The sequence below is a fragment of the Ohtaekwangia kribbensis genome (assembly GCF_042676245.1).
GTDB classification, from domain to species: domain Bacteria; phylum Bacteroidota; class Bacteroidia; order Cytophagales; family Cyclobacteriaceae; genus Ohtaekwangia; species Ohtaekwangia kribbensis.
In genome coordinates this window covers 862,589-920,259 of the sequence record NZ_JBHTKA010000008.1, presented here as the reverse complement: position 1 = coordinate 920,259, position 57,671 = coordinate 862,589, and the positions used below count along the sequence as shown (strand labels likewise).

The 57,671-nt window shown below is 43.7% G+C and carries 52 protein-coding genes (2 of these 52 running past the window's edge); 22 read left to right on the top strand and 30 right to left on the bottom strand.

What is annotated here, in order from left to right; genetic code table 11:
- The 4 genes from ACFQ21_RS24935 to uvrA all read right to left on the bottom strand — a co-directional run.
- Positions 1 to 595 carry the 5' portion of a LytR/AlgR family response regulator transcription factor gene (locus tag ACFQ21_RS24935; protein WP_377583926.1) on the bottom strand. 128 nt of this gene lie to the left of the window's left edge, so 595 of the gene's 723 nt are visible here — the first part of the coding sequence; the start codon lies at positions 593 to 595; its stop codon lies beyond the left edge, outside the window.
- The gene (locus tag ACFQ21_RS24930; RefSeq protein ID WP_377583923.1) at positions 573 to 1,646 is read right to left on the bottom strand and encodes a sensor histidine kinase; all 1,074 of its coding nucleotides are present in this window, start codon (positions 1,644 to 1,646) and stop codon (positions 573 to 575) included. The genes ACFQ21_RS24935 and ACFQ21_RS24930 overlap by 23 nt, the downstream gene beginning before the upstream one ends.
- A gap of 62 nt (positions 1,647 to 1,708) precedes the next feature.
- Positions 1,709 to 1,957 (bottom strand): hypothetical protein, encoded by a 249-nt coding sequence (locus tag ACFQ21_RS24925; RefSeq protein ID WP_377583921.1) that lies wholly within the window; start codon positions 1,955 to 1,957, stop codon positions 1,709 to 1,711.
- A 51-nt stretch (positions 1,958 to 2,008) separates the two neighbouring features.
- A complete protein-coding gene (gene uvrA, locus ACFQ21_RS24920) occupies positions 2,009 to 4,858 on the bottom strand; it encodes an excinuclease ABC subunit UvrA (protein WP_377583918.1) in 2,850 nt (949 codons plus the stop codon).
- A gap of 105 nt (positions 4,859 to 4,963) precedes the next feature.
- On the opposite strand from uvrA, the gene ACFQ21_RS24915 reads away from it, so the two are divergent.
- Positions 4,964 to 5,614 carry a hypothetical protein gene (locus tag ACFQ21_RS24915; protein WP_377583915.1) on the top strand — a complete coding sequence of 217 codons (651 nt, stop codon included), beginning with the start codon at positions 4,964 to 4,966 and terminating at the stop codon, positions 5,612 to 5,614.
- Here ACFQ21_RS24915 and ACFQ21_RS24910 read toward each other — a convergent pair.
- From ACFQ21_RS24910 to ACFQ21_RS24890, 5 genes are all read right to left on the bottom strand, one after another.
- On the bottom strand, positions 5,611 to 6,480 hold the full coding sequence (locus tag ACFQ21_RS24910) for an aldo/keto reductase (protein ID WP_377583913.1): 870 nt from the start codon (positions 6,478 to 6,480) through the stop codon (positions 5,611 to 5,613). The two genes, ACFQ21_RS24915 and ACFQ21_RS24910, sit on opposite strands and share 4 nt — an antisense overlap.
- Positions 6,481 to 6,553: 73 nt before the next feature.
- Complete coding sequence (locus ACFQ21_RS24905; protein WP_377583910.1) at positions 6,554 to 7,282, bottom strand: hypothetical protein; 729 nt, start codon at positions 7,280 to 7,282, stop codon at positions 6,554 to 6,556.
- Between the two features lie 197 nt (positions 7,283 to 7,479).
- The gene (ytxJ, locus tag ACFQ21_RS24900) at positions 7,480 to 7,821 is read right to left on the bottom strand and encodes a bacillithiol system redox-active protein YtxJ (RefSeq protein ID WP_377583907.1); all 342 of its coding nucleotides are present in this window, start codon (positions 7,819 to 7,821) and stop codon (positions 7,480 to 7,482) included.
- A gap of 8 nt (positions 7,822 to 7,829) precedes the next feature.
- Positions 7,830 to 10,208, bottom strand: coding sequence for a hypothetical protein (locus tag ACFQ21_RS24895; RefSeq protein WP_377583904.1), 2,379 nt, complete (start codon positions 10,206 to 10,208; stop codon positions 7,830 to 7,832).
- Positions 10,209 to 10,363: 155 nt separating this feature from the next.
- Positions 10,364 to 12,343 carry an alpha-ketoacid dehydrogenase subunit alpha/beta gene (locus ACFQ21_RS24890; RefSeq protein ID WP_377583902.1) on the bottom strand — a complete coding sequence of 660 codons (1,980 nt, stop codon included), beginning with the start codon at positions 12,341 to 12,343 and terminating at the stop codon, positions 10,364 to 10,366.
- 130 nt (positions 12,344 to 12,473) lie between these two features.
- On the opposite strand from ACFQ21_RS24890, the gene ACFQ21_RS24885 reads away from it, so the two are divergent.
- From ACFQ21_RS24885 to ACFQ21_RS24865, 5 genes are all read left to right on the top strand, one after another.
- Positions 12,474 to 15,497: an ATP-binding protein gene (locus ACFQ21_RS24885; protein WP_377583900.1), complete on the top strand. Its 3,024-nt coding sequence runs from the start codon at positions 12,474 to 12,476 to the stop codon at positions 15,495 to 15,497.
- Between the two features lie 52 nt (positions 15,498 to 15,549).
- Positions 15,550 to 16,788 carry a M16 family metallopeptidase gene (locus ACFQ21_RS24880; protein ID WP_377583897.1) on the top strand — a complete coding sequence of 413 codons (1,239 nt, stop codon included), beginning with the start codon at positions 15,550 to 15,552 and terminating at the stop codon, positions 16,786 to 16,788.
- 106 nt (positions 16,789 to 16,894) lie between these two features.
- Complete coding sequence (locus ACFQ21_RS24875; protein ID WP_377583894.1) at positions 16,895 to 18,667, top strand: ABC transporter ATP-binding protein; 1,773 nt, start codon at positions 16,895 to 16,897, stop codon at positions 18,665 to 18,667.
- A 57-nt stretch (positions 18,668 to 18,724) separates the two neighbouring features.
- Positions 18,725 to 19,465, top strand: a complete 741-nt coding sequence (locus ACFQ21_RS24870) for a hypothetical protein (protein WP_377583891.1) — start codon at positions 18,725 to 18,727, stop codon at positions 19,463 to 19,465.
- A 20-nt stretch (positions 19,466 to 19,485) separates the two neighbouring features.
- A complete protein-coding gene (locus ACFQ21_RS24865) occupies positions 19,486 to 20,064 on the top strand; it encodes a hypothetical protein (RefSeq protein ID WP_377583889.1) in 579 nt (192 codons plus the stop codon).
- A 96-nt stretch (positions 20,065 to 20,160) separates the two neighbouring features.
- On the opposite strand, the gene ACFQ21_RS24860 is transcribed toward ACFQ21_RS24865, so the two are convergent.
- Positions 20,161 to 21,951 carry an ABC transporter ATP-binding protein gene (locus ACFQ21_RS24860; RefSeq protein WP_377583886.1) on the bottom strand — a complete coding sequence of 597 codons (1,791 nt, stop codon included), beginning with the start codon at positions 21,949 to 21,951 and terminating at the stop codon, positions 20,161 to 20,163.
- Between the two features lie 239 nt (positions 21,952 to 22,190).
- On the opposite strand from ACFQ21_RS24860, the gene nusB reads away from it, so the two are divergent.
- The 4 genes from nusB to ACFQ21_RS24840 all read left to right on the top strand — a co-directional run bounded on the left by nusB (position 22,191) and on the right by ACFQ21_RS24840 (position 25,302).
- On the top strand, positions 22,191 to 23,330 hold the full coding sequence (gene nusB, locus ACFQ21_RS24855) for a transcription antitermination factor NusB (RefSeq protein ID WP_377583883.1): 1,140 nt from the start codon (positions 22,191 to 22,193) through the stop codon (positions 23,328 to 23,330).
- A 67-nt stretch (positions 23,331 to 23,397) separates the two neighbouring features.
- The gene (locus tag ACFQ21_RS24850) at positions 23,398 to 23,706 is read left to right on the top strand and encodes a YtxH domain-containing protein (protein WP_377583880.1); all 309 of its coding nucleotides are present in this window, start codon (positions 23,398 to 23,400) and stop codon (positions 23,704 to 23,706) included.
- 28 nt (positions 23,707 to 23,734) lie between these two features.
- Positions 23,735 to 24,280: a DUF1573 domain-containing protein gene (locus ACFQ21_RS24845; RefSeq protein WP_377583877.1), complete on the top strand. Its 546-nt coding sequence runs from the start codon at positions 23,735 to 23,737 to the stop codon at positions 24,278 to 24,280.
- A gap of 104 nt (positions 24,281 to 24,384) precedes the next feature.
- Entirely contained in the window at positions 24,385 to 25,302 is a 918-nt protein-coding gene (locus ACFQ21_RS24840) for a S66 peptidase family protein (protein WP_377583875.1), read from the top strand.
- Here ACFQ21_RS24840 and ACFQ21_RS24835 read toward each other — a convergent pair.
- The 8 genes from ACFQ21_RS24835 to ACFQ21_RS24800 form a co-directional block, all read right to left on the bottom strand.
- Positions 25,299 to 25,913 carry a LysE family translocator gene (locus ACFQ21_RS24835; RefSeq protein ID WP_377583872.1) on the bottom strand — a complete coding sequence of 205 codons (615 nt, stop codon included), beginning with the start codon at positions 25,911 to 25,913 and terminating at the stop codon, positions 25,299 to 25,301. The two genes, ACFQ21_RS24840 and ACFQ21_RS24835, sit on opposite strands and share 4 nt — an antisense overlap.
- Before the next feature lie 55 nt (positions 25,914 to 25,968).
- The gene (locus ACFQ21_RS24830) at positions 25,969 to 26,994 is read right to left on the bottom strand and encodes a hypothetical protein (RefSeq protein ID WP_377583869.1); all 1,026 of its coding nucleotides are present in this window, start codon (positions 26,992 to 26,994) and stop codon (positions 25,969 to 25,971) included.
- Positions 26,995 to 27,037: 43 nt separating this feature from the next.
- Complete coding sequence (locus ACFQ21_RS24825; protein WP_377583867.1) at positions 27,038 to 27,550, bottom strand: DinB family protein; 513 nt, start codon at positions 27,548 to 27,550, stop codon at positions 27,038 to 27,040.
- Between the two features lie 77 nt (positions 27,551 to 27,627).
- Positions 27,628 to 28,086 carry a YHS domain-containing (seleno)protein gene (locus ACFQ21_RS24820; protein ID WP_377583864.1) on the bottom strand — a complete coding sequence of 153 codons (459 nt, stop codon included), beginning with the start codon at positions 28,084 to 28,086 and terminating at the stop codon, positions 27,628 to 27,630.
- A gap of 82 nt (positions 28,087 to 28,168) precedes the next feature.
- Positions 28,169 to 28,645 (bottom strand): regulatory protein RecX, encoded by a 477-nt coding sequence (locus ACFQ21_RS24815; RefSeq protein WP_377583861.1) that lies wholly within the window; start codon positions 28,643 to 28,645, stop codon positions 28,169 to 28,171.
- Positions 28,646 to 28,744: 99 nt separating this feature from the next.
- Positions 28,745 to 29,221, bottom strand: coding sequence for a YcxB family protein (locus ACFQ21_RS24810; protein WP_377583858.1), 477 nt, complete (start codon positions 29,219 to 29,221; stop codon positions 28,745 to 28,747).
- 65 nt (positions 29,222 to 29,286) lie between these two features.
- The gene (gene nadC, locus ACFQ21_RS24805; protein ID WP_377583856.1) at positions 29,287 to 30,150 is read right to left on the bottom strand and encodes a carboxylating nicotinate-nucleotide diphosphorylase; all 864 of its coding nucleotides are present in this window, start codon (positions 30,148 to 30,150) and stop codon (positions 29,287 to 29,289) included.
- A gap of 41 nt (positions 30,151 to 30,191) precedes the next feature.
- Positions 30,192 to 30,629, bottom strand: coding sequence for a DUF4783 domain-containing protein (locus ACFQ21_RS24800; RefSeq protein ID WP_377583853.1), 438 nt, complete (start codon positions 30,627 to 30,629; stop codon positions 30,192 to 30,194).
- A 154-nt stretch (positions 30,630 to 30,783) separates the two neighbouring features.
- On the opposite strand from ACFQ21_RS24800, the gene gpmI reads away from it, so the two are divergent.
- From gpmI to ACFQ21_RS24775, 5 genes are all read left to right on the top strand, one after another.
- Positions 30,784 to 32,310: a 2,3-bisphosphoglycerate-independent phosphoglycerate mutase gene (gene gpmI, locus ACFQ21_RS24795; RefSeq protein ID WP_377583851.1), complete on the top strand. Its 1,527-nt coding sequence runs from the start codon at positions 30,784 to 30,786 to the stop codon at positions 32,308 to 32,310.
- 1 nt (position 32,311) lies between these two features.
- Entirely contained in the window at positions 32,312 to 32,917 is a 606-nt protein-coding gene (locus ACFQ21_RS24790) for a hypothetical protein (protein WP_377583848.1), read from the top strand.
- 40 nt (positions 32,918 to 32,957) lie between these two features.
- On the top strand, positions 32,958 to 34,748 hold the full coding sequence (locus tag ACFQ21_RS24785) for an ABC transporter ATP-binding protein (protein ID WP_377583846.1): 1,791 nt from the start codon (positions 32,958 to 32,960) through the stop codon (positions 34,746 to 34,748).
- Positions 34,749 to 34,750: 2 nt separating this feature from the next.
- Positions 34,751 to 35,167: a Fur family transcriptional regulator gene (locus ACFQ21_RS24780; RefSeq protein WP_377583843.1), complete on the top strand. Its 417-nt coding sequence runs from the start codon at positions 34,751 to 34,753 to the stop codon at positions 35,165 to 35,167.
- A 159-nt stretch (positions 35,168 to 35,326) separates the two neighbouring features.
- Positions 35,327 to 36,322 (top strand): TerC/Alx family metal homeostasis membrane protein, encoded by a 996-nt coding sequence (locus tag ACFQ21_RS24775; protein ID WP_377583840.1) that lies wholly within the window; start codon positions 35,327 to 35,329, stop codon positions 36,320 to 36,322.
- Positions 36,323 to 36,373: 51 nt separating this feature from the next.
- On the opposite strand, the gene ACFQ21_RS24770 is transcribed toward ACFQ21_RS24775, so the two are convergent.
- From ACFQ21_RS24770 to ACFQ21_RS24740, 7 genes are all read right to left on the bottom strand, one after another.
- The gene (locus ACFQ21_RS24770) at positions 36,374 to 37,642 is read right to left on the bottom strand and encodes a hypothetical protein (RefSeq protein WP_377583837.1); all 1,269 of its coding nucleotides are present in this window, start codon (positions 37,640 to 37,642) and stop codon (positions 36,374 to 36,376) included.
- A 61-nt stretch (positions 37,643 to 37,703) separates the two neighbouring features.
- Positions 37,704 to 38,216 (bottom strand): 5-(carboxyamino)imidazole ribonucleotide mutase, encoded by a 513-nt coding sequence (gene purE / locus ACFQ21_RS24765; protein WP_377583835.1) that lies wholly within the window; start codon positions 38,214 to 38,216, stop codon positions 37,704 to 37,706.
- A gap of 2 nt (positions 38,217 to 38,218) precedes the next feature.
- Positions 38,219 to 39,358, bottom strand: a complete 1,140-nt coding sequence (locus tag ACFQ21_RS24760) for a 5-(carboxyamino)imidazole ribonucleotide synthase (protein ID WP_377583832.1) — start codon at positions 39,356 to 39,358, stop codon at positions 38,219 to 38,221.
- A gap of 58 nt (positions 39,359 to 39,416) precedes the next feature.
- Entirely contained in the window at positions 39,417 to 41,345 is a 1,929-nt protein-coding gene (locus tag ACFQ21_RS24755; RefSeq protein ID WP_377583829.1) for a peptidylprolyl isomerase, read from the bottom strand.
- 12 nt (positions 41,346 to 41,357) lie between these two features.
- The gene (locus tag ACFQ21_RS24750; protein WP_377583826.1) at positions 41,358 to 41,738 is read right to left on the bottom strand and encodes a tellurite resistance TerB family protein; all 381 of its coding nucleotides are present in this window, start codon (positions 41,736 to 41,738) and stop codon (positions 41,358 to 41,360) included.
- Between the two features lie 68 nt (positions 41,739 to 41,806).
- Entirely contained in the window at positions 41,807 to 43,924 is a 2,118-nt protein-coding gene (feoB, locus tag ACFQ21_RS24745) for a ferrous iron transport protein B (protein WP_377583823.1), read from the bottom strand.
- 5 nt (positions 43,925 to 43,929) lie between these two features.
- Positions 43,930 to 44,160, bottom strand: a complete 231-nt coding sequence (locus tag ACFQ21_RS24740) for a FeoA family protein (RefSeq protein ID WP_377583821.1) — start codon at positions 44,158 to 44,160, stop codon at positions 43,930 to 43,932.
- Positions 44,161 to 44,275: 115 nt separating this feature from the next.
- Here ACFQ21_RS24740 and ACFQ21_RS24735 point away from each other — a divergent pair, with 115 nt between their 5' ends.
- Positions 44,276 to 44,428, top strand: a complete 153-nt coding sequence (locus tag ACFQ21_RS24735) for a hypothetical protein (protein WP_377583819.1) — start codon at positions 44,276 to 44,278, stop codon at positions 44,426 to 44,428.
- A 12-nt stretch (positions 44,429 to 44,440) separates the two neighbouring features.
- Here the strand turns inward: ACFQ21_RS24735 and ACFQ21_RS24730 are convergent, their stop codons facing one another.
- From ACFQ21_RS24730 to ACFQ21_RS24720, 3 genes are all read right to left on the bottom strand, one after another.
- Complete coding sequence (locus ACFQ21_RS24730) at positions 44,441 to 45,367, bottom strand: sulfite exporter TauE/SafE family protein (RefSeq protein WP_377583817.1); 927 nt, start codon at positions 45,365 to 45,367, stop codon at positions 44,441 to 44,443.
- 137 nt (positions 45,368 to 45,504) lie between these two features.
- Positions 45,505 to 47,946, bottom strand: coding sequence for a bifunctional UDP-N-acetylmuramoyl-tripeptide:D-alanyl-D-alanine ligase/alanine racemase (locus tag ACFQ21_RS24725; protein ID WP_377583814.1), 2,442 nt, complete (start codon positions 47,944 to 47,946; stop codon positions 45,505 to 45,507).
- Between the two features lie 3 nt (positions 47,947 to 47,949).
- Positions 47,950 to 48,279, bottom strand: a complete 330-nt coding sequence (locus tag ACFQ21_RS24720; RefSeq protein ID WP_377583811.1) for a tRNA-binding protein — start codon at positions 48,277 to 48,279, stop codon at positions 47,950 to 47,952.
- A 161-nt stretch (positions 48,280 to 48,440) separates the two neighbouring features.
- On the opposite strand from ACFQ21_RS24720, the gene ACFQ21_RS24715 reads away from it, so the two are divergent.
- From ACFQ21_RS24715 to ACFQ21_RS24705, 3 genes are read left to right on the top strand one after another with little or no spacing between them, the layout of a single operon-like run.
- Positions 48,441 to 48,815 carry a hypothetical protein gene (locus tag ACFQ21_RS24715; RefSeq protein ID WP_377583809.1) on the top strand — a complete coding sequence of 125 codons (375 nt, stop codon included), beginning with the start codon at positions 48,441 to 48,443 and terminating at the stop codon, positions 48,813 to 48,815.
- Between the two features lie 37 nt (positions 48,816 to 48,852).
- Complete coding sequence (locus tag ACFQ21_RS24710; RefSeq protein WP_377583806.1) at positions 48,853 to 51,249, top strand: TonB-dependent receptor; 2,397 nt, start codon at positions 48,853 to 48,855, stop codon at positions 51,247 to 51,249.
- Positions 51,250 to 51,271: 22 nt separating this feature from the next.
- A complete protein-coding gene (locus ACFQ21_RS24705) occupies positions 51,272 to 51,859 on the top strand; it encodes a hypothetical protein (protein WP_377583803.1) in 588 nt (195 codons plus the stop codon).
- Between the two features lie 102 nt (positions 51,860 to 51,961).
- On the opposite strand, the gene gldJ is transcribed toward ACFQ21_RS24705, so the two are convergent.
- Positions 51,962 to 53,182 carry a gliding motility lipoprotein GldJ gene (gene gldJ / locus ACFQ21_RS24700; protein ID WP_377583800.1) on the bottom strand — a complete coding sequence of 407 codons (1,221 nt, stop codon included), beginning with the start codon at positions 53,180 to 53,182 and terminating at the stop codon, positions 51,962 to 51,964.
- A 261-nt stretch (positions 53,183 to 53,443) separates the two neighbouring features.
- Between gldJ and ACFQ21_RS24695 the strand changes: the two genes are divergently transcribed.
- Positions 53,444 to 53,695, top strand: a complete 252-nt coding sequence (locus tag ACFQ21_RS24695; RefSeq protein ID WP_377583798.1) for a hypothetical protein — start codon at positions 53,444 to 53,446, stop codon at positions 53,693 to 53,695.
- Here ACFQ21_RS24695 and mfd read toward each other — a convergent pair.
- Complete coding sequence (mfd, locus tag ACFQ21_RS24690) at positions 53,656 to 57,030, bottom strand: transcription-repair coupling factor (RefSeq protein WP_377583795.1); 3,375 nt, start codon at positions 57,028 to 57,030, stop codon at positions 53,656 to 53,658. The genes ACFQ21_RS24695 and mfd overlap by 40 nt on opposite strands.
- 225 nt (positions 57,031 to 57,255) lie before the next feature.
- Between mfd and ACFQ21_RS24685 the strand changes: the two genes are divergently transcribed.
- Positions 57,256 to 57,450 carry a hypothetical protein gene (locus ACFQ21_RS24685; protein ID WP_377583792.1) on the top strand — a complete coding sequence of 65 codons (195 nt, stop codon included), beginning with the start codon at positions 57,256 to 57,258 and terminating at the stop codon, positions 57,448 to 57,450.
- Positions 57,447 to 57,671, top strand: partial view of a peroxiredoxin family protein gene (locus tag ACFQ21_RS24680; protein ID WP_377583790.1) — the 5' portion only. Its footprint extends 279 nt past the window's final position; 225 of the gene's 504 nt are visible here — the first part of the coding sequence; its start codon is at positions 57,447 to 57,449; its stop codon lies beyond the right edge, outside the window. Before ACFQ21_RS24685 ends, ACFQ21_RS24680 begins: the two co-directional genes overlap by 4 nt.

The window sequence follows — 57,671 nt, the reverse complement described above, 5'->3', positions numbered from 1 at the left end:
TAACAATATGCTTGCGGCTTGCGCGGAAGAAGGCACGCTCATCCAGTTTCTCATCAAGCGCGTTGAGTGATTTGTGAATCATCGGACGGTTTGCATCGAAATATACTTTGATATAGTTACCGTCTGATTCGAATAAGCGAACATTGGAAAGACTCACGAACCAACAGCGATCGCCATCCTTTACAAACACCTGATCATTGAGACCTAATTTCTTCTCAGGTCCACGAATAGCAGCAACCTTGGCTCTTTCTTTCTCTGCAAGTTTGGATACGGTCTCAGCAAGACGCTCCGGTTGTATAGGTTTTAAGAGATAGTCCAGTGCATTTACTTCGAAAGCTTTCAACGCAAACTCATCGTACGCAGTAGTAAACACTACCAGGGGTACACCATCAAGTTCTTCCAGCAATTGAAATCCTGTTTTGCCTGGCATCTGTATATCCAGGAATAATAAATCCGGATTGAGGTCATTAACCAACTGCATCGCTTCATCAGCGTTAGCAGCTTCCCCAACTACTTCAATCATCGGGTGGTCTTCCAGTAATTTCATTAATTCTTTACGAGCCAGGCGCTCATCATCCACGATTAATGCTCTCATAAGTGATCTGTTGAGGAATTATAATTTCAGTAAGTACAAAATTATCGTTTTCGTTTACAATACGGAAAGAGGCTTCATCACCATAAATCAGTTTCAACCGTTGTATGGTGTTCTTCAGACCCAGTCCGGTTTTCGTTCGCTTCGCGCCATTCACCAGGTGGCCAGTGTTACGAATATGGATCTTCATACGCTCGTTGTCAACATATGTTTTCACCTGTATCATTCCACCTTTGGTTAACTTGGAGATGCCGTGTTTGATTCCATTCTCCACCAATGTCTGGATCATAAGTGGCGGCACGAGAAATCCATAGGATAACGGATGAATATCAAATTCCGTCTTGAGGCGTTCTTCAAAACGTATACTTTCCAGGCCAAGATAGTCTTTTACAATTCGCAGCTCATCATCAAATTTTGTCAAGCCTTTTTTATCAGACGCAAGACTGTTTCGTAAGATGTTTGAAAGCTGATTGATTGCCTGTTTTGATTTGGATGGATTTTCATCTACCAAAGCACGTATACTATTCAACGCGTTAAAAATAAAATGCGGGTTGAGCTGCGACTTCAGATTATTCAACTCGATCTCAATCATAGAGGCTTCGTACTTCAGTGATTTATTATAGCGATCGAAGTAATGGTAAATGAAGTAGAAGAGCGCCCAAAGGAAAAACAGAATGGTATAAAAAAATGATTGTCCTAAAATCTGCGAGGGGTCAAACGCTATAATCGGATCGAACAATCTTCCGAGGAGCAGATTTACCGGTATCCGCAGAAAATATACTATAATACCCATTACAAAAACGGCCATGAGTACACTCGGTATAAGTTTAGGCATCGGGAAGTATAGCCACTTCCAGCGGATCAGAAAGCTTCGGAAGAAATGAGATACCAGCAGGCACAATATAGCCTCCGCCAGCAGGAATATAATACGCCTTGGTGCAACACCGCCAACGGTTGCCAGGAAGCTCGAAACGATCTGAATGAACGCATATAGCATCCACCCGCCAATCTGCAAGCTCCAATATAGCCTATACTTGTTAACCACGGTATCCACAATTCAAAAGTACAGAAATAGCGGCCTTCTGGTTCAGGATTTATGTGGATGGCTGCTGCGCATTACCGAAATTTAAATTGAAGCACATATAAGAACACCAGCGCTGTAATAATCATAAGCGTCCAGGTAATAATAACGATCGGTTTCTTATAGGCTGCCAGCCGTGGTTCTGCTGCCAGCGAGTTGAACATAAACGAAAGCGCTGCCAACAGGTAAAGCGAAGCTTCCAGGTAATCGCGCTGGTATAGCTGGTAAAAACCTACTAGCAGAAATATTCCACCAAAAAGATATTGCCGGGTGTTTGCATTCATACAAAAAATGATCGGGCCATACCGATCTGTAACATGATATAGGTACTCTAATTAGTTCAACTCTGCTTTCAGGAATTTACCCGTATAGCCTGCGTTACTTTTGGCTACTTCTTCCGGTGTTCCCTTGGCAATGATCTTTCCGCCTTTCGCGCCACCTTCAGGACCAAGATCAACAATATAGTCGGAGGCTTTTATAACATCGAGGTTGTGCTCAATCACCAGCACAGAATTACCTTTGTCAACCAGCTTCTGCAATACATCCAGCAAGTGTGCTATATCCTGGAAATGCAAACCGGTTGTAGGTTCATCCAGTATATAAAATGTTTTACCGGTATCGCGCTTGGAAAGTTCGGTGGCCAGTTTTACACGTTGGGCTTCACCACCGGAAAGTGTAGTGGCATGTTGTCCAAGCGAAATATACCCAAGCCCTACTTCACTCAGCGTTTGTATCTTCCGCAGTATCTTCGGTTGATTCTCAAAGAAAGTTACAGCTTCCTCCACCGTCATATCGAGTACATCACTGATCGATTTACCCTTGAAGCGTACCTCAAGTGTTTCGCGATTATAGCGTTTACCTTTGCATGTTTCGCATGGCACATGTACATCCGGTAAAAATTCCATTTCGATCAAACGGAGTCCTGCACCTTCGCATGTCTCACATCGCCCGCCTTTTACGTTAAATGAGAAGCGACCTGTTTTATACCCTCTGATCTTCGCTTCCGGCATCTGTGCAAACAGATCGCGGATATCGCTGAACACACCGGTATAGGTAGCCGGGTTTGATCGTGGCGTTCGCCCGATTGGAGACTGATCTACTTCAATTACTTTATCGATATGTTGAAGTCCATCAATCTTCTCAAATGTGAGTGGCTCAGTACGCGAATTATAGAAATGTTGATTCAGTATCGGGAAAAGTGTTTCATGTATCAATGTAGATTTACCACTGCCGGAAACTCCGGTTATACAGGTAAGTGTGCCGAGTGGAATTTCAAGCGTTACATCTTTCAGGTTGTTACCAGATGCTCCCTTCAATATCATTTTTTCACCGGAACCTTTTCTCCTTTCCTTCAGGTAAGGTATAGCCATTTTTCCGCTTAGAAACTTAGCCGTGGTACTGTTGTTGGCTATAAATGTTTTCGGATCACCAGCATTTACTACGTGACCTCCATGACGACCTGCACCGGGGCCTATATCCAATATATAGTCGCACTCCAGCATCATGTCTTTATCGTGCTCCACTACCACAACACTATTGCCTATATCACGCAGATCTTTCAAGGCTTTGATAAGCTTCACATTGTCACGTGCGTGAAGTCCTATACTCGGTTCATCCAGAATATATAGTACACCTACGAGTTGTGTACCAATCTGTGTAGCCAGCCTGATGCGTTGAGACTCACCGCCACTCAATGTACGTATAGGACGATTCAGATTGAGATAGTCCAACCCTACATCCAGCAGAAAGCCGATACGTTTGCGTATCTCTTTCAATACTTCCGTTGCTATAACGCGTTGCTTTTCGTTCAGGCGTTTCTCCAAACCTTCAAACCATTTCTGCAACGCCTGCACATCAAGCTCTGCGAGCTCCGCTATATTTTTGCTGTCGATCTTGAAATGAAGCGATTCCTTTTTTAGACGTGCACCATTACACTCGGGACATTTCTTGATGATGGTGAAATCTTCAACCCATTTCTTGATCGCTTCCGATCCTTCATCACGCTGTTTCTCCAGGAAGTTAATGATACCTTCAAAGCGGGTGTTCCATTCTGTGCCCGGATACTTTACCGATGCAACTGCTACCGGTTCATCATCACCATACAACAATACTTTCAGCGCTTCCTTCGGAAACTCCTTTATTGGTGTACTCAGCGTAAGTTTATAGCGCTTCAGTATAGCTTCTATCTTTTTAAAGATCCAGATGTCGCGATATTCACCGAGTGGTAAAAATCCTCCGCGACTTATGCTTAGTTTTTTATCCGGAATGATAGACTCTTCGGTAATCTCTTCAATCTGTCCTAAACCATTACAGGTAGGGCACGCTCCATACGGAGAGTTGAAGGAGAACATGTTGGGAGCAGGCTCATCGTACGATAAACCTGTTTTAGGATCCATGAGGAATTTGGAGAAGTGATGAACTTTCCCATTCTCCTCCATCACCATAATTATACCTTTACCTTCCTTGAGTGACTTACCAATCGACTGCCCGATACGATGACGATCTTTTGGATCTACTACGATGCGATCGATCACCACTTCGATATCGTGTATCTTATAACGATCAAGTTGCATCTTCGCGGTAATGTCCTGCAACTCCCCGTCTACACGTACTTTGGTATAGCCTGATTTTCTGACCTGCTGGAACAACTCGCGATAGTGTCCTTTTCTTCCTTTTACGATTGGTGCGAGCAGAATAAGTTTTTTGCCTTTATAGTTTTGCAGAATAGCATCGAGTATCTGCTCTTCCGACTGGCGCACCATGCGTTCACCGCTGAGGTATGAAAACGCTTCACCGGCACGCGCGTATAGCAAACGCATGAAATCGTATATCTCGGTTACAGTACCAACAGTTGATCGCGGATTTCGGGAAGTAGTTTTTTGTTCGATGGAAATTACCGGACTTAACCCGTTGATCTTGTCAACATCCGGGCGCTCCAGGTTGCCGAGGAAACTGCGTGCGTAGGCCGAGAAACTCTCCATATACCTGCGCTGTCCTTCTGCATAAATGGTATCAAAAGCGAGCGATGATTTTCCACTGCCGCTAATGCCTGTAATGACTACGAGTTTATTTCGGGGAAACTCAACGTTAATGTTTTTGAGGTTATGCTCGCGTGCCCCGATTACTTCAATATTTTCATGACCGGTAAGGTCTATTACTTTCTTGTCTGCTGCTGCTTTCGCCATGTTGAAACTTTGCAATAAGAAGAATACAAAAATGCTCTGCTGAATGTTTCCGGCAAAATCAAAAAAAGAATTGTAACATCTTCATTCGCTGCCCGTCTACCATCCATGAAATTCATTGATACGCTAAAAAAGCTGCTGTTGTTTAAGTTGGCCGTAATTTACCTGCGCTATCTCGTTGGATTCGCTTTTGTTTTCGCATCAATCGTCAAGATTAAAAGTATGCGATTTACCAGTATTCCGCCAACAGAACCCGTTGGTTATTTTTTCGAAGCCATGTATCAGACAGGTTTTTACTGGAATTTTCTCGGCTGGGGTCAATTCATTTCAGGTGCACTGCTCATGACACAGCGCTTTGCTACGGTTGGTGCTATGATGTTTCTTCCCATTATTTTGAATGTATTTGTTATTACACACGCTATAAACTTCGGCATGGGTACTCCGGTTATTACCACGCTGATGCTAGTGGCCACGATCTTCCTAATCGTGTGGGACTATAAGAAATGGATCATATTATTCAGGCAGGATCACCGCATCAAAGTAAATCTTACCACCGAACCTGAAGATAAATTTATGACAGACCCGCTGTGGACAGTTACCGGAGTAATTTTTATCGTGCTCACCATTATGCCGTGGATCTTCAACAATCATTCTATCTTCCACGTATGGGGCATTGCTATGCTTACTGTTGGTGTTGCTGCGCTGGCGATCAAGCTGTGGAAAGATCGCCTTGCACTCAAGCAGAGTAAAGTATACTAAGGCATTTCTTTTCCCTGTACAATCTTCAGCATCTCAAACCAATCTTGTTTGTCCAGGTTGATATGTATAGCCTGCGCACTTTCAACGATACGTTCCGATTTCGTTGTACCAATAACAGGGAACATACCAGACGGATGTTTCAGCAGCCATGCTAGTGCCATTTGTGTTTCAGTTGCTTTATACTGAGAAGCTTTTGCAAAGACTGATGATTGACTTTCCATCAATTTACCCCCACCTAATGGCGACCACGCCATTGGTGCTACACGATGTTTCATGAGTATATCGAGTGAGCCATCGAACAACGGAGCATGATGTGTTAATGACACTTCAATTTGATTTGTTACCAATGGAAACGAAAGGTAGCTCTGCAACATTTCGAATTGTGTTGGTGTAAAATTCGATACGCCGAAATATAGCACCTTGCCACTTCGCTTCAATGATGTGAACGCTTCCGCTACTTCTTCAGGATTTAGTAATGGATCAGGTCGATGAATTAAAAGTAGATCGATGCGATCTGTAGACAATGTCTTGAGTGAATTCTCAGCCGACCACACTATATGTTCTCTGGAAGTATCATAATGCTTTACCCAACTGGATGGCCTATGTGCTGATGGAAATTTTATACCACACTTTGTTACGATCTCCATCTTTCCGCGAAGGGAAGAACTACCGCGTAGTACATTTCCAAAAATTGCTTCGTTGCCATGATCGCCATATATATCTGCGTGATCAAAGGTAGTGATGCCTTGTTCAAGCGATGTGCCGATCAAGTGATGTACGGATGCTTCAGATAAATTCCAGCGCCATGCACCGGCAATGATGCGCGAAAACTCAGGACCCTGAGCATGTAGTTTTCTTCGTTCCATAAGTTGACAAAGTGAAATATAGCGTCAACCTAATGTGAACATTTTAAATAACAAAAGGGAAAATGATGAGCAGTTATTTTCTGCTTCCGTAGAAGAGCGTAATGAAGAGTGTGGGGAACACGGAGTAATTTTTTGCTGCCGGCATCAGCTCGATCTTTTTGGTATAGGCATCGATTAGAAAACCTGCTTCAAAACCTGTCACCTGGCTTTTAGTTGTGCCCAATTCAAAGTTGATAGCTGCTTTCAGGTTGGCACCGGGCACTATCTTCGATTCATCTATACCTTCAAACAATCTCCCGGTACCCATGATATCTTCTGCCGCCATGCCTTGTTGGTATTGTACAGAACGGGAAACCAGGTCGCTGCTGCGTGCATACTCCACATAGTAAGGTGCCACTACACCAATGGTAGGACCAATCGCGAGTATACCTTTTATTTCCACACCTTGCTGCGGAGCTTTCTTGAACAGGATGCGATCACGGCCGTACTGAAGACGAAACGCATAGAGATAATTACTCTTTCCGTAAATGAAATAATTACCGGTATTGATGGAGTTGGTGCGTACCTCCTGTGGGTGTTTAACATTCATAACCTCGAGACCGAAAGTCTCCAGTGTGCGATCGTTCAGCTTTCTTGCTTTCTTGAAAACAAGTCCACCGATCAAACCACCCGATGTATTCTTGTTTATACCCCAGGTAAATTCTGATTGATATTCATAACTATCCTGCGTCTGTGCATGAACGCCTGATGATAGAATTACAGTGCAAACTGTTAAAATTAAACCCGATACAGACCGCAGCATCCTCACAAAATCTTTATGATAAATTTAGAATTTTAAATACCTAACGCAAATATAATCCTGAAGTTATTCGAACGATTTTAAAGATTATTACACTTCAGGACATTCACTGGAATAGACGCGACAACCTTGTTAAAAACAGCAAAATTCTTTGAAAATGGAATACTCAGGGGCATTTAAGGCCAAGTCCAAAACTATCACTAACTCTTTAGCTCTTCGCGAATCTGGTTGTAATCTATACCTAAATGCGATCGGTCGTAAACAGCTTTGCCATCGGCAATGATCAGTAGCTGAGGCGATTCATGTTCAATCTCAAACTGTTCGGCTATCTGGTTAGACACTTCCCGGTATGAAATCAGATCCAGGTAATACGCTTTCACGTTTCCAAGCTCTTCCTGCTTCCAGTTGCGCTCCAGTCGGTCCAGCACCATGCGGCTGGTGGAACAACGTGTACTGTGTTTAAAAATAACAACCGGCTTTTCTTTTGACTCTTCCCGAATCTGCTCGAGTTGACTAACTGTGTTTAATTCATTCCATTTCATAAGCATCGTTATTCATACCACAATCCTTTTTCACCTTTGTCGTAACGAGGTTTATGTCCTTTGTCTTTAAGATGATCGGGCTGTGTTTCTTCTTTCTTAAATAAACGCGCCCACCACAATTTAAAGTTCGTCAGCAAATCTCTTTCGCTGTCAACATTATTCTTGTTGATCTTCACAAATTTTGCATCCGGATGGAGTGCGCGGTTTTTCTCGAAGAGTCTGAACTTCTGCATCTTGATATTTCCCTGGTAATCCGTTGAGCGTGCAAACGCTTTTCCGGGTTCGCGCACGCGCAGCGCTTCTTCTGAACTGCTTGGATTACGAACATATTTCCATTGCTTCATCTTTATCTGAAGCTCACCAACGGCATAAGTAGCTTTCGTTGGCTTCAGTTTAGGTGTAGCCTCTTCTGCAGCGTTTTCATTCCGTACATACTTGCGTGTGCGTACTGCGATCTGGTATCCATCCACTTCATAGGTAGGACTCTTCGGGCGCTTTTTCTTAATAGCATTTTCGTTTGCCTTCGGATTCCGGATATAGTCTTTCCAGAATCGTGGTCGCCTGATGGTTCCGGTAAATTCTTCACCCTGATCTGAAAAGCCGGGCTGTACTGAAAACATTTTCATCTTTCCAGGATAGCCTCCTACCTGGCGAGCTGATGCCGGTGGTGTTCTTACTGCTATAGGCTTCTCTTTGTTATTCCACAATTTACCACTGATACTTCCGCCACCTTTAACAGGACGTTTCCCTTGCATACCTTCTGTATAGCGCTGCAAGCCTTGAGACCTTGCGCCGGGTGTACGCACGGGTATAGGTGTCTCGCGGTTATTCCATAATTTACCACTCACACTACCACCACCTTTTAATGGACGTCTGCCTTTCATGCCTGTAGTATAGCGTTGCAATACCTGAGACCTTGCTCCCGGAGTACGAACCGGTACGGGTGTCTCACGGTTATTCCATGCGCGACCGCTTACACTGCCGCCTCCTTTCAGCGGACGTACACCTTTCATCCGTACAGCGTACATGCCTGCAGATTTAGCACCCGGTGGACGCACCGGTATAGCAGACTGTTTATTATTCCACAGTTTGCCACTAACACTGCCACCTCCTTTTAAAGGACGTCTGCCTTTCATTCTGTTAGAATATATACCTGCAGATTTAGCACCTGGCGGACGCACGGGTATAGCAGACTGTTTATTATTCCACAATCTTCCACTTACACTGCCGCCTCCCTTCGATGCTCTGCGACCGCGAAGTTGTGATTGATATCTTCCCAAACGACTTGCTCCTATACCAGGTCCTCTCGGTGCAACTTTACCTTGTACCTGTCCTGAACGTGTCCTGGTACGTACACCTGATGATAAGGTTGGTCTTCCTTCTATTCTTTTCTTAGAAGTATAATTCCTGCTTCGTAATCTTCTGCCGGCTATATCACCAGTCCATGCTTTTGGTTTTGTGCGTGTAGCCGAACGGTAGCTTCCGGCAGCCGGGCCACGATATGGTCTTTCACCAACGCGTTTTCTTCCTGCGTACGGTTTGAATCCCGGAGCTATGACCCCGGGTCGGGGCGTTTCATAATTTTTAGTGCGAAGTGGCCTGCCGGCTATATCGCCTTCGTATGCGCGTTCCGGTTTGCGTTTAGGTCTCGGAAAGCTTGCAAATATATTTGTACTTCTTCGTGCTATAAATGAACGCGAAGCCGAGCGCGGCACTACTTTTCTCTTTCGCTTTGGGCGTGGTCCGTCCGGGTCGCCTTGTAATTTATTGAGTCGCGCTAATGTAGATCGGTTGGATACGGCCCGCTGTTTACTCTGCGGAGTTCTTGATGGATTGTGAGTATACTTCCAACGCTGTGGGTACACGTTTCTCGTCTTACCGGTATTACTGCGCGTTCGTACCCCAGAGCCAGATGCCGAGCCACGCCATGCACGTTGCCGCTCACTCGGTCTGCTGTTGGCGTACCGTCCGCTCTGAGGAAATACATTTCGTTTGCCTCCTGAACTTTCTTTATCCTGCGTACGGATGCGTCTTCCGCTAATGTCGCCACGCCATGCTCTTTGTTTATCGCTTGGTCGCGAAGATTCGCGCGGAAACATGCGAATGGATTTACCTGCTTTGGATTCCTTGCGCGGTGTATTCGCGCGTGATGATCTTCGAGGTTGCGCGCGACTATAGCTTGGTGGCTTAGATGTACGCGTCTTTTTCTTCTTGAAAATCTTAAATCGGTTTTCCCGTTTGGTTCCTCCTCCGGAAGATTGCGGCCGATCGCCCTTGGTATTTTGAGCCAGAGCTGGCAACGCGAGGAAAAAAAGAATAATGACAAGACCTAGCGACTTGAGGGTCGTTGTAAAAATGGTCGTGCTATTGTGGATCCTTGCGTTCAAAAAATGTTAAAGAAACAGGCCAAGATAGTAAAAATTGCTTTCTGGATTTCAGAACGTATGATAAAGCGTTTTATTGGATTTTTCTGAAGGTCAAAATAACAACACAGGCGTCCGGGCAATCCGTCCTTCCGTTGCAACATTTATTTCAGACATATTCAATACTTCAACAGCGATTCAATTTTTGCCTTGAGCCTCACCTTGGGCAGGAAGTTCTGTTCCAATGTAGGCGCAAACGGAATGGCGGTATCCAGACTCGCTTCGCGCATCACGGGTGCATCGAGGTGCTCAAAACAATGCTCATTGATCCATGCTGCTATCTCGGCCCCTACCCCTCCCGTTAGAGTATCTTCGTGCAGCACAAGAACGCGGTTTGTCTTCTTCACAGATTCCAGCACGGCATCTTTATCCCACGGAAGCAATGTTCGCAGGTCGATAACATCAGCATCAACATCCGGAAGTGTATCCAGAATTTCAGTCGCCCAATGTACACCCATACCATACGTAACGATCGATAACGAAGAACCCTCTCGCGCGAGTCGGGCTTTTCCAATCTCCACCGTATAATAGTCATCTGGTATAAGATCCTTCAGCGTTCTATACATCAGCTTGTGTTCAAAGTACATTACCGGATTAGGATCTTCGAGCGCGGCACACAACAATCCTTTCGCATCATACGGGTTGGAAGGATATACTATTTTTAATCCCGGTGTATGAAAGAACCACGCTTCATTGCTCTGCGAATGGAAAGGTCCTGCGGCAGTACCAGCCCCGGTAGGCATACGCACGACAACATCTGCAGCCTGCCCCCAGCGCCAATGCGTTTTAGCAAGATTGTTTACGATCTGGTTGAAGCCTTCGGTAACAAAATCTGCAAACTGCATTTCAACCATAGCCTTCATTCCTTTTACAGAAAGACCAAGGCCGGTACCCACAATCGCAGCTTCGCAGAGTGGCGTATTTCGTACGCGCGCTTTACCAAACTTCTCAACAAAGCCTTCGGTAATTTTAAATACACCGCCATACTCGGCAATGTCTTGTCCCATCAGCACCAGATTATCAAAGCGCTCCATACTTTGTCGCAAGCCATCGCTTATCGCATCGATGAAACGCTTTTCTGATTTTTTTTCTGTGACCGGTTCAATCACAACCTGGTTGAACGGAGCATATACATCTGCCAGCTCTCGCTCCGTGCTTGCTTCCGGATGTTTCTCTTCAAAGGCTATCGCTAAGCCATCTTCAATTTCTTTCTTCAGCCGCTTGCGTAAAGTATCTATATATGCAGCGTCAATCACGCCTTGCTCCGTGAGATACTTTTCAAAATTTTCTACCGGATCTTTTTTTGCCCACGTGTCCATCAGTTCTTTCGGAACATATTTAGTACCGGAAGCTTCTTCATGACCACGCATGCGAAATGTTATACACTCCAGCAGTATAGGTCTTGGGTTGTCTCTCAGTTTTTCGACCAGCGTTAACACGGTATCATATACCTCCAGCACATTGTTGCCATCTACCTGCACACCTTCTATACCATAACCTATAGCTTTGTCGATAAACTGTTTGCACCGAAACTGCTCGTTGCTTGGTGTTGACAATCCATAGCCATTGTTCTCGATTACAAAAATTACCGGCAAGTCCCACACGGCCGCTACATTTATACCTTCATGAAAGTCACCTTCGCTGGTGCCACCATCGCCATTGAATACCACGGTAACTTTCTTTTCGCCTTTCAATTTACTGGCCAGTGCTATACCATCGGCCACACCGTTTTGCGGACCTAGGTGCGAGATCATTCCAACAATATGATGTTCATTGGTTCCGAAATGAAACGAGCGGTCTCTTCCTTTTGTATAGCCCGCGGGAGTGCCTTGCCATTGCGCAAAAAGTTTTTCAAAGGGCATATCGCGCCCCGTGAACACACCAAGGTTCCGGTGCATCGGCAATATGTATTCGTCTTTTTGCAAGGCCTGGGTTATACCTACCGAGATGGCCTCCTGCCCGATGCCGCTAAACCATTTGCTTATTTTGTTTTGCCGTAACAGAATGAGCATCTTCTCCTCGATCAATCTTGGAAAGAGCAAAGACTCATATAGTTTTTTAAGAACGCTATCGCTGTAACTTTTCCGGTTAAATTTCATAACAGGTGCTTGGATGTGAGGGCCAAAGTTAAGCGAGTTTTTCACTTTCAATAGATTCTACAAATTCTTAATACCGAATCACCACTGGGGTTCAAAACTCTTACTATCTTTATCGTTCATACTGTAGGTAATGAGGTATAGTTTGTTGATAATCGGTTGCTTGCTCGCGGGCGTGATACATGGGCAGGAGTACCGTTTTCACGAATACCGGGTAGAAGACGGATTACCCAGCGATGTTATCAAAGCGGTTGCGCAGGACTCTCTCGGATTTTTCTGGATCGCCACGGATGACGGACTTGTAAAGTATGATGGCATCGATTTTCATACCTATAAATCTGCACTGCAAAGTCAGTATACCAAAGGTTTCTTAAACACGCGCGATGGTCGTCTGCTTGCCATTGGCGACCTGGATGTGATCGAGATTCAAAATCTCATCGACACTGTATTTTTCAAATCACTTATACGCGGAAGCCGAACACCTACTGATTCCACCATCTGGTATCCCAAGTCGATCTATGAAGATAAAGCAGGACTCATCTGGATCGGAGAGTCACAATCGGTGGTGGCTTATAACGGTAAAACCTTTCACCGCTACGACTTCGGCATGGCCAACCACTCGCCTATATTTGTGCGGTCGTTCAATTTCTTTGAAGACGATGACGGTAATTTATATACCACCTCCTACCAGGGAAAAGTATATCGCTACGACAGGCCTACACGCAGCTTTCTTCAACTCAAAACAAACCTGCCCTATGGGGTAAGTCATTTACTTTTTGAGCGCGGACGTTTATGGATTGCTTCTCTGGAAGGACTCTACAAAGCTACATTTCAGTCTGGCGAATTGGCCGAAATAAAAATAGCTTTTCCCATCGCGAAAGCTTCACACCTGATATTGACGCCCGACTCAAGTTTATGGGTAAGTACATTTGGTCCCGACATGTATCACATTCGTCCGGATAGTCTTTCAACACAACTCGAAGCATTGCTGTTTAATTTTAATGGCATCAATACTTCTTACCAGAGTCGTGAAGGCGATCTGTGGGTATCGACTGATAAAGGACTTGTACTCGCACAAAAGAATTTGTTTATCTTACCCGATCGTAATTCGGAAGCACACTTCATTGAAGATATTGTACACGATCCTGTTAACAATCTTATTTATTATTGCTTTAAAGAAACACTCGTAGAGTTAAAAGAAACTCCCGGTGCTCCGTGGAGAAGACGCGAAATATATAGTAATCCCAGCAACTATTTTCAATCGCTGCAATTCGGCAAGCAAGGGTTGTGGGCCAGCTCTGCCTTTGACGTATTTCTATTTGAGAATGGCAAAATGAAACGGCAGTGGAACTTCTCGAAGGAAGGCAATTTTGTTCACGACATTTTTCTCGACTCCCATGAAAATGTATGGCTGAGCCAGGCACGCAGCACGACACTAAAAGTAATTACCGGAACATTTGATATTAAACACTATGAAGTACCACTGGCAAAGCGGAGTGAGATCAATGTGGTGCGCGAAGGACCGCGTGGTATATATGCTGCATCCAGTGGTGTTGGTAATTATTTATTTCTGAAAGCAAATGAAAGTGACGAGTTTCGGAATATAAGTCTGCCGATTGATTTCAAGGTTGTATCCGATCTGAGCATTCGCGATTTTGCTGTACACAATGATGTACTCTGGCTTGCTACAACGGAGGGACTACTGCGCTACGATCATGAAAGTATAAAACGCGTAGACCTCGGAGGATCGCTCAGTTATGTTTCCGTAAGTTCGGTTGAAGTAATGGACGATCAAAATATACTCTTCTCCAATTCATTTGGTCTGATCCGCTATAATGTTGTTACCGGCGAGTATTGGTTGTACGATGAAAACGCAGGGCTTCCGTCCAACACCATAACTGTGAGAGGTGTTCATATCGATCATCTTAATCGCGTATGGGTGGGCACTTCGTTTGGCGTAGCATTATCAGCCGGATCTATACTAGGTAATAAACCAACTTTAAAACCTTACTGTGTAGGTGCGCAGGTAAATGGCGACCGCAAGCAATTTGTAAAAGAACTTGCCGCACCGTATGGTTCCTATATCAACATGCAGTTTTCTCCCATTACGTTTCCGGAGAATAAAATTACGATGCAGTTTCGTGTAGATGATGACAGCAACTGGCATACACTGGAATCAAGCGAGCTAAGTCTCTCTGATCTTTCGTTCGGGAAACATACTATATATGTACGTGCCCGTAAAAACACAGGTTTGGGCTGGAGTGAACCGTCAGAGTTTATTGTCTCCATTGGTAAACCTTACTGGCTCGGCAATAATTTTATTCTCGGAGCATTGCTTGCCGCGCTGCTTATTGCGTGGATAACATTCTCCATCAGCTCGCACTTCATGCGCAAGCGCAGATTGCATTTACAGGAACTTGTTACCGAGCGTACTCACGATCTGCAAAAGGCCAACGAAGAACTTACGCTTCGCAATTCAGAGCTCGATCGTTTTGTATATAGTGCATCGCACGATCTGAGTGCTCCCCTGAAATCTATACTCGGACTTATCATGGTAGCGCGCCTGGATAAATCGCTCGAAAGTCACGAGACGTATTTATCGATGATGGAAAGCAGTGTGCGCAAGCTTGAAGAGTTTATTGAAGAAGTTGTGAGCTACTCGCGCAACTCGCGCATGCCCATCAAGCTGGAGCGTTTTCATTTTAAAAGTTTTGTCCAGAATATTTTGTACGATCATCAATACGCGCCAAGCTATAACAAGATATTGTTCATGATTGATGATGGCGCTGCGAAGGAAATGATATCGGATGTTACACGACTGAAAATTATTCTGAACAACCTTATTTCAAACGCCATTAAATTTTATTGGACTAATGGTGATCGCAAACCATTTGTGCACATCTCGCTTGCGTGCTCCGATACACGCTACATTATAACCATCGAAGACAACGGTATCGGTATTGAACCGCAGCATCTCTCGCGTATATTCGATATGTTTTATCGTGCCAACGAAGATGCGCAAGGTTCGGGGCTTGGACTCTACATCCTAAAGGAATCGGTTGCCAAGCTAAAAGGAACTGTTGAAGCCACATCGGTTGTTGGTGAAGGTACTACATTTGTTATTTCGCTTCCACAGGAAAAGCTGGAAGAAGAATAGCGTTGTATTTTTATCACCATCAAATCAATGATCTTGTTATTTTTGAACCTGCATGATCAACTTTCAGGAATTTACACTCGACAACGGCTTGCGCGTAATTGTGCATGAAGACCCAACGGTACAGATTGCCGTAATGAATATTTTATACGATGTCGGTTCACGCGATGAGCGCCCGGACAAGACCGGCTTTGCTCACCTCTTCGAACATTTAATGTTTGGAGGCTCGGTAAATATTCCGAGTTATGATGAACCGCTGCAACGTGTAGGTGGCGAAAACAATGCGTTTACCAACACCGACATCACCAACTATTATCTCACACTGCCGGCAACAAATCTTGAGACAGGTTTCTGGCTGGAGAGCGATCGCATGCTCAGTCTTTCATTCGATCCGAAAGCACTGGAAGTGCAACGCAAGGTTGTAGTAGAAGAATTCAAACAACGCTATCTCAATCAACCTTACGGAGATGTTTGGTTAAAGCTGCGGCCATTGGCGTATCACCAACATCCCTATCAATGGGCAACCATTGGTAAAGAGATAAGCCATATTGAAAATGCAACGATGGAAGATGTGAAAGATTTTTTCTTTACACATTATGTACCCAGCAATGCTATACTGGTGGTAGCAGGCCAGGTAACCGTAGCACAGGTAAAAGCACTTTCAGAAAAATGGTTCGGCCCTATATCTTCCGGAAAAATAAGACAACGCAAGCTTGTCAGCGAACCTGCACAAACCGAAAAGCGATCGCTGGAAGTACAGGCAAAAGTACCCGCCAATGCACTCTATAAAGCGTGGCATATGCCGGGACGTTTTCATGACGATTACTATGCCATTGATCTGCTCAGCGATATATTAAGTCGCGGGCAATCGAGCCGCCTCTATCAGCAACTTGTTAAAGAGAAAGAGATATTTACCTCTATATCTTCTTTTGTTATGGGCACGATCGATCCGGGTCTGCTTGTTGTAAGCGGACGCATTAAGGATGGTATATCTATTGAAGATGCCGAGCACGAAGTTGACACTATATTAAAACAGGTTGTAGCCGATGGTGTAGCTACTGCTGAACTTGAAAAAGTGAAGAACCAGGCAGAGTCTACACTGGAGTTTGGCGAAATGGAAGTAATGAATCGCGCCATGAACCTGGCGTTCTCCAAACTATCAGGGGATGCTAACCTGGTAAATGAAGAAGGCACAAAGATAAACGCAGTAACAACCGATGATATAAAGCGTGTGGCTGGCAATATTTTAAAAGAGAGCAACGCCTCTGTGATGTACTACAGAGCAACAGCATAAACAACCGCTGTGTCGACATTAAAATTTTTGCAGTACCCGGCTGAACAAGTTGTCTTCATTCAACGTTCACCCGGAAAGCCATAGCATTGTAAAATCCCCAACCACCGTGGAGAAAGAGAAAGTAAGCAGCGGAAATATTATTGACTGGTCCGTACTTAACCGGCTGATGAAGTTTGTAAAACCGTATAAAGGTCGCTTCATTTTGGTGATCGTGCTTACCCTGGTGCTGGGCGTACTTGCACCAACACGTCCTATTCTCATTCAGTATACGTTGGATCATGATGTTGCCTTTGGTAATTACGATGCCATGGTACGCATGATGATATTGCTGATGGTGCTTCTTATCATCAACTCCATTGCACAATACTTTCACACCTACGTATCCGGATGGCTTGGTCAACAAGTAATCCGTGATATACGCATGAAGTTATACCAGCACATCATCAGTCTGCGGTTAAAGTTTTTTGACAAGACTCCGATTGGCCGCCTGGTAACACGCACTATATCGGATGTTGAGACACTGGCTGATGTATTCAGCGAAGGTCTTGCCGCGATGGCAGGCGATCTGTTGCAGATCATTTTTATTCTCGGGTTTATGTTCTACCAGGACTGGCGTCTGGCGTTATTAAGTCTCTCAACGTTACCCCTACTGCTCATCAGCACGTATGTTTTCAAGGAGAAGATCAAGGTAGCCTTTAACGAAGTGCGCAATGCTGTTGCCAACCTGAATACATTTGTACAAGAGCACCTCACCGGTATGAACATCGTGCAGATCTTCGGAAGCGAAAAGAGAGAGTTTGAGAAGTTTAAAGAGATCAACGAAGAGCATAAACAATCTAACCTTCGATCGGTACTATATTATTCTATATACTATCCCGTTGCCGAGATCATTGCTGCAGCCGGTATCGGGTTGCTGGTATGGTATGGCGCCAAAGGTATAATTCATTATGAAGAGACTGGTATTACTATTGGTAAGCTCATTGCCTTTATCATGTATGTGCAGATGTTCTTCCGCCCCATACGCATGATTGCCGATCGCTACAACACATTGCAAATGGGTATTGTGAGTTCATCGCGCATTATGAATCTGCTGGATGAAAAAGAACATGTGCAGGAAGATGGCAAATATATACCTGAACATATTCAGGGTGACGTAAAATTCGATCACGTATGGTTTGCCTATAATGAACCTGACTATGTACTGAAAGATATTAACCTCCACATTCGTCCAGGAGAAACTGTGGCGTTAGTTGGGGCTACCGGTGCTGGAAAATCTTCTATCATTAACCTGTTGAACCGCTTTTATGAAATCAATAAAGGCTCTATCCAGGTAGATGGTCGTGACCTGAAACAATATGAACTGGGGACGCTTCGTAAAAATATAGGGGTTGTTTTACAGGATGTATTCCTGTTCTCCGATACGATCTTAAGCAACATCACGCTCGGCAATCCCGAAGTAACGGAAGAGATGGTTTGGCATGCTGCAGACCTGGTGGGTGCACGCAAATTTATAGAGCGACTGCCCGGTAAACTTTCTTATAATGTTATGGAACGTGGTGCCACGCTATCCGTGGGACAACGACAGCTTATATCTTTCATCCGGGCTATGGTATTCAATCCTAAAATATTGGTACTGGATGAAGCCACTTCGTCTGTTGACAGTGAAACGGAGGAACTCATTCAACAGGCTATTGTAAAAATGATGAGTGGACGAACGTCTATTGTTATCGCGCACCGGTTATCTACCATTCAAAAAGCCGACAAGATCATTGTGCTAGATCATGGCGAGATAAAAGAGGTTGGCCGTCACGATGAGTTGTTGCTGCAGGAGGGCTACTACGCGCAACTCCACAAGATGCAGTATAAAGAGTTTGTTTGATGCCCGCTTCGACTTTGGATTTTATGTGTACACGGCAAAACAGTTATATTTGCCGTAATGCTTTTCAAAAACACTATAGCTCTATCCATTTTTTGCCTGCTTGTTGCCTGCGCGTTTACCCAAACGTTGCACGCACAGAACAGAGGGAAGAGTATGTATACCCGCGAGCGCTATAGCAATGGTGCGCGTGTTCGTGGCAACAAGGCTAAAATAGTTTGCCCTGTATTCGACAAAAGTAAATATCCATATCACGGTATTGGGGTGAAGTTTGGCGATCCATTTGCCCTCACCTATAAGTACTATGCCAACAAGAATTTTGCTATAGCTGCCGATGTTGGTAAACCTGCCAGTGGATTATATAACCGCTATTTCCGCGAGCGCTTTACTTCCTATAGACGCGATACACTTTCGCAGGGAGCGTCTGTGCGTTATCTCACGCATTCCGTAAAATCAGATTTTATTGGTGAGTTAAAGCTACTTTATCACATCGATGCTAAAATAATTTCACAAGGTCTTCAGTTTTATGTAGGTGCCGGCTGGGAATGGAAATATTCCAAGATCAGGTATGATTATATATATGAAGAAGTTGATAATTCAAACCCGGGTGGCACGAACACGATCGGCAACTTTACCGTATCGCGTTTTACACAAGGACCACAGGCTGTGATCGGTATTGAATACTCGTACTTTCAGTTGCCCATCTCGGCCTTTATGGAACTTGAGTATTTTACCGATGTACAACTCGATCCGGGATGGAGCCGGGCCGAAGGCGGAGTTGGATTACGCTATATATTTTAAACAACAAGACTCTATCAGTTATGAAACGCTTCGTGGTAATTATTGTATTGATAGCGGCCGCTGCAACAACCTATGCGCAGCAACAAGGTATTGGTGTTCGCCTCGGGTTGCCCGCCGGTATAACTTATAAACGTTATCTATCAAACGAGAAAGCCGTGGAGTTCGGGTTGGGGTCAGCATTCAAAAATTCTGACAAGCGTTATTATCGTAATGCGTTCAAGCACATGAGCAAGTACGATAATTACAACTACGAATCCGTTGACGTAAGCAGTGTGATATATCTGCAGGCGCGTCTGTTATTTCAACACGACTTTGATGTGTCTGATGTAGAAGGAAAATTTCAGTGGTATTGGGGACCAGGTGCGGTGATGAAAATTGCCAAGGTTGATTACTGGTACCGCGACCCGAACAATAACAATATGTATATGCACGATGAACGTACCGACTTCGACTTTGGTCCGGAAGGTATATTTGGTGCAGAGTATACTTTTGAAGATGTGCCGGTGACGTTGTTCGCAGAGACCAGTCTTCAGCTTGAATTGGTGGATCGGCTTACGCTGCGGTTATTCGCAGGCACCGGTGCTCGGTTCAATTTCTAAAATTTTATTGCCCGTCCCGATAATTATCAGGGATAGATAGACGCATACAAAAGTATATATACTTTCTGCGTTAATCCGTGTCCTCTGCAGGAAAAACTATTCCCTAGACTCTTCTTCCATCTGTACCTGCTTTTCATACAGGTCTTTGTAGAAGCCGTTTTGCTCGATGAGCGCATCGTGCGTTCCTTCTTCCACTACCAATCCATCGACCAATACCAGGATGCGGTTGGCAAGTTTCGCTGACGATACACGATGCGATATAATGATGGTGGTTCTACCTTTCATTATTCTGCGCATGCTATTCAGAATGTTGTTCTCGGTTTTGGTGTCTACCGCAGAGAGTGCATCATCCAGCATCAATATTTTAGGTTCGCGCACAACAGCTCGCGCTATAGATACACGCTGTTTTTGTCCACCCGATAATGTGATGCCCCGTTCACCAACACGGGTTTCAAAGCCCTGCGGGAACTCCATTATATTATAGTATACATCGGCGTCTTTAGCGGCCTGTGTAACTTTTTCAGGATCGGGTTCTTTTATACCAAACCCTATATTCTGGAAGATGGTGTCACTGAAAAGAAATACATCCTGCGGAACATAGCCGATCTGACTGCGCAGTGAAGTTAAGTTGTAGTCACGAATCGGTATATCATCAATTCGTATCTCACCATCGCGCACATCATACAGACGTGATACTAAATTGGATACTGTACTCTTGCCGGAACCCGTTGTACCAATAATAGCAAGCGACTCTCCGGGGTTTATCGTAAACGAAATATTCTTCAGTGCTCGTATACCGGTATCCGGATAAGTAAAGGTCACGTTTTTGAATTCAACTTTACCACTGATCTCACGCACCAGGTTTCTTTCAGAAATGATGTTGGTTTTGGTATTGAGAAATTCGTTGATACGTTTCTGCGAAGCCTCTGCACGTTGCACCAGGCTGCTCGTCCAGCCGAGCGATGTTACCGGCCATGTTAACAAGTTTACGTAGATGATAAACTCTGCTATATTTCCGAAGGTAAGATTACCGTTGATCACTTCCGTGCTTCCCGCATATACCGTAAGTATAGTACTGATCCCCACAAGCCCCATGATGATCGGGAAGAACAGCGATTGCATTTTAGTGAGCTTCAGTGATTGATGTTTATAGGCATCCGTAGCTTTTTCAAATTTACCAACAGACTCCTCCTCGCGGTTAAAAGATTTCAACACGCGTATACCACTAAAGGCTTCCTGCACAAACGTAGAGAGCTTGGATTGATGACGCTGAATTTCTTCTGACCGTCTTTCAATGATATTGTTCACCAGAAATATACTTAACGAAAGTAACGGCAGCGGACTGAGCGCATACCACGTAAGCTTTACACTAATGCTGAACATGATGGGTATCAACATCAGGAATAACGTGATGAGCGTTAGTCCGTACATGATCGCAGGGCCGAGGTACATGCGCACACGGCTTACATCTTCGGAGATCCGATTCATTAAATCTCCGGTGTTGTTTCTCCGGTAAAAGCTGAGTGGCAGTGTCTGGTAATGTTCGAAGACCTCGTTCTTCAAATCAAATTCAATGAGGCGCGACATCACGATGAGCGTCTGGCGCACAAAGTATAGAAATATGCCCCGCAGAAATGCCATCACCAAAATCAACCCGGCATAGATCAGTATACCGAATGCAAATACTTTGAAGAAGTTCTGCTGTACACCGGTTCCCTCCATCGACTTATAAAGTCGTATGTTATCAACTACCAGATCTATAGAGTCGCGAACCAGTTGAGCCGGAATGATCTGAAAAATATTGGAGAGTATAACGAAGACCGTTCCTAGAATGAGATGCCACTTATACTTGAATAGGTATTTATTAAGATACTTCAGTTCGCGCATGCAGTAAAATTTGGTGGCTGTCGGTAAAACGAAATATTTCTTCAATAGTTCCGTTTACCGTTATCCGTTAGCAGTTATCCGTTATTAGTCTCTGTATTCACGATTAACCCGATAACGAATAACGGATAACGGCCAACAAAGCTACAATAATCACGTAATGATCGCTTAACTTAATCTTGAACTATGAACTTCAAAACGTTATTTTTGCTGCCAGTTTTTAAAACCATTCGTTCTTTATCATGCTTAACCGAAGAAGTCTCCGTATAAAAGTGATGCAAAGTCTATTTGCATTACAACAGTGTAAAGATGCCAACTATGAATTGTGTATAGATAAGATAAGTGAAGCGTTTGCTCCGGATCTGAATTCGATGGAAGTACAGGATAAAGCCGCTTTAACTCTCCAAAAGAAAACTGCTATCAAACTTTTTGAACGTGCTTTCAAAAAAGGCGAAACCAGCGTTGATCACGAAGACGTAAAGATCAAAAAGACGGTTAATGAATGCTTTCAGTTCTACGAGAAGCAATCCAATAAAGACAGCGACTTCTTTTTAAAGAACCTCATCAGCGAGGTTGAAAGAATTTACGACCATTACATTGCCGTGCTCAGTCTTTTGCCGGCCTTTGCAGAAATCGCTGAAGCCGATAAAAAAGTCAGTCATAAGAACTTCGTTAACAACGCCTGGATCACGGCACTTCGCAATCACGAAGAGCTGAAGAAAGATGCACTGAAGCTTGGCCGCCACTGGCAAGACAAAGCCGATCGTGTAAAGGGATGGTTCCGTGATGTGATCCGTCAGGACAATGAATACCTTGCTTATCTGGATAAGAAAAGTCCTACATCGGAAGACCAGAAGAAATTCGTCAACCACATTTTCAAAAAAGTCATTCTGGGTAAAACGGTCATCAATGAATTTTTTGAAGAAGAGGTTCTTCGTTGGGCTGAAGACAAGGAAATTGTAAAAGGCCTTGTAGAAAAAACAGTGAAGTCATTTGATGGTGAGTCGCAGGCAACCCTTACACTCCACACTTTATCCGTGAATTGGGATGAAGACAAAGAGTTTATTGAAAAGTTATACAAGAAGGCATCGAGCCTTGATGATAAGTATAAAGAGCTGATAGCCAACAATACACGCAATTGGGAGGTGGACCGCTTACCGCTTACCGACCGCATGATTCTGGAGATGGCTATAGCTGAGTTGCTGGAATTCCCCAGTATACCGGTGAAGGTTACTATTAACGAGTATATTGAATTATCGAAAAACTACAGCACACCAAAAAGTCGCCAGTTCATCAACGGAATTCTGGATGTTATTGCCAAAGAACTAAAGGAAAAAGGTGATGTTAAAAAAAGCGGCCGCGGGTTGATGGACAATAAGTAATTCTGTTTGTTAAAATTTGTTAAAATTTTGAATTTGCATTCCGACCGTAACTAATTTTGAAAAGTTTATGAGCAAAAAGAGTGGAAATTTTTTGATGGCGTTCCTGGCGGGCGCAGCTACTGGTGCAATTCTTGGAATTCTTTACGCTCCTGACAAAGGTTCTAATACGCGTGAGAAGTTATCATACCAGTTAGACAAGTACCGTAAAACGCTTCAGGATCTGATCAATGATTTCGTTGAGGGAAAAGAGACTCCACTTACCAGCGAAGCAAAATCGCAGGGACAAAAAGTAGTTGACGAGGCTAAAAATAAAGCCGAGCGATTACTGGAAGATGTGGATGAACTTTTAGAACAGATTCGTGGTAAAAAGGGATAGACTTAACAGAATTAAGTAAACACACAATATGAAAACTGGAATTGCAAAATCGTTTTTGTTCTTTGCTGTTGTGATGGCAACTTTTACAGCATGCAAAGATCGTAATGCAGAAAAAAGAATAGCAGAACTCGAGGGCCGATTGGCAGAACTCGAAGGTAAAAAAGGTACAGCACCAACACCGTCTGCTAACCCGGTAACAGCAACAACACCGGATGAGAAACCGGAAGGTCCGCTCCCCAAGATGGATTTTGAAACCACTGAGCACGACTTCGGTACTATTAAAGAAGGCGATGTTGTTGAGTATACATACGCTATAAAAAATACAGGCGAAGCTCCGCTGATCATTCAAAGCGCACAGCCATCATGCGGATGTACTGTTCCGGATTTCTCAAAAGAACCTATACCTGCTGGAGGAACCGGTTATGTAAAAGCTAAATTCGATAGCAACGGGAAACAGAATATACAGAACAAAACCATTACCGTTACTGCCAACACATGGCCGAAGCAAACTGTGCTTCGCTTCAAGGCGATGGTTACACCAAAAGCAGGATCAGCAGGTCCTACTGCTCACTAAGATTAAAACTTACAGGTTTTATATTTCGGAGGCTGTCTTTACCCAGGCAGCCTCTTTGCTTTTATACTGTTGATGTTTTGCTATAACTTCTACTACTTGCAGTCATGATCACACCACCGCTTCTTCGCGCAGGCAACACCATTGCTATTACAGCCCCCGGCAGAAAAGTGTCAAAAGCAGAAATGGATATAGCCATAAAAACCTTTCAATCGTGGGGACTGAACGTGAAGCTTGCTAACAATCTTTTCAGTACTGATCATTCATACCTCGCAGGAACTGATGCACAACGATTGGATGATTTACAATCGCTCATCAACGATACCAATGTACACGCCATTATTTGTGCGCGGGGTGGTTATGGCAGCACACGCATTGTAGACCAGATCGATTTCTCTCCGTTACTGGATACTCCTAAATTTCTGATCGGCTTCAGTGATATAACGGCTATACACCTGAAGTTATATAGCCTGGGGATACAGAGTATTCATGCTACCATGCCCATTCTGTTTCCAAAAGATGCGTCAAAACCATCTATTGAAAGTTTGAAGAGAATGCTGATGGAGAAACCCGATCGCATTCAATCACCTGCGAGTAAATATAGTATAGATGGCCGAGGTCGCGGAGAAGTTATAGGCGGCAACCTGTCACTCATCAATGATGCGCTCGGTACATCCAGCGAGCCTGATACGAATGGCAAAATCCTGGTGATCGAGGAGATTGATGAATATCGTTACAAGATCGACCGCATGTTAACACAATTGAAGCGTGCCGGTAAACTTGAACATTTAGCCGGGCTTGTTATAGGCCACCTGACCGATATTAAAGATTCTGAATTAAGCTTTGGTGAAACGGTAGAAGAAATTATTCTCAATCATACGCAACACTATAATTACCCTGTAGCTTTTGGTTTCCCTACCGGGCACGAAAATCCAAACCTGGCATGGCTACATGGCGGCATGGCAGAACTGAACGTTCGCAACGGTGAGGGTACACTATCTTTTGCAACCAACGAGAGCGTTTAAAGTAAATATTGTATAAACGCGTACAGGCCCAGTATAACCAGCGTGACTCCAGGTATTTTTCTCAGCCATGTACTCTGCTGAAATTGTACGGCTATTCTTTTGGCCAGGTATGCCATAACAATTAATATAGCCAGTGAACCCAAAACAACACCGGCAAGGTATGCCTGCAATTCCCACGCATCAGACAAATATACCCATTGCTGACTTTTGAGGTATGCCGTAATGCCCAACCAGTATGGAACTGCCAGCGGATTAAATATACTTAACACGATACCTCGTCTGAATCCGCTGTTGTTAAATTGCTCCCGCAGTCGAGAGGGTTTGTTGGACGGCCACAAACTAAGTATACCCAACAGCGTCATCACGACTGCTGTAAGCAGCTGAAGATTATCCAGCAGCAGCGGAGACGATGTGATCCATTCAGCAAATTTTACGGCAAGCCACGCATACGGATACTCGACAATAGCAGCCGCTATGGCAAAGCGCCAGGCAACCTTCATTCGGTGCTCAAGTCCTAATTGTATAACGCTCAGATTAATGGCACCGGGCGGAATCGACCCGATGAAACTGAAAAAGAATGCAAGTATAAAAGCCAGAATTACCGCAGCCATACAGGTATAGATCAATCTGTATTTTGTTCATGATTGATTAAGTATAGCAATATAGCTATTCCAGCGTAGTGGCGGCTTTAAATTTTCGATAATAAACCTTTGCATCTTTTAGAGAAGTATACGAAGCGCCACGCTTTACATTTTCGCGTGCGATCAAAAATATATTTCGCCAATGCCGGAATAAAACCATCATCGCCTTACGTAACGGGAAACCCGGATGATAAATATGCGCGGGCTCAGCACCACATCCGTTTAACTCCATTACTTTAAAATTACCATTGTATAAATCGTCAATGCGGGCACACCGCAGATCAAATCGCCCGAAATAGAAACCTTCAATTTGTTTACTCACATGATCGAACGTTGCCGATAGCTTGTCATTGATAAGATGCCCCCCATTCAGAAACTTTGTACCTAAACAGTGATTGCCGATCGATACCAACTCGAGCTGTTGATCTTTGGCGAGCACTTCCTGCAACTTGCCATTAAATATAGTTTTGAGTTTATCCCATTGGAGCTTTGCCCTGTCTTTGCCAAGAATAAGTTCCTGCAAGGTTGACTTACCATCACCGGTAACGGAAAGCATTTCCTTCATCACCACCGAAGTTACATTACCTTTGCTTTCATTTGGGAAGCGTACATAAAAAACACCAAATTCCAATGGAAGGTCAACCAGTTCCTGCACCAGAAAATCGTAACGGATGGTTGCTATATATTTCTCTACGTCCTGCACATCATTCATGCGCCTCACCATAAAACCACGTTCACCAATATCGGGTTTAAATATCAGCGGAAACTGAAGTCCGATTGTCTTAAGCTGTGCGAGTATACTTTGCGTATCAGCGGGTTGTCGGATTAATATAGTCTTCGGTATATATTGTTCCGGAATTTTTTTTATGACATCATATTTCGATTCGCCAAACATTCCTCCCATGACAATCCCCGGATTGGAAGCTGAGAAAAAAGTAAAGGATCGCGAGCGTATCGCTAGCCAGGCGTAATATATAAACAACGGAAACTGTACTATACCAAAGGGCCAGTACTCCCAGCTTTTTAGTTTGATCAAAAAATTACTGCGCATAATTCGCTCTACGAAAAGTCATCCGGCAGCCAAAATAAAAAAATTAATGTGAAGCAACAGCAGCTTCCTGATAGCGAATGGTAGAAGCCGCCACACCAAAATCTTTGGACAGTGTTACATACGGTGCAACTTCGCGAATGCCAATTTTTATAATGGCCATGTGATGCACAGCGTGCTCGATGTTATATACCAGCTCGCGCATAGCGGTGGTGTTGATGGTAATAAATTCTTCTTGCGACAGATCATAACCTACTTCCAGCTTCAGTTCTTTTTCTTCGAATGATCTTACAAATGCTTCAATACGATCAATGGCAGCCAGTGCTATATATTTATCGCGCTCAATTTGTTTGTCGTGCGCACGCTTGTCATAGTTAACAACACCTTGCTGATACCCGCTTTCAAAGCAGATAAAGAATTCCAGTGTGTGGCGCAGGTGTTGGCCAATGGTAGACTGGCTTAGCTGATCGGAGGGTTTTATAAAATCACTTTCGTGGATCTGAGCGACAAGATCAGTGAGTTGGGAGAGTATGTGGGCACAGGCAAGATTTACGTTCATAAAGGGCTTTTCATTCAAAATACAATAATTCTGTATGGTTTAAAAGTTCTTAAAAAGATCATACCAGGAACTTCCGATCATTGAACAATTCTTTTCCAATTACGATCGCCAGCGTCTTTAAGTTTCTGTTGATTTTTATTCCAGTCTTCCAATGTGTTGTTGCCCCAGAAATTGTAGAATAAATATAGTTTACCATCGATGATCTTAAAGGTTTCAGGATCGACTTTTACTTTTTCACCTGTCTCACCCATAGCATACGCGCACCAGCCTCCATAAGCAGGTTCATACTTATCGGGACTGATTTTGAATTTATTGAGATTTACATGACCGGTAAAAAAGTAGGTAATGCCTTTATAGGTATAGCTGACAGACTCCTGTCCTTCTGCGGGCTTGCCATCAAAATAACTTACGGGATCATACCCTTGCAGGGCTATGCTTTTTTTTACGTTGAAATGTTCTGCGCGTAGCCTCTCCGTTTGGGCGTGTGCACTTACGTGGGCAATCAGCACCAGCGCTATAGCTATACCTTGTCTCATACACTAATAGTTTCTTATTTCTAAAAACGCAAAAGTGGCACGTTTGTACGGATTGAAAATGTCGTGGAGATTACAAAAGGTGTTAATCTTTTACCAGGGTCTTTACTTCGGGCCAAACCAAGTCCGGTTCAAACCCTTTTTGAATAGCATAGCGCGCAAGCTTGTCGCGTTTTACAAAGGCATTGTCTTCATCCAGTTGATTAAGCTTGCGCTCCAGAATTTCACGCAAGGTTTTGATATAGTCGGCATCTTCAATTTCTTTCATACCGATCTTGATACAGTTGCTGGTGAGTCCGCGGGCCTCCAGTTCGTTGAGAATCTTTATCCTTCCCCAACGCTGCATTCTGAATTTTCCACCAGCAAAAGCTTTTGCAAAACGTTCTTCATTCAAAAAACCTTCGGTGATAAGTGCAGAGAGTAGCTCTTCTACTTCATCCCGGTACAAACCGTATTCATATAGTTTGTCGCGTACCTCTTTATGCGAGCGCTCCTGGTAAGCACAATACCGGTATATTTTCTGTTTCGCTTCGGTGGGAGATAGTTTCTTTTTAGACTGCACGCTGGTCGCAGTTTAGTGAATTACAATTTAAAAAAAGCGAGGAGTCTCCTCCTCGCCATATATGTACTCATAGCTCGTAACTCACAGCACGAAGCTATGTTATTTCACCAATCCCTTTGTCTTTAATATACTGCCAACGAATTTACGCTCGTTGTCAGTATTGAATATCTTGAACGGCCAATAAAGAATCTGCGCTTTGTTAATATATAGCACAAAGAAATCTTTACCTATCTCTGCAGCTTGTATCTGATCCCACTTCAGAGGCATACCTTCGCGCGGGTTGAGCTTCATGATGATTTGCTGGCTGGTGATCTCGTAATGAAATTTCTCAAACAACATTTTGCCTTGTTCGAGTTGGGTTACACCATAAAATTGCACCCACCAGAAAAGCAGGTATAGACCCAATCCTAAAACAGCAGCTATAAACCACCAGATGCTGGGTATCCATATATAGCCAAGACAGATAACAAATGCTCCAAGACCTGCGATCCATCCTTGTTTCTTTAACACATTTTTCAATGCTATGTTAATGTAGATCTTCTTTTCCAGTTTGTAGTTTTTCGTTTTAACGATCATATTCCTAATTTACATTTTTTCGTTCTATTGCTTTTTAACTCATTAACCAAGTATATATATATACTTCAGGTGTTTAGCGCTTTCAGGCTCAGGTCGAGACTTTTTACTGAATGAGTGAGCGCACCTACTGATATAAAATCAACACCACACTCCGCTACATTCCGTATAGTCTCTTCGGTTATACCTCCGCTGGCTTCAGTTTTATACTTACCCGCAATCAGCGCCACAGCCGTTTTCATGTCTTCCAGGCTCATGTTATCCAGCATAATGGTATCAACACCACCTACGCTCAACACTTCTTTTACCTCGGCCAGGTTCCGCGTCTCCACTTCTATCTGAAGATCGCGATTGGTGGCGCGAAGATAATCTTTTGTTCGAATGATTGCCTCGCGGTGTCCGCCTGCCATATCAATATGATTGTCTTTCAACATAATCATATCATAAAGTCCAATGCGATGGTTCTTTCCGCCACCAATCAGCACGGCCCATTTTTCTAGTAGCCTGAAGTTGGGTGTGGTTTTGCGCGTATCCAGCAGTACAGCATGCGTACCGGCAATAAGCGATGACAAGTAATGTGTTTTGGTAGCGATGGCACTCATGCGCTGCATGCAATTGAGCACGAGACGTTCGGCCGTGAGAATTGACCGTGATGGGCCGGAGACAATAAAGCCTACATCTCCTTTCTTTACAGGCCTTCCTTCGTTGATCAGGATCTCAACCTTCAATGCCGGATTGGTGCGTTTAAAAATTTCCAACGCAAGCTCTACCCCGGCAAGAATTCCATCTTCCTTAATCAGTAGCTGTGCTCTGTTGGTTGCTTCAGGCGGAATGCAAGACAAGGAAGAATGATCGCCATCGCCAATGTCTTCCGTAAAAGCAGATGCGATGAACTGATCGAGAAATTCTTCGGTGATGTAATAAGGCTTCACCGTGCAAAAATAGACGATGGGTTGAAATTTCCGTTCGCTACTTATTCTTTCACAAAGGAAATTTCGTGCACGAGTTGCTGGTTGCCAACCGTTTTGATCTTCATGAACACGCGGTGGGTTTCAGCGCCACTTTTATATTGGCCGATAGCAAAAGGCTGTCCTCCTTTGGAGGAACCCTGGTGTATGATATTGAATTCGCTAGCCGGATGTTGTTTGAAAAAATCGCGAAATATAAACTCAGCCTGCGCTTTGCTGTAGGACTCTACTTTGTCGTCAATGGTCACATCAACCGTCTGGTTCAGGTATTTGGAAAGTTCTTTCGCGCTTCCAGCCTTGATGGTTTCTTTCACCTGGCTGATCACGTCACTACTCTGTGCCAGTACGGACACAGCATGTAAACTTAAAAGCACGAAAACTACTGACGAAATATATTTGTTCACCTTCATGGCAACTTTGTTGTGCGGCCAAAACTGTGCCACGCTTTGCAAGATAATGAAATTATAAGAGCAGCGGGGTTTTTCAATCGTTTACCCAAAACCTCAGTCTAAAACCCTTGAATTTTACAATCCACGATCGTGCAATTCATCCTTATATTTGCGCGGCAAATAAAGTCGAAGAACTAAAAATCAACCTATGAACAAAAAAGTATTGCTGATGATCTTAGACGGCTGGGGCATCGCGACCAACAAAGCTGTATCAGCGATTGACAAAGCAAAAACACCTTTTGTTAACTCTTTATACGGAAAGTACGCAAACAGTAAGCTGGAGGCCTCCGGATTGGCGGTGGGTCTACCGGCTGGACAGATGGGAAACTCCGAGGTAGGGCACATGAACATTGGTGCCGGCCGCGTTGTGTATCAGGATCTTGTGCGTGTAAACAAAGCGATTGATGACAAAGAACTCGACCAGAATTCTGTGTTGCTGGATGCTTTTGCGTACGCCAAGAAGAACAACAAAAGTGTTCACTATATCGGGCTGGTGTCGGATGGCGGGGTGCACTCACATGTTGAGCACCTGAAGGGCTTAATCACCATCGCAAAGAATAACAACATCGACAATTTATTTGTACACGCTTTTACAGACGGACGTGATACGGACCCGAAAGGCGGCCTTGACTATATTAAAGAAGTTACCGATCATCTTAGTAAAACAACGGGTAAACTCGCGAGCATCGTTGGTCGCTATTACGCTATGGACCGCGACAAACGTTGGGAGCGTGTGAAGCTTGCGTATGATTTACTGGTACATGGTGTTGGCGAAAAATCTACCGATGCATTGAAATCTATACAACAGTCGTACGATGCGAATGTAACGGATGAGTTCATCAAGCCAATTGTAATGGTAGATGCCAAGCAACAACCTATAGCAACCATAAAAGAAGGCGATGTGGTGTTGTGCTTTAATTTCCGTACCGATCGCGGACGCCAGATTACACAGGCATTAACACAACAGGATTTTCCGGAGCAGCAAATGAAAGCGCTGCCGCTATACTATATCACGCTTACCAACTACGATGATTCTTTCAAAGATGTTAAAGTAATTTTTGATAAGGATAATCTTGAGAAGACATTGGGTGAAGTGGTTTCACTCGCGGGCAAAAAACAGATACGCATAGCGGAAACAGAAAAGTATCCGCACGTTACTTTCTTTTTCTCAGGTGGAAGAGAAGAAGCTTTCCCGGGAGAATCTCGCATACTGTGTCCATCCCCTAAAGTAGCTACATACGATCTTGCACCCGAGATGAGTGCCAATGATATAAAGGACAAGATTATTGTTGAGCTTAATAAGAAAGAGCCTGACTTTATCTGTCTCAACTTTGCAAACCCTGACATGGTTGGACACACGGGCGTTTTCGAAGCTGCTGTTAAAGCCTGCGAGACCGTTGACGCATGTGCACAACAAGTTACAGAAGCCGCTTTGAAAAACGGATATACTACTATCATCATTGCCGACCATGGTAATGCCGATATGATGATTAACGAAGATGGTACACCTAACACAGCGCATACAACCAACCTGGTACCTTGTGTTCTGGTTGACGATTCATACAAAGGCAAGTTGAAGGATGGAAAGCTGGGCGACCTGGCACCAACCATTCTCACGCTGATGGGAGTTGTTATCCCGTCTCAAATGACCGGAAATGTTTTACTGGAAAAATAATTTGATAAAAATCAGATCATTCCTTCACCTCTTTGGTATAGCATCGGTATTGATGTTCAGCATCAGTGCATGCGACCAAAGAGGTGTACAGTATGCAGGCTATTATCCAATTGATAGCCTCGTATCTTCACAAGTTCGCTTCCTTACAGAAGCAAAAGCTTCTACACAAAAAGTTGCCATGCTGGGTGAGAAGGAAGAGAAACAAACTATACAACCCAAAGACAGCACCGGATGGATGAACGAGCTGGATATATTCCACGAGTTGAAAACGCTTAACAAGCCTATCAACGTAGGTGCCTATAAAGTTGAAGACGGACTGACAGACAGTCGCAGCAATCTGAAAATAAAAACCATTGTTACCGATAAAGAACTACCGGTACGCTCGATGAAGATATACTATTACGGCAAGCCGGAAAATGTGAGACGAATTGAAGCGCAATTCAAGGAAGTAAACTCACTCTATAGCAGCACGCGTTTTTTAACAATGGAATTTCAGGACGTCTACAATAAACCTGTGCTCTCATCCTACTCCGTTAACGGTGGGCAGAAAATGTTTTTAGGAGATACCGTTGTATTCTCTGTAAAAGGAAACATTATGCTGCAGTAGAAAATGCATTAAGTATAATTCAGTATCTCACAATAGAAGTATGGCGAAGCGAAAAAGCGGAGAACCGCTACGGGAAGAAGAGAAGAGACGCATTACCAAAACAAGTTTACGACAACTTGCAGGCATCTTCAGATTTATGTTGCCTTATAAGGGCTTGTTTATAACGGGGCTTGTTTCGTTGGTGTTATCCAGTGTAACGCTCATGGCATTCCCGCGATTATCAGGCGAGTTGCTCGATATAGCTTCCGGTAAACCAAAATATTTTACATCGATCAACGAAGCCGCTCTTGCATTGCTGGCTATACTTTTTGTACAGGGAATTTTCTCGTTCATCCGGGTATACACTTTTTCTATTGTTACAGAAAGAGGTATGGCCGATGTGCGAAAGTCTATCTATAAAAAGATAATCTGGATGCCCATGACTTTCTTTGACAACAAGCGCGTGGGCGAACTGATGAGCAGAATGGTGTCGGATACGGAAACACTTCAGGGTGCATTCAGCTTTACACTGGCAGAATTACTGCGACAGATCATTACGCTCGTTACCGGAACGATTATCATTTTTTATCTCGCTCCAACCCTAACCGGTTTTATGTTACTCACATTTCCAGTGATTGTTCTCTCTGCTTTGATCTTCGGAAAATTTATTCGCAAGCTCTCCCGGAAAACACAAGACAAGTTAGCCGAGGCAAATATTATTGTAGAAGAATCTTTTCAATCTGCTTCGGTGGTAAAATCATTCACCAACGAAATATTTGAAGTCAACCGCTATAGCAAAGCTATTAACGAAGTAGTAGGCACAGCACTTCACGGAGCTCGCTACCGCAGTCTCTTTGTCTCATTTATAATCTTTGTTGTATTCGGTGGTATAGTTGCCGTGGGTTGGTATGGTGCCAAACTCGTACAAGTAAATCAAATTACAACGGGCGAACTATTCTCATTTGTACTCTATACTTCCTTTATTGGATTCTCCATTGCCGGCCTCGGAGATATATACTCGCAGTTACAGCGATCAATCGGTGCTTCGGAGCGCATCCTGGATATTTTGAATGAGCATGACGAAGCTGAGAATACAGAATCATCTCCGCTGAAGTTACAGGGGAAAATATCTTTTGAAAATGTCTCATTCGCATATCCTACGCGTTCAGAGCTTACTGTATTAAAGCAGCTCAACTTCAGCATTGCTCCCGGAGAGAAAGTGGCATTGGTAGGACAAAGCGGCTCGGGTAAATCAACGATTATTAATTTACTGATGCGCTTTTACCCGATACAGCAAGGAGATATAAAAGCAGACGATCAGAATATCTATAACTTCAATCTCACATCGTATCGTAACAACATTGGTATTGTACCACAAGAGGTAATACTTTTTGGTGGAACAATCTTCGAGAACATTGCTTACGGTAAACCGGGTGCAAGTGCGGACGAAGTGCGCAAAGCTGCACAGCAGGCAAATGCATTGGAGTTCATTGAAAGATTTCCTGAAAAATTTGATACTGTCGTTGGCGAGCGTGGTGTAAAACTTTCCGGGGGGCAGCGTCAGCGTATAGCCATCGCGAGAGCTATTCTTAAAAATCCTTCGATCCTGATATTGGATGAAGCAACGAGCTCGCTGGACGCGCAGTCGGAAGTATTGGTACAGCAGGCACTGGAGACATTGATGGAAGGTCGAACAACCATTATTATTGCGCACCGTCTCAGCACCATTAAAAAGGTTGATCGCATCTTTGTAATCAAAGAAGGCATGCTGGCAGAAACCGGCTCGCATGCTGAACTAACGCAGCTCGATAATGGTATTTATAGTAACTTGCTGAAGCTACAACTACAATGATCATGAATGCTCCTTCCGATCGTTTATTGAAAACATTCCGGTTGCGCTCCACTCCCAGCCGACAGGAGATTCTTCATCTTTTTTTGAATAAAGACTATGCGCTTTCGCATGGCGATATTGAAAAGGAGATCAATAATGAGCTCGATCGTGTAACGGTTTATCGTACGCTCAAGACTTTTCTTGACAAAGGACTTATTCACAAAGTGCTGGATGACGAAGGAAGTCTCAAATACGCATTGTGCAACGATGCGTGCAGCAAGACCGGCCATCACCACGACCATGTTCATTTCAAGTGTACCAGTTGCGGTCAGACCAACTGCCTGGAAGTTGAAGTTCCCGTTGTTAAACTCCCAAAAGGCTACCGGGCGAGTGAAGTAAATCTTTTGATTCAGGGAATCTGCGAGCGTTGTTCCCGTTGAGACAATACTTTCTTTTACTTTTTCAAAATTGACTTCGTATAAATCGAATGCGGAGTTTTTGAGATTGAAATATATTTGTAGTTTTGGCATTCACATATTTCCAATAGTGTGATTTTTTAATGTTTACAGGCTTTTAATCATTAACCGAAAGAACCCCCTTTGTCATCATTGGTGAACATACTCCTCTTCTCCCTTTTCGGAAACCAGAGTGAACGGGAGACCATCCTTTTTGGTGTTTTTGCCGTAATTATCCTTTTGTTCCTGGTCCTTGATCTGGGCTTGTTCCACAAGCAGGCACACAAGATCTCTACGAAGTCAGCACTCTATCAATCCATCTTCTGGGTAATGATCTCTACCCTGTTCGGCTTTTTCATATATAAATATGATAACAGCGGAGCTGAAGGCGCGGTAGAATATTTCTCTGCATACCTGACCGAGTATGCACTGTCTGTTGATAACATCTTTGTAATACTTCTTATCCTGAAATATTTCCAGGTAAAAGAAGAGTACTATCATAAAACTCTTTTCTGGGGGATTCTCGGAGCCATTGTGTTCCGGGGTATCTTTATTTTCGTAGGAGCATTCCTCATTCACAAGTTCCATTGGATACTATACATCTTCGGGGTGTTCCTGATCTACTCCGGTATCCGCATTTATTTCGAAGATGGTGATGAGAAAATCGAACCAGACAGAAACCCGATCATGCGGGTGTGCCGGAAATATTTACCGATGACGAAAGACGACCACGGTGGAATGTTTGTAGTACGGGAATTGGGTAAGCTCAAGTTTACGCCTCTGTTCCTGGTAATCGTTCTCATCGAGACAACCGATCTTATCTTCGCGGTGGACTCTATTCCTGCTGCGTTTGCCATTACGCAGAACGAATTCCTGATCTATACATCTAACATTTTCGCGGTAATGGGTCTTCGAGCCATGTTCTTCCTGCTGGCGGGTATCATTGACAAGTTCTATCTTCTTCAAAAAGGTTTATCTATTATCCTCTTCTTCATCGGTGCTAAAATGCTGTTGGAGATTTTCGATGTGGATGTAAATGTATACCTGTCGTTTGCCGTGATCATTGCAACGCTCACGCTATCCATTATTTTCTCGGTAATTGTTCCCCGCAAAGCGGAGGCGGAAGAGCAGGAAGAGTAATCAGAATAAATATGCTATAGCTAATTTCCATAGCAAGCTCTGCTATAGACGTTAGCTTAGGCCTTCGGCAAACAAATTCCTCGGAAGGATTTTCAACAAGATCGGCAGTGTTAAAAATTTTTGCGGCAGCGAAATGATCACAAAGGTTGGAAGCGTTTTCATCATCTGAATCAGTTGCATGCGCATGTGCTCCTTCTCTTCCAGTGTAAGTTCATTTGCACGAGCCTTGCGCAACAGGTTGAGAACATCTTCCCGCTCGTGTATCTCTTTTAACAGTCTACTTTTATTCTTTTCGGCTACGCGTGCTACACGCTTAATGAATTGCTCACTTACCTGGTGAAAGTCCTGTTTATTCTGAAGGTGTTCTAATTGCTCCCAATGTTCCAGCACAAAGCCTTCAATGGCAATCATGCTGTTCTCCAAATCTTCGTCAGAGAAACTCAGATAATGACAGAAGCTCTTCAGATAGTCAAGCTCTGACTGCTCTACTTTTTTATCAACCCAAAGTGTAAGAATTGCTATTTCCAGGAAAAATTTGCGCAGGATCCACGAGTTCTCCGAAGGCAGATTTATATCCTCAACCGCTATACCTTCTTCAAAAATTTTAGCTGCTTCTTTTTTACGTTCGTGCGAGAGATCAGTACTCTGCAGAAAAAACTCCAGCAGTCTTTTCTCTTCAAAGGCAATCTCTTTGTTAGCATGCGCGGCCGATGCTATAACTTTTACAACGGAGAAGCGAAGTTCATCGCGTTCGTATCGGAAAAAATCGGCAACAACTTTATCGGCATTGGTATGGATCCACTGACCAAAAATAAATACATCCAGAAACAGCAATGCGTTGTGAAAGAAGTACTCCCAGAAATTTCCCTCGAAGGTGCTGGTATGTTCAATGCGTTTCTCCAGAATTTTTTCAACCAGCTCCATCAAGGTCTTCTTACGGCCAAACAAAGTCTTGGTAGGAATGGAAAGCTCCGGAAATATATTGTTGTAAAAATTACTTACGCTCTCAAGTGTCTTCATGAACACACGCGAAAGATCTTCTTCACTGGTAACGGGTTCATCATGAAAAAGCAATGAACTGCAGACGAGACTTTCAGCAAGCAGAATCTTCATGCGATCTTTCTCATCCCAATGATCACTACCGGGGAAATCGATCTCGCCAATAATCTGGCCGTACATTAATCCGGTAGGTTGTATAATGCGATAAAGTGAGTACTCCGGATGCGATGCCTTACGCTTCGTTTCCATAGTAAGGTCCTGTAGCAACTCCTTTCGGAATTCCAGGTATGCCTGAAGCCAACCTTTTTCGCGGGGTTCCATGTCCGGGATATAGTTCTGCAATCTGAAATTACAGAAAATAAATCAATCGGTAAGCACGCTGCTATAAAACGCTCTTCCAGCCGTTTGCTTCTATGCTTTTGGCCGCAGCTTCTACTTTGGTCTGCAATGATTTTTTGAAGGAGTCCAATCGCTCACCGAGTGCTTTATCCGTGGCTCCTATAATTTGCGCTGCCAGTATACCAGCGTTGCGTGCACCGTCTAACGCTACCGTTGCAACGGGTACGCCTGCCGGCATTTGCAAAATGGAAAGTATAGAATCCCATCCATCAACCGAGTTAGAAGATTTTACGGGAACACCAATCACCGGTAAAGATGTAAGCGAAGCCACCATGCCCGGCAAGTGTGCAGCGCCACCGGCACCGGCTACAATTACTTGTATGCCACGGTTGCGCGCTTCGGTTGCGTACTCTACCATGCGCAACGGTGTACGATGTGCTGATATAACGGTAAGCTCGTATGAAACAGCCAACTCATCCAAAACTTCCGCAGCTTCTTTCATGATTCTCAGATCAGACTGGCTGCCCATAATTATACCTACCAATGGTTTACTCATAATCAGGCTATAACTTTTAAAGTTTGCTTTACAAAATCCGCAGTCTTCTTCAACCGCGCTATATCTTTATCAACAATGGTAACGTGTCCCATTTTACGGAATGGTTTCGTAATGCGCTTGCCATATAGATGTACATGAACTCCCGGAAGCTTGGCTACTTCATGAAAGCCTTCATACTTAGCGAGGCCCGAATAATCTGCTTCACCCAACAGGTTTACCATGGCGCTTGGTAATACCAATGTAGTGTCTCCCAACGGTAAATTAAGTATAGCACGAAGATGTTGCTCGTACTGTGAGGTGATGTTAGCTTCTATGGTTTGATGGCCACTGTTATGCGGACGTGGTGCAATTTCATTTACCAGCACCTTACCATCTTTTGTTACAAACATCTCTACCGCCAGCAAGCCTACCATATCGAGTTTTGTAATAATGGTCTTCGCTATAGCATCGGCTTCCTTTATAACTGATTCCGGTAAATCTGCCGGTGCAAACAGATACTCCACAAGGTTGTGTACCGGGTGAAACACCATCTCTACCACCGGAAATGTTTTTATCTCACCCGCTTCATTGCGTGCTACGATAACTGAAATTTCCTTATCGAAGTCGATCAGTTTTTCGAGAAGACCCGGGGCATCAAATGCATTATCAAGATCTTTTTCGCTGCGGAGTATTTGCACACCGCGACCATCATATCCTTCCTTACCCAACTTGTTTACAGCTGGCAGAAATGATGCATTTGCTTTTACCTCGGCTGCGTTTTGCACGAGTATAAATTCGGCAGTAGGTATACCATTGTTTTGGTAGAAAGCTTTCTGCGTTCGTTTATCCTGTATCAGTTCAATGACCTCTGGCTGCGGATATACTTTCTTGCCTTGCTGAGCCAATGCTTTCAGTGCAGATGTATTCACATTTTCGATTTCGATCGTGATCACATCGCACGCATTTCCAAATTTCATTACGGTGTCGTAATCCGTAAGCTTGCCGTGATGAAATTCTGCGAGCGTTGCACAGGGAGCGTGTTCATCAGGATCGAGTATGGAAAAGGGTATATTGAAATCTATACCCGATTGAATTAGCATTCTGCCGAGCTGTCCTCCACCGAGAACACCCAGTTTAAAATTTTGCTGAAAAGAAAGCGCCAAGGTGCCTTTAATTTTTGTGGCGAAGTTAATGATATCTTTCTGCCTGTAGGAAAATTAACTAGGGCATTTTATCAGACATGAAGTCTACCGACAAAATCTGGTCGCCCACTTCAATGATATGTACTACCTCCATACCGCTCTCCACGTCAGCAAAAATTGTATAACGGCCATCCAGGTGTGGCGTGGGTGAATGTGTAATAAACCATTGAGTGCCCTCGGTGTCTTTACCGGCTGAAGCCATTCCTACACTTCCGGTTTTATAGCGCTCCATCGAAAACTCCGAACGAATGGAGTAATCTTCACTTCCCCAGCCATCGCCCCGGTTACAACCGGCCTGAATAACAAAGTTAGGCACTACACGATGAAAGAATTTCTGATTGAAATATTTCTGGTTGAGCAGGGATACAAAGTTAGCCACCGAACCTGGTGCTTCTTCTACCAGCAGTCTGATAACGATATCACCTTTGGTAGTACTGATTTTAACCCTCTGATCTTTCGGGATTGTCTTTACAAGTTTCCAATCGATCGGATGATTGAATTCATTTTTAACGGGCGATGAATTTTTATTTCCTTCAAAGTACGCGATAGCAGCTTCAAGCGGTTGAAGAGCTTCGTTGTCTTTCGGCAGACTTAGTTTCTTTTTGGCATCATGCAAAAATGTATAATCTGTTATTACTGATTTATAGCCCAGCGTAGAGTCCATCAAAGCACCGGCTACTATACCGATAACCGCAGCGTCACCGGTTTGCACTGCTTTCTGATATATAGCGGCAAATTGTTTTTTCCATGCGGGATCAAATTTCTTATCATAATTCATGGCCACCAACGCGTCTGCCGCTGATGAACGAACAACCGGTGTATCAGCAGCCAGTAGTTGTTCTTCCACAAAGGTGTGCATCATGATCGATGCCCGCAGTGCTGAAAGCAGTGCCGCTTTCTTATAAGGGTTCGTTGCAGTCTTTATCGTACCCGCTACTTCTTCAGCCAGATCTTTACCGTTACCTGCGCGGAGTGCCGCTTCATATAGGTTGGCCTGCACGCGCTGATTGGATGTAATTTTTGCAAGCGCTGCTATTTCCTGCCACGCATCTTTTGTTATCACTTCCTTGATCACTTCGGAAGCCGTTACAGCTATATTTACCTGCTCATCAGTCAGTGCACTCAACAGTATAGCTTTGGTTTTATCAAACGGAAAACTTTGCAACGCACGAACTGCATTGGCACGAATGCGATAGTCAGCATTGCTTTTTACAATACGCTCCAGGTTTACCCGGGAAGAATCGGTTTTGATTTTACGCAGCGCGAGGGCAGAAGCCATGCGCACATCAGAGGAAAGATCATGCAGAGCAGATGCTATTATAGCTTTCTCATACTGATCAAATCCATTCGCAGCGCGTGCAAAGTAATGGGCTGCTGCCAGTCGGGCGGGTTCTGTGTGAGGTTTTTGTAACAACTCCGCAGCACGCTTATGAAAAGTGCTGTCGAGTATATTTCGAAGTCCGCTGCGATACAGCGATAGCGATAGGCCTTCTGTAGCCAGTGAGTCCCATGGCTTTTCGTTTAACGCCCAGCGCGAAGTTGCTTTACCGTAGGCTTCCAGTATTTCTTTCTGAACCATGGTGTTCTTTTCCTTCGCTATAGCAAGTGCTAACACAACGGCACCGCTATTGGTTTTAATCTGTCCCAATGCATAAGCAGCCGCTTGTCGCACGGTGGAATCAGTATCATTCAGCAATACTTCTTTTAAAGCATTAACCGCTGTGCTGTCCTGAATGGAAGCAAAGGCAAGTACTGCATCTCTGCGATATGTTGCATCGATGTGTTTGAAATAGGTATATAAACTATCGGATAGTCTGCGATCCTGGAAGTCAGCAATCTTTACAAAAACAGTATCGGAGAATTTGTTAACCGCCTCTTTTTTCGGCTTTGTGCAAGAAATAAAAATGACCAGGATAAGAAATATACCTGATGCCGCTAATCGTATCATAAGTTTACAGAATTAAAATATAGGAGGTAAAGTCCGCGCGCGATTCACTACATCATCGAACTCCATGCCTGCTGTTTTAATGGAGTATAGCAATAGCTTGATTTCTTTAACGTGTACGCGGCCGTCTGCTTCTGATAGTCTGTAGAGTGTGGCAAATGCTTTCAACTTCTCTTCCTGGCTACACGCGCCAATCAGATCAAGCCCGGTGTCATAAACTTTACGTTCGTTGAATTGCTGGAAGCCTGCTTCAAACTCACGGAATACATCATCCGATATCTGCTCATGTTTTTTAATGAGACGAAGTGCTTCCAATTCCTTTTCATCGGCAATTCCATCTGCATCGATTAGCAGTTTAACAAGATATAGTAACCCCAGCTGGTAGTTCTTATTCATGCATCAGAAATTGACAACTGTAAGTTATAAATTATGACAACACGATGAAGAATCGCTGGTAAGAAAAACTATGAAAAGATTTGGTACACCGCCAATGCAGAAACATACGCCAGCACTGTCATGTACGCCAGTTGAATAAGTGGCCATTTCCATCCGTGTGTTTCACGATATACAACTGCGAGCGTACTCATGCACTGCATGGCAAACGTGTAAAATACGAGGAGTGAAAAACCTACGGCTGGCGTAAACCGCGGACCACCGGTATCAGGATTGACCTCTTCTTTCATTCGTACCTTGATGGTAGTCTCATCCTCGCCAACACTACCAATGCTGTAAATAGTAGCGATCGTACCAACAAATACTTCGCGTGCTGCGAAAGATGTAATGAGCGCTATACCAATTTTCCAATCGTAGCCTAATGGTTTAATGGCAGGCTCAATCGCTTTGCCAATAATACCGGCATACGAGTTCTCCAGTTTATAAGCAGCAACACGATCGGCAAATGCCTGCTCTGTGAGACGCATGTTCTGTGTTTGCTGCGACACAACCTCCTCAGCTTTACTCATGGTATCGCCAGGACCATAGCTTGCCAGCACCCAAAGTATAATGGCTATTGCCATAATTACTTTACCGGCTTCCAACACAAATGCTTTTGTCTTTTCAAGTATAGTATATCCTACGTTCGACCATTTTGGAATTCTATAGGTCGGTAGTTCCATCATGAGGTAACTGCGTTCCTTCACGTTAATGATCAACTTCATAACCCACGCAGAACCTAAAGCAGCAAAAAAACCGAGCAGATATAGTCCCATGAGTGCAAGACCCTGCATGTTAATGACGCCTAATACTTTTTGATCCGGCACGATCAACGCAATGAGAATTGTAAATATAGGCAGGCGTGCCGAGCAACTCATCAACGGTGTTACCAGTATGGTAATGGTTCGCTCTTTCCAGTTATCGATGGTGCGCGTAGCCATGATCGCAGGTATAGCACACGCTACTCCCGACATAAGCGGAACAACACTTTTACCATTGAGTCCGAACTTGCGCATTACTTTGTCCATCAGAAAAACAACGCGCGCCATATAGCCTGACTCTTCGAGTATCGATATAAACGCAAACAGTATGGCAATCTGCGGAACGAAGATTATAATTCCACCAAGTCCGGGTATAACACCTTCTGCCAACAGACTGGTGAGTGGTCCTTCCGGTAAAACCGAACCTACATAATTACTGAGTGAGGCAAATACACTATCAATAAAATCCATTGGTAATGTTGCCCACGCGAAGATGGCCTGAAAAATAAGGAAGAGTATACCGAAGAAAATAAGATAGCCCCACACTTTATGTGTGATGATGTGATCGATCTGATTCGATTTCTTTTTCCAGGAATGATCCGGAGCTTTCAGTGTAACATCATTCAGCAGATCCTGAATGAAGCTATAGCGATGTATTGTTTCAGCGCCCTGAAATTTACCGGGGAAAAACTGGTGAGTATCTCTGATCTGGTCTACAATCTTCTTCCGCTCTGCTGTTAGAAAAGTGAGCGAACGCGGCTGCTCTAAAAACAGGTAGGCTTCATAATCATTATCAACATTCAGTCGCTCGCGTAACTCCCGTACAGGTTCTTTTGTATCATCCCATATAGAAAATACTTTTTTCTCAGGCACGGGCAGCGGCTTGGCGAGCTGTGCTTTCAACTCATTTATACCTATACCATTGCGTGCATTTATCGTAACAACGGGTACACCGAGCTTTTTCGACAGCATCTGAATGTCGTAGCTGATGCCGGCTTTTGCTGCGAGGTCCATCATATTCAGCACAAGCATAGTGGGCAAGCCAACATCAATAACTTGTGTGAGCAGCAACAGTCCGCGTTTCAGATTAGTAGCATCGGCTACAACAACAATTTTATCAGGAGTATTTTCAGAATGATGATCGAGCAGTACCTCAGAAACAATCTGCTCATCCAGACTTCTCGGATATATACTATATACACCGGGGAAATCGATTACCTCTACAATATTGCTATTGGAAAGTGTGCAGGTTCCGGATTTTTTTTCAACCGTTACTCCGGGAAAATTTCCAATCTTCTGATTAAGACCCGTGAGGTGATTGAACAGCGATGATTTCCCTGAGTTCGGATTACCGATTAATGCAATTTTTAAACGTTTCGGAGAAGCCATCTACATTAGTTCAGAATAGATATAGTTGCTGCTTCTTCCAGACGAAGCGAAAGTTCGTAGCCTGAAACACTGATACAGATCGGGTCGCCAAAGGGGGCGGTAAAATTAAAACGCACGGCAGCTCCAGGTAAACACCCCATCTCCATCAACTTTACAGAAAGATGGTCGTCTGTAAAACCCGCCACAATCCCAACTTCACCGGGCTTCATTTCTGAAACATTTTTCAACCGTGTCATCCCCTACTTATTTAGATTAATTTCAAACAAGACAAAGATATGGGTGGTTCCGATGTGGAGCAAATGATTTATTTTTCAAAAAGTAATGTTGTTAATCATATTTTAACGGGTGAATATGGATAAGAAAAAGAAGCCGGCAAAAAAGGATGATCAGGCGCCAAAGGCAGCCCCGAAACCGGAAGAACCAATCGTAAAAGAAGAAGAAAAGCCTTTTGACTTCGGAGGTTTTCCGCAGCGTGACTTAAAAAAGAATCTGGGTTGCGGCTAGGCCGAGCCGTCTTTAGAACGAAGTTATACTTACGTAGATGATGCGTATACTTACCGCGATAACCATTATACCCACGAAAATCATCATTCGCTTAACAGGTAATCGGCTGGAGAGATATGCTGCGATTGGTGCGGCTACAATTCCACCGGCAATGAGCCCGGCAATTACCTGCCAATGACTGAGTCCGATAACAGCAAAGAATGTGAGTGAACTGGCGAGTGCTACAAAGAATTCTGTAAGATTAACAGAACCTATAGTATAGCGCGGATGTCTGCCACCGGCAATTAATGTTGATGATACAATAGGCCCCCAGCCGCCTCCGCCAATAGAGTCCATAAAACCTCCAAACGTAGCGAGCTTCGGTATAGCTTTCGATTTTATTTTTTTATTGCTGCCTACAATAGCTTTGCGAATGATGACAATACCCAGATATAAAGTATAAATAGCAATAACGGGTTTGATATAGCTGTTATACTGTTCAAGCGATGAAAGTACATAAGCCCCTAATGCAGCACCAATTACACCTGGCAATAATAGAGTCTTAAAAAGTTTCTTGTTAACATTCTGAAACTTCAGGTGCATAAGTCCTGACACTCCACTTGTAAAAATTTCAGATGTATGAATGCTTGCACTGGCTGCAGCAGGCGGAACGCCAAACGAAAGCAGGAATGTTGAAGCACTCACCCCATAGGCCATACCCAGTGCACCGTCAATCATCTGTGCTATAAAACCAGCGATCATGAACAAATAGAAATCATCACTCAGCTGGCTAACCCATGAATCGGTGATTTCAAAAACATTATACGAATAGAGAATTACACCAAACGTAAACACCGCTATCGCTACAATAACCGTGATGTACACATACCTCCAATTGAATGCAGGTTTTTGTGGTACTTCCAGTGTTGTAACTTTTTCGTATGCTTGCTGAGTCTCCATCTCCGTTTCTGTGTTGTTCCGTCTATCCTCTATTCTCTATCGAACTAGTATACAAATATGGGCCCACATAATCTACCGACCAAACATTCTCGGAAAAAAGGACGCAAAAATCTGAAATCTCCTCTGATTAGCCGTTTTCAGATGCTTTCGGCAACAAATACGCGCTTCACGCGCTCACTGGTGTTCGTTAAAATTTCGTATGGAATAGTCTTGATCGAAGCTGCTACTTCCTGTATCGGCAATTGTGCTCCAAATAAAATTACTTCATCACCCTCGTTAGCGTCAATACCGGTTATGTCTACCATCGACATGTCCATGCATACATTTCCGATAACCGGTGCGCGCTTTCCATTGATCAAGACATGCCCTACACCGCGACTGAACGCGCGGCTGAACCCATCGGCATAACCCACGGCAATCGTGGCAAGTGTCATGTCTTGCTCGGCCACTCCTCTTCGTCCGTATCCTATACTTTCACCCTTCGGAATATTTCGCACCTGCGATATAATTGTCTTTAATGTAGCAACAGGCTTGAGCTCATGGAAACCTTCTGTTGTAGGATCAACACCGTACAACCCTATGCCTAAGCGCACCATATCCATTTGTAAATGCGGGAGCCTGAGTATACCTGGTGTATTGAGAATATGATAGAATGGTTTATAGCCTAACGCCTCGGAGATAACGTCTGCCCACCGTCTGAATTTGTCGGCCTGGCTTGTTGAAAACGCATCATGCTGCAATTCGTCTGCTCCCGCCAGGTGGCTAAATATAGAGGCAACTTTAATATTCGGATTTGATGAAAGTAAATTTGTTAGCTCACCAAGATCGCGTTCTTCAAAACCGAGACGGTGCATACCGGTATCAAGCTTGATATGAATATGACATACCTTCCCTTGAAGGAAAGCTGCCAGTGCTTTGAAGATTTTAAAACTATATATCTCCGGCTCTAAATTATAGGTGAGAATAGAATTGAAGCTTTCTTCCGAAGGGTTCATCACCATAATCGGAAGTGTAATGTGGTTCTTGCGCAGATCTACCCCTTCATCGGCATAAGCCACGCCCAGGTAATCTACCTTATGATATTGAAGTATATTGGCTATCTCATTACTGCCACTACCATATGCAAATGCTTTCACCATTACCATAATACGTGTGGAAGGACGTAAGCGCGATCGGAAGAAATTAAGATTATTCACCAGTGCGCCAAGGTTTATTTCCATAACGGTGCCATGTACTTTACGCTGCAGCCGGCTTACTATCTTCTCGAACTGAAAAGCACGAGCACCCTTCACCAGTATAACTTCATCCTGGAGTTGATCGGTATTAAAATTACTCAGAAAGTCTTCAGTACTTTCATAAAAGGAAGCATTCGCGGAAAACAGGTGTTTGAATTCACCGAGAACTTTACCCACTCCTGTAAAGTTATCTACCTTGTTCCGCTGCACCAGTTCAGCGATCTGTTTTATCAATGCGTCTTTTTCCAAACCGGATTCAAGTATATCCGAGAGGATGATTCGTTTACGCGTGCGCTGATGTTGATGAAGCAGAAACTGCAAACTTATTTCGAGACCAGCCAGATCGTTATTATAGGTATCATCAATCAACTGGCAATGGTTTATACCTTCCTTCAACTCCAACCGCATGTGCACTGTTCGCAAGCTGGTTATACACTCCTGTATATATATAGGATCATATTTCAACCAAAGCAAAAGCGCCACACAATGAAAGCAGTTCTCAACCGATGCCGGATCTGAGAAGGGCAACGTTAGCGAGAAAGTATGTTTATTATAGGTTACATTGAAGCCTGAAGCTTTTCGCTGAATGCTAACATCTGCTCCTTCCTTGTAGCCCCACGTAAAAAGTTTCTTCAATTCATGGGCAGCCACTGCGCGATCTATAGCCGCATGATCTTTACAGTATATAACTACCTTGGCTTCGTCAAACAGTCGCAGCTTCTCCTGTATCTTTTGCTCACGATCAGAAAAACCTTCGTCATGTGCAGAACCAATTGTTGAAAATATACCGATTGTGGGCTGAATGACCTGAGCGAGATTCTGCATTTCGTCAGGTCTGGATATACCGGCTTCAAAAATTCCGATCTGATGATGCGACTGTATCTGCCACACCGACAACGGCACGCCTACCTGTGAATTATAACTTCCCGGGTTTTTAACAACATTCAGCTTTTTAGACAACATCTGGAACAACCATTCTTTAATAATAGTCTTTCCATTACTTCCGGTAATGCCTACAACTGGTATACTAAATTGTGAGCGGTGAAAAGCAACCAGGCGTTGCAACGCCTGTATAGATGATGATACTTGTATAATGTTGGCTTCCGGCAATTGCTCAACGCTATCAACCTTTTGCTCCACTACAAATTGCCGGATGCCGCGCTGGTATAGCTCATGTATAAAGCGATGGGCATTATGTCGCTCACCGGCAATAGCAAAGAAAAGTGTTCCGGGTGTTGCCGTAGCCTTTCTGCTATCGATACTCAATGAAGTTATACCTCTGTCTTCAAAGGTGAAAACAGTTTTACCTTTTAATATTCTTTCAAGCTGCGAAAATCGGATCATGGTTTAAAACAGACGAGCACCGTTCGGCACCTCTTTGTCTATCGTGCTCAAAACAACAGCTTTATTTTTATCCGGGAAACCCGTCACCAAAACTTCTGATACAAAATTTGCGATTTGCTTCGGAGGGAAATTCACCACGCAGATAACGCGTTTGCCAATTAATTCCTTCGGTGTATAGTGCTCAGTAATTTGAGCACTTGATTTTTTTATACCGAGCTCTCCTAAATCCACCCATACCTTTATAGCAGGTTTCTTTGCTTCCGCAAACGATTCCGCTTTTACGATAGTGCCGGCCCGTAAATCAACTTTCGAAAATTCGTCCCATGTTAACATTGTATAAAATATTAAAAACTATAAAATTTCTTACATCTTTCAGTCAACCGACTGAAGTTATGCCGAAAGAAATGGCATTACGAGTTTAATTTCGTACTTTGTCGAAACAAAAAATAAAATTCTGGCGTTAACTACAAGCACCTGGGGAGCCTACAACCATAATGAAGCTTAAACTTCATCACATATTGGTAACAACTTGCCTGAGTATTCTTGCTCCGGCCGGTATTTCTACGCTTCATGCGCAAGATGCATCCTTCGATGAAACACCAGCTACCTCAGAAAAAGAACGGGTAAACTACTATCCAGGTGGTGAAGGTGAGCCTGCTGGTGGCGGTGCAACCGTTAACACGAACAGCAATAAATCCACTACGGCTTTACGAGATTCCTCCAGCTTTAAAACGTTTACTCCGGCACGCGTACCGATCGAACCTTCCAAACATAACGCGAAACCTGCTCATGACGAAGACGATGTTCTATCGTTCAACTTCCTTTACTATATCATCCGGAAGTATAAACTTCAGGATATCGTAGATTAACAATACTTTTTTTGTTTCTATTCATATATTTGCAACGATGTTGCAAATATTAAAAATTACGGTTTTCGCGATTGGTTCGCTTTTGGTGATTCGGGGAGTTGCTCAATCGCAGCCATGCAATCTTTCTTTGAGGGGTACTGTAAAAGATAAAGATGGGACATCGCTGATTGGTGCAGCGATCTGGATTGAATCGCTACAAAAAGGAAGCAGTGTTGATGCCGATGGAACATTCTTAGTCGAAAATCTCTGCGCAGGAAAATATACTATAACTGTAAAATTTGTTGGCTATACCGATAAGACCATAGGTATAGATATACCGGCAAGTGATCCTGTCAAAATTATACTGGATCAAAGTGTACAACTCTTACACGAAGTTGTTGTTGAGGGTGCGCACGCTGAACAGCATGGTATATCGCAATCAGTGAGTGCACTCTCGTCCGAGCAACTTGATGCCAACACGGGTAAATCATTGGGTGAACTGGTAAGGCAGCTTCCTGGTGTCAGCTCATTGAATACAGGTCCTGCTATTTTCAAACCTGTTATACAAGGTCTGCATAGCCATCGTATACTAATATTGAATAATGGCATTCGGCAAGAAGGACAGCAGTGGGGCATTGAACACGCGCCCGAAATAGATCCGTTCATTGCATCCGAAATAGAAGTAGTAAAGGGAGCAGAAACCGTACGCTATGGTGCCGATGCTGTAGGAGGAGTAATTATTGTGAATGCTCCGGAGCTCAGCTACACCAATAAACTTAAAGGTGAAGTAAATATAGGTGCCATGTCGAACGGCCGGTTAGGAGTTTTCTCCGGCACGGTAGAAGGAGGATTCAAAGGGACGCAAAACTGGGGCTGGCGTTTACAGGGCACTGCTAAAAAAGGTGGCGATTTTCATGCTCCGAATTATAATCTATCAAACACTGGTGTTCGGGAATATGATTTTTCAGGAACGTTGGGATATAAAAAGAACGATCAACAACTCGAAATATACTTTAGCAGCTTTAATACACAGATCGGAATCCTGCGCAGCGCACACACCGGAAATATAGCTGACCTTCAATCATCCATTGAGAATGAACGCCCCTGGTATATAGCCGACTTCACATACGACATCAACAATCCACGACAAAAGATCAATCACCAATTACTGAAAATAAAAGCATCTAAAAATCTAAAGGGTCTTGGCAAACTAAATATACTCTATGGCGGTCAGTACAATAAACGTAAAGAGTTTGATATACGCAGAGGTGGCCGCAGCGATATACCTGCATTGTCGCTTGATCTTCTCAGCAACGTTATTGATGCATCGCTGGAGCACAGTCTCGGCAGTAGCTGGTCAGGCAGTGTCGGCGTAAACGGTACATTCAGAAACAATAATAATGAAGCAGGCACCGGTATAGTGCCCCTCATACCCGACTATGACCTATATGCCGGAGGAATTTTTATCATAGAAAAATTACGGAAGGAAGATTGGGTACTGGAGCTGGGCGGACGCTTCGATCATCAATACCTGAAGGTTCTTACTTTCAATAGGCAAAACGAACTTATTAAACCAACCTTCAATTTCAATTATTTCTCGGGCTCCGCAGGAGTGTCTTATTTCTTTTCTGATAAGTCAAGATTCATATCGAACATTGGCATATCCTCACGTCCTCCTCACATTAGTGAATTATATAGCCAGGGACTTCACCATGGCACAGCCTCTATTGAAGAAGGATTGATGTTACAAAATGGAGATTGGTCGAATGATCTTTCGCAGGTAAAGAAAGAAGTCTCGAAAAAATGGAGTAATACATTTCAACATACTGGCGAGAACGTGAGCTTCGAGGTTACCGGATTTATCAATCTTATTGATAACTATATATATCTTCAGCCAACCGAAACACGTCTAACCATTCGCGGATATTTCCCTGTCTTCAAGTATAAACAAACTGACGCGCTGCTTGCCGGGGGTGATGCCTCTGTAAATGCCGGTATAACCAAACGGCTTAGCTATACCGGCAAGTTTTCTTATTTGTATGCACGCGATGTTACAAAAGATGATAAGCTTCCACTAATTCCACCAACACAATTGGAAAGTACATTGCGCTATGCATTTAACAACATCGGTAATTTCAAGAATATATATATAGCCGTAAGCATTCCTGTTACGCTCAAACAATATCGGGCACCACTCACAGTATATCCGGAAGATGTACCGAACTACACAGACGATCGAAACTTTGACTTTATGTCGGCACCTGGCGCTTATGCATTACTCAATGTTGAGATCGGAGGAAAGATTCCTGTCAGCAAGCATGATTTATCAATAACATTAAGTGGAGAGAATTTACTGAACACATCGTATCGAAACTATATGAATCGCCTTCGATACTATGCCGATGACCTCGGCAGAAACGTCATGCTCAGACTCAAGTATAATTTTACAAATTAATAAACAACTAAAAATCAATTCTATGAAAATGAACCGTTCCGAACAGTTAAAAATGGTAGCACCATTTCTTTTTTACTCTTTTCTATTTGCAACATTGTTGCTTTCATCGTGTAGCGATGATGACCCGACACCAACCAATGAAGAAGAAGTTATCACAACGTTAGTTGTAGATCTGACTCCTGCGAACGGTAGTGGTGCATCTGCAGTTCAATTAAAATTCTATGATGCGGATGGTGATGGAAGTATAGCTCCGGTAATTACTCCAACTACAGGTCAGCTAAAAGCAGGTGTTACCTATACGGCAGCTATTACACTTTTTAACGAAACAGAAAATCCGGTTGGTAATGTAACGGACGAGATCAAGGAAGAAAAAAACGCGCACTTGTTCTGCTTTACTGCTACCGGAACAGATATTACCATGTCTTATCTCGATAAAGATGATAACAACCTTCCTATCGGCTTAAGCAGTTCATGGGTAGCAGGTGCTGCAGGAAGTGCAGGAACTGTAAGAGTTGTTCTTCGTCACCAGCCAGGTGTTAAGAATGGTGAATGCCCTGGTCCTGGCGAAAGTGATATGGACGTTACGTTCCCGCTGCAGGTTGTAAACTAATCAGGATCAGGCATCTATAGGTATATAAATACTGAAAGGTAAGTAAACAAAAAGGCTGGTGATAACACACCAGCCTTTTCTATTTTATAATGGTATAAAATCTTAGTAGTTAGATCCCGCTCTGATCATCGCGCAACGGAAACCTACTGTTGCTGTTGCTGAATCTTTGTCAAGATATCTTCTTGTACCAGGCGACATCCAGTATGCTACGTCCTTCCATGAACCTCCTTTATATACACGAGCGTTGTCGTTGATAAGGGAAGTAAATGTTTCAGGGTTTTTCTCTGTATCACTGTTATAACCAGAAGATGGATCAAGGAAACCATCACGTCTGATAGGGTTCAGATCGTCAAAATCCTGATACGTTGTAGGACGATACGTATCTTGTACCCACTCGCTCACGTTACCTGCCATGTTGTACAGACCGTAATCGTTAGGAGGGAACTCATATATATATGACGTGATCAATGCACCGTCATTCAAACGACCGGCTATACCGGCATAGTCACCACGACCACGTTTAAAGTTTGCAAGCATAAAGCCCATTTGTTTTCCATACGGGTTACGCACTGCGTGACCGTCCCATGGATAAATGCGCTGGTGGGTCTGCATTTCTTCCAACCACTGTGTTCCGATAAGCGCTTGTGCTGCGTACTCCCACTCAGCTTCTGTCGGGAGACGGTATGCTGGTACTACGATACCAGATTCCAATGGTATACGACCATCGCTTTCTGCATATTCTTCACCTGCGTTCTCAGCAAGTTTAATGTTTACAGCACGTGTTCTCCATACTGAATATTTACTTGCCTGATTCCAGGTAATACCTACAACCGGGAAGTAACGGAAACCAGGATAGCGGAGATAGTGATCAACATACGGATCGTTGAATGCAAGTTTACCAACCCACACCATTGTATCTGGCAATGCTGCCTGGTAAGCTTCCTGAGAAGAATCTTTTGCCAGGTAGTGTAAGTACTCTAACCAGTGAATGTTGGCAATCTCAGTCTCATCCATATAGAATGAAGCAACTGAAACTGTTCTTTCGATGTTATCGCGATACGACATAACATCTTCTTCGAAGGAACCCATAACGGCGCGACCACCTTCAATGAACACCATGTTTGGTGCATCAGGTTGTCCTTCGTATGGATTTACCATAAATCCGCCCTGATCTTCGTCATTATAAGCCAAGCCTGTAGCTGAACTCATCTGACCCGGGTTTGAAGCTGTAGGCTTGCCGCCTTTGCCTCCAAAAAGTGAGCAGGCAGACAGGGCAACTGATCCGCCAACGACATACAAAAGAACCCTGAAAGAATACTTCATTTTCATTTCTAGATTTTATTCCAAGTGCTAATTAAGGGTATAATCCCATGTTTTCCAAGCAGTCGCATGTTATTAGTGAATCTTTGATAAAAGGGAAAACCGGACACAAATAAAACGATACAAGCTCCATTTCATTGTTTCGGGAAAGCACTATCCAGTTTTGGGAAGCCCGGCACAGGGGAAGGGCCGTTTAGTCGACATTTTTGAAGGTTGAAGTGAATGGCATGCCTTTTCGATTAAGGGTATTCAAAACTAACCAATATGTTTACCCTTGACGATTTCCGCGTAATGACCTTTGAAAAGAAGTGCGATATCATCACTTTTCACGGCAATTATTTGATGCAACGTGTGTTGGCTGATTGTAAGGTTTTCCTCTATTATACAGATGGATTTTTCATCGAAGTTTTTTATTCTCCGAAATATCAAAAGGTTTTAATGATCAACGCTTTTGATAACACCATCGGACTGAAGCCTTATCTCGACAAAATCTCTTTGGAAGATTTGGTTTCCTGACCGGCCATTCGACTCAGTAATTCAATAGCAGCGTCAACTGTTTTTACTGCATCGATGATCAGCATGGCTTTACCGGCACTGTCTTTCATCTTGCACTGCTTCGAATTCTTCTGGACAAACGACAATATCTGTCCAAATATATCTGAGCTGAAGTACGCGTCTTTGGTGCTGATAAAATAAGCCCGAAGTTTTTCGTTCTTCAAACTTAGTTTTTCAAAGCCCAGCTTTTCACCTAACCACCGAAGTCTTACGGTATTGATCAGTTCCTCCACACTCGGAGGAACTGGCCCGAAGCGGTCGCGCATCTCATCCGTAAATTTCATCAGTTGTTCTTCATCCGGAATGCTATCCAGGCGTGCGTAAAGCTGTAGCCTTTCCGTTGTGCTGGCTATATAACTTTCCGGTATAAGAATTTCAAGATCTGTCTCAATCACACAATCCTGTACAATAAGCTTGGCTTTCTCGGCCAGATCGGATGCAAACAATTCTTTAAAGTCTGTCTCTTTCAGTTCCTGTACAGCATCATCCAATATTTTGTGATAGGTGTCAAAACCAAGATCACTGATAAAGCCTGTCTGTTCAGCACCCAACATATTCCCGGCTCCGCGTATATCCAGATCGCGCATCGCCACTTTAAAGCCATCGCCTAAGTCTGAAAATTCTTCGAGAGCTGATAAGCGTTTGCGCGAGTCAGCTGACAACGCAGAGGCCGGAGGTGTAAGTAAATAACAATATGCTTTTTTATTTGATCTCCCTACACGGCCGCGCATCTGGTGCAGATCTGATAAACCAAACATGTGTGCCTGGTTTATGATAATCGTATTGGCATTGGGAATGTCCAATCCCGATTCTATAATATTTGTAGACACCAGCACATCGTATTCTCCATCAATAAACTTGACCATCACTTTTTCAAGTTTATCACCATCCATCTGTCCGTGTCCTATACCTATACGCGCATCTGGTACGAGTCTGTAAATTATATTGGCAACAGACTCTATATCACTTACACGGTTGTATACAAAAAATACCTGGCCTCCTCTTCGTAATTCGTTGCTTACAGCATCGCGAATAATCTCTTCACTAAATGTATGCAACTCGGTTGTAACCGGTTGCCGGTTAGGTGGCGGTGTAGCAATGATGCTCAAGTCTCGCGCGCCCATCAATGAAAAGTGAAGCGTACGCGGTATAGGTGTAGCCGTGAGCGTAAGTACATCTACATTTACCTTTAACTCTTTTAAACGGTCCTTTACTTTTACACCGAACTTCTGTTCCTCATCGATGATCAAAAGCCCGAGGTCTTTAAACTCTACGTCTTTACTCACGATACGGTGCGTACCAATAAGTATATTTACTTTACCTTCTTTTGTTTCCGCTATAATCTTCTTGATGTCCGCATCCGTTTTGAAACGCGAAACATACTCAACACGTACCGGGAAATTTGAAAGGCGATCGCGAAATGTTCTATAGTGTTGCATCGCCAGAATGGTAGTTGGCACCAATACAGCAACCTGCTTGCCTTCCGTTGCAGCCTTAAAGGCAGCGCGAACTGCTACTTCTGTCTTACCAAAACCCACGTCACCACAAACAAGACGATCCATCGGATGTGGATTCTGCATATCCTTCTTTACATCCTCGGTGGCTTTCGCCTGATCGGGTGTGTCTTCGTATATAAATGACGACTCCAGTTCTGCCTGTAAAAATCCGTCCTGCGAATAAGCAAAGCCTGGCGCTGTTTTACGCTTGGCATATAGCTCGATCAACTCCTTCGCTATATCCTTAACGCGTTTCTTTACCTTAGACTTTTTCGTTTCCCACTCTTGTGTACCCAGCTTACTCATAACGGGAGGAGTTCCTTCCTTACCCGAGTACTTTGATATCTTATGAAGGGAGTGAATACTTACATAGAGCAAATCATCATCGCGATATACCAGTCGAATCGCTTCCTGATCGTGACCATTCACGTCACGCTTTTCCAGCCCTGCAAACTTGGCTATACCATAATCTATATGCGTTACAAAGTCTCCGGGTTGCAAAGTATATAATTCGCGAAGTGTAAGTGCTTTTGACTTGGTAAACTTCTCTTTGGCTCGATACCGGTGAAAGCGTTCAAATATCTGGTGATCGGTGTAGCAAAGCACTTTCAGGTTATTATCTACAAAGCCTTCGCGCAACGCAAACTCCAGTGGCTGAAATCTTAATTCAGAATTAATCTCTTCGAATACACCTCTTAACCGCTCCAGTTGTCGCGGCATATCGGCTGCTATAAAATTACTGATGTTCTGCATCTGATGATCGTACAGATTGGCAGCCAGTAATTCAAAATTTTTATTGAACGATGGTTGAGCTGAGGAAGAATATTCAAACGTGCGCGCGTTCTCCAGTATAAATCTGCTTCCGAACTCTACACACGTAAAAGCGTTGGTGCGCTCCAGAAAAGTATCTCCGGCATCAAATAGTTTTTCGGGTGATGATACTACCTGTGCTCCGCTTGCTTTTAATATTTTGTCGAATGATGCTTCCGCACGCTCAAAGCTTTTCTGTACGATGTCTCTCGTAAGTTGTACATCTTTAAACCACAGCTTCGTATCGGTTCCTATATATTCAAGTAACGATTGTCGTTCCTCCTGTACAAGCTTTGTCTGTACATTCGGAATGATATTGACCTTATCAAGTTTAGTTACGGAGAGCTGAGAGCCCGGCTCGAATGTACGAATGCTGTCTACTTCATCGCCAAACAACTCGATGCGGCAAGGCAGATCATTTGCAAATGAAAATATATCGATGATGCCACCCCGCACAGCGAACTGGCCGGCTTCATATACAAAGTCTGTCTTTTCAAAATCGTAATTATGAAGAAACTCTTCGAGGAATGCTATATCCAGCTGCTCTCCCAGCTTAACAGTAAAAGTGTTGGATGCAAGTGATCGCTTGTTGATTACCTTCTCGCTCAACGCTTCCGGATAGGTAACAAGAATTTCGGGCGATGTTTTTCCGGCAAGCCGGTTCAATATTTCTGCCCGCATCAGAATGTTGGCATTCTCTGTTTCGTCATACTCATACGCGCGTTTGTACGACATGGGAAACAGGAGCACTTCACGATCGAGCAGGTTCTGCAGATCGTTTTGAAAGTAAGCTGCTTCTTCGCGGTCTTGTAAAACAATAAGATAATCCTGCGGATGAAGTTTAAAAGTAGTCGCCACCAACACGGCATCCAGACTACCCGATAAACCTTTTACACGAATGCTCTGCGGCTTGGACGCTCGAATCACTTCGGCCACGGTCTTTATCAAACCATCCGCTCTATAAATGCTTAGAAAATCATTCGCCTTCACGTTCCGCTATCAGTTAAATATGTTGTCCGTGCATCAACAGGTTTTATCAGAAAGACTGACTAGCTGTTCAAATTGGACAACAAAAAAAGAAAGGCTGCAAAGATAACCGTGCCTGAAAATCCTCACCAGATTATTACGAATTATATTTTTGTTTTGTTATGATGACTATTCATCAAACGACTGTTACCTTTCACCACTTTACAGGCTGAGGTAAACAACTGTACCATGAATTTCGTTCAACAACTTTCACTATACATCAGCATCACGGCTTTTATATTTCTTATACTGGGTTTGTATAGGCCGTGGGCTATGCTGTGGTGGGAAGATGTACAGAACCGTAGAAAAGTGATCAGGTTATACGGCAGCATTGCTTCTGTAGCGTACCTCGCCCATTGGATTATTGTATTACTGGACGCATGAAAAATATATCTATACTTTTGATTACCGGTATGCTCACCGTTGCAGCGTGCAATAAACAACAGGAGCACAAACCGGAAACAGACCTGAGTACTACACCGGCAGTAGCGAAAAATGAATTACCTGCCATGCATATAACACTACTTGACAGTTCCCAGCTTTCGGCCCGGGATCTTCACGGCAAAAATGTAATCGTTATGTTCCAGCCCGACTGCGACCATTGC

Bases quoted from the DNA above. Each gene is read 5' to 3' on its own strand.
- ACFQ21_RS24925 (WP_377583921.1), bottom strand. From the start codon at position 1,957: ATGAATGCAAACACCCGGCAATATCTTTTTGGTGGAATATTTCTGCTA.
- uvrA (WP_377583918.1), bottom strand. From the start codon at position 4,858: ATGGCGAAAGCAGCAGCAGACAAGAAAGTAATAGACCTTACCGGTCAT.
- ACFQ21_RS24915 (WP_377583915.1), top strand. From the start codon at position 4,964: ATGAAATTCATTGATACGCTAAAAAAGCTGCTGTTGTTTAAGTTGGCC.
- ACFQ21_RS24910 (WP_377583913.1), bottom strand. From the start codon at position 6,480: ATGGAACGAAGAAAACTACATGCTCAGGGTCCTGAGTTTTCGCGCATC.
- ACFQ21_RS24905 (WP_377583910.1), bottom strand. From the start codon at position 7,282: ATGCTGCGGTCTGTATCGGGTTTAATTTTAACAGTTTGCACTGTAATT.
- ytxJ (WP_377583907.1), bottom strand. From the start codon at position 7,821: ATGAAATGGAATGAATTAAACACAGTTAGTCAACTCGAGCAGATTCGG.
- ACFQ21_RS24890 (WP_377583902.1), bottom strand. From the start codon at position 12,343: ATGAAATTTAACCGGAAAAGTTACAGCGATAGCGTTCTTAAAAAACTA.
- ACFQ21_RS24885 (WP_377583900.1), top strand. From the start codon at position 12,474: ATGAGGTATAGTTTGTTGATAATCGGTTGCTTGCTCGCGGGCGTGATA.
- ACFQ21_RS24880 (WP_377583897.1), top strand. From the start codon at position 15,550: ATGATCAACTTTCAGGAATTTACACTCGACAACGGCTTGCGCGTAATT.
- ACFQ21_RS24870 (WP_377583891.1), top strand. From the start codon at position 18,725: ATGCTTTTCAAAAACACTATAGCTCTATCCATTTTTTGCCTGCTTGTT.
- ACFQ21_RS24865 (WP_377583889.1), top strand. From the start codon at position 19,486: ATGAAACGCTTCGTGGTAATTATTGTATTGATAGCGGCCGCTGCAACA.
- ACFQ21_RS24860 (WP_377583886.1), bottom strand. From the start codon at position 21,951: ATGCGCGAACTGAAGTATCTTAATAAATACCTATTCAAGTATAAGTGG.
- nusB (WP_377583883.1), top strand. From the start codon at position 22,191: ATGCTTAACCGAAGAAGTCTCCGTATAAAAGTGATGCAAAGTCTATTT.
- ACFQ21_RS24850 (WP_377583880.1), top strand. From the start codon at position 23,398: ATGAGCAAAAAGAGTGGAAATTTTTTGATGGCGTTCCTGGCGGGCGCA.
- ACFQ21_RS24845 (WP_377583877.1), top strand. From the start codon at position 23,735: ATGAAAACTGGAATTGCAAAATCGTTTTTGTTCTTTGCTGTTGTGATG.
- ACFQ21_RS24840 (WP_377583875.1), top strand. From the start codon at position 24,385: ATGATCACACCACCGCTTCTTCGCGCAGGCAACACCATTGCTATTACA.
- ACFQ21_RS24835 (WP_377583872.1), bottom strand. From the start codon at position 25,913: ATGGCTGCGGTAATTCTGGCTTTTATACTTGCATTCTTTTTCAGTTTC.
- ACFQ21_RS24830 (WP_377583869.1), bottom strand. From the start codon at position 26,994: ATGCGCAGTAATTTTTTGATCAAACTAAAAAGCTGGGAGTACTGGCCC.
- ACFQ21_RS24825 (WP_377583867.1), bottom strand. From the start codon at position 27,550: ATGAACGTAAATCTTGCCTGTGCCCACATACTCTCCCAACTCACTGAT.
- ACFQ21_RS24820 (WP_377583864.1), bottom strand. From the start codon at position 28,086: ATGAGACAAGGTATAGCTATAGCGCTGGTGCTGATTGCCCACGTAAGT.
- ACFQ21_RS24810 (WP_377583858.1), bottom strand. From the start codon at position 29,221: ATGATCGTTAAAACGAAAAACTACAAACTGGAAAAGAAGATCTACATT.
- gpmI (WP_377583851.1), top strand. From the start codon at position 30,784: ATGAACAAAAAAGTATTGCTGATGATCTTAGACGGCTGGGGCATCGCG.
- ACFQ21_RS24785 (WP_377583846.1), top strand. From the start codon at position 32,958: ATGGCGAAGCGAAAAAGCGGAGAACCGCTACGGGAAGAAGAGAAGAGA.
- ACFQ21_RS24780 (WP_377583843.1), top strand. From the start codon at position 34,751: ATGAATGCTCCTTCCGATCGTTTATTGAAAACATTCCGGTTGCGCTCC.
- ACFQ21_RS24770 (WP_377583837.1), bottom strand. From the start codon at position 37,642: ATGGAACCCCGCGAAAAAGGTTGGCTTCAGGCATACCTGGAATTCCGA.
- purE (WP_377583835.1), bottom strand. From the start codon at position 38,216: ATGAGTAAACCATTGGTAGGTATAATTATGGGCAGCCAGTCTGATCTG.
- ACFQ21_RS24755 (WP_377583829.1), bottom strand. From the start codon at position 41,345: ATGATACGATTAGCGGCATCAGGTATATTTCTTATCCTGGTCATTTTT.
- ACFQ21_RS24750 (WP_377583826.1), bottom strand. From the start codon at position 41,738: ATGAATAAGAACTACCAGCTGGGGTTACTATATCTTGTTAAACTGCTA.
- feoB (WP_377583823.1), bottom strand. From the start codon at position 43,924: ATGGCTTCTCCGAAACGTTTAAAAATTGCATTAATCGGTAATCCGAAC.
- ACFQ21_RS24740 (WP_377583821.1), bottom strand. From the start codon at position 44,160: ATGACACGGTTGAAAAATGTTTCAGAAATGAAGCCCGGTGAAGTTGGG.
- ACFQ21_RS24735 (WP_377583819.1), top strand. From the start codon at position 44,276: ATGGATAAGAAAAAGAAGCCGGCAAAAAAGGATGATCAGGCGCCAAAG.
- ACFQ21_RS24730 (WP_377583817.1), bottom strand. From the start codon at position 45,367: ATGGAGACTCAGCAAGCATACGAAAAAGTTACAACACTGGAAGTACCA.
- ACFQ21_RS24725 (WP_377583814.1), bottom strand. From the start codon at position 47,946: ATGATCCGATTTTCGCAGCTTGAAAGAATATTAAAAGGTAAAACTGTT.
- ACFQ21_RS24720 (WP_377583811.1), bottom strand. From the start codon at position 48,279: ATGTTAACATGGGACGAATTTTCGAAAGTTGATTTACGGGCCGGCACT.
- ACFQ21_RS24715 (WP_377583809.1), top strand. From the start codon at position 48,441: ATGAAGCTTAAACTTCATCACATATTGGTAACAACTTGCCTGAGTATT.
- ACFQ21_RS24710 (WP_377583806.1), top strand. From the start codon at position 48,853: ATGTTGCAAATATTAAAAATTACGGTTTTCGCGATTGGTTCGCTTTTG.
- ACFQ21_RS24705 (WP_377583803.1), top strand. From the start codon at position 51,272: ATGAAAATGAACCGTTCCGAACAGTTAAAAATGGTAGCACCATTTCTT.
- gldJ (WP_377583800.1), bottom strand. From the start codon at position 53,182: ATGAAGTATTCTTTCAGGGTTCTTTTGTATGTCGTTGGCGGATCAGTT.
- ACFQ21_RS24695 (WP_377583798.1), top strand. From the start codon at position 53,444: ATGTTTACCCTTGACGATTTCCGCGTAATGACCTTTGAAAAGAAGTGC.
- ACFQ21_RS24685 (WP_377583792.1), top strand. From the start codon at position 57,256: ATGAATTTCGTTCAACAACTTTCACTATACATCAGCATCACGGCTTTT.